Genomic DNA, 55,617 nt, shown 5'->3' on the forward strand with positions numbered 1-55,617 from the left:
CTTGGGCTTACTCCAACTACCTTGTAAACAGTAGGTCATCCGTTCGATTCGGATAAGCACCATCTCCCGACAATCTCCATTGCCCCTTTGTTGCATGGCGCCGGCTAGTGTCTGTGTGCCTACGCCGCATGCAGCTGCAGCTCCACATACTCCGCCAATCCCCGGCACGCCAGCAGCAGCCCTTCGCGCGTTCCGTCGCCGATCTGCTGCTCGTCGCCTCCATCGACCCGCACGCGCTCGGCGGCGTGGAATATTTCCAGCAAGGTGCTCAGCCCGGCAGCGGCGCGGACGGCGCGCGCCATGGCCATGCCCTGGCCGGGTGTCAGCGTTGGCCCGCGCCATGGCCATGCCCTGGCCGGGTGTCAGCGTTGGCCCGCGCCACGGCTGACCGTCGGCACCATCGCCGTTGCGGATGCGCTGCAGGCAGCCTTGCAACGTGATCGGGTCCGGGACATCGACGGCGGCGAACGCGGCTTCCAACGGCTGCGCAAGCTCGGGGGGGCAGGCGTTCGGCGGCCTCGCCCAGCGTGGCGGTCAGATAGGGATAGTCAGGAGCGGACATGTGGGCATCCTCGGGTGCGGCAGAGGCGCCACCGGCAGAGGGTGGCGGGCGATGCGTGGTTTCCAATACCGGAGTCGATGAACCGGCGGGCACAAGGCCCCCACGCACCGCCCGCCATAAGGCAGCAGACGGATTGCCAGCCGGCGCCACCTGCAAGAGGCGACGCCGGCTGACAAGCGTAAACATCATCGACTACTCGGGATTGGAAGCCCGGCCACCAGTTGTGGGTGGCAATTAATCATGCGCACGCAGAATCACGGGCTGCCAGTCGATTGTTCCGATGGCATCGCGCTGATTAAAAGGAAAAATGAATTATCGCAATTGGCTTGTTGCGGCCAATCCCGAGGCACAAACGACATTCTGCGCGGCGTACTATTGGAGCCTGAAACAGGCCGGAGCGCCGCGATCGTGCGGCGTAACGCCGCCGTGTCGTGTCAAGCCAACTTAACCGCGTCCCCAAGCGGCCCACTCAACCGTCATACGCACCCGCGCGGCGATCAACGCGTCCCCGGATCACCCGGCACAAGATGCCGCCACGGGAACACATCCTTGGCGAAATGGCTGACATAGCCTCCCGTCGCGGCCTGGATGACCATGAACGACAACCGTGGGCGCATGGCCTGCAGCGTCTGCAGCTGCGCCACATCCAACGCGCTGTTTCGCAACCGGAAGGTGTGTAGCGCATCGAAGGCTTGGCTGGCGAACAAGCGCTCATAAGCCGCGAAAGGCGTGACCGCATCGGTCTCACGGGCATCAGCCCAGACGAATTGCAGCTCCGTCGATTCGCAAAAATCCAGCAGGCCCAGGGCAGGCAGGTTGCGTGATCCGGCAAGGTTGTCGATGAAGCGCTGCGTGTCCGAGCCACCACCGATGCGCAGGCTGTGCAGGTGCGGCAGCGGCACCTCGAAGAACGCGGCATCCGGTGCATTCGGCACCACCAGTTCGCTGAGGTACGGCGCCCTGGAAACGAAGCGGGCGATCTCGCCGTCTTCTTCCATGATGGTGCCCGCGCGCTGCACCAGCGACATGTTGTGGTCGGCCGGTTCTGTGGGGGAGATCGACAGCGAGCGCAGGCGTGGGAAACGCACATCGCTGTCCAGCAGCGCGGTGAACTCCCATTCGCGCGTGCCATTGGCACCCTCGTCCGGGCCGGTGAACGACAGCGACATGATCGCATCGGCCACGCCCTGGTCGGACAGGCAGGCCAGCGTCCACGCGAATGGCTCTTCCCATGGGTTGCCGAAGAACTCCACGTGTAGGCCGCCGTACAACGGCGCCACGGTCACCCGCTCCTGCAGCGCTGCCCACAGCGGGCTGGCTGGGCCCTGGATGTCCAGTTCATGTTCGGCCGCGGCGTCCAGGGTGAAGGCATGGATGCGTTGCTGCAGCGCCAGCAGCTGCTGCTGTGCGTGGTCGAAGGGTGCAGCTGTCATGTGTGCATACCGGACGTCCGTGTGATCCGCCCGATGATAGCGCTGGCCCGATGGCGATGGCCTGCGGCACGTGATCGGTGGCTGGATGTTCCTCACGGTCGAGCAACTCCGGCAGCCCCCATACTGGTGCCCTCCGCTCAATTCTCACGAGGAAGCCGACCATGCGCCGCCACCGCCTGCCGTTGACCGTCGCGCTGCTCGCCAGCGCCTTCACAGCACCGGCGATGGCCGCCGTGCCGTTCTTCAATGCCAGCTGTCCCGGTGGGCTGGATGTCCATGCAGACGAGGGCGGGCCGGTCTACGTGCAGGGCCGCGAAACCACGCTCAAGCGCTTCAACGATCGCTATTTCGAAGCGCGCGATGCCAACAGCGGCACCACGCTTTCAATCAGCACCGGTGACGACGGTACGCCGCAGGTCAGCTACACCGGACGCGGCGGTGCCAACGGCATCTGCCAGGTCAGCAACAACGGCACGCCGGCGGCTGCCGTGGAAGGCGGCAGGCACCACCGTGATCAGGATCGCGATGACGATGCAGCACTGCCACGCGAGGTGACCTGCGAATCCACCGACCAGCGCCAAGTGTCCTGTGACATGGACACGCGCGGCAATGTGGAGATCGTGCGCCAGCTCAGCCGTACCCGTTGCGAGCAGGGAAGCAACTGGGGCCTGTCGCGGCATTCGGTCTGGGTCAATGGCGGCTGCCGCGCGACGTTCCGCAATACTTCGCGGGTGTCGTATACGGCTCCCAGCGGTGACGATGCGCTGGAGGCCTGCAACGTGCGCAAGGGTGCGCAGGGCAGGGTAGTGACCCAAGTGCCGGTGGGCAGCGATTACAAAGAACTCATCATCGACTACCCCGAGGGCCGCTTCCTGTGCATGATGCGCAACGACGGCCGGGTGCAGAGCGTGACGCCGATTCGCCGCCGCGGGGGTTGAGCTCATCGTGCCTGCAGCCCTAAGGTGACCACCCTTACACCCGTCTGGCGGCACCACCATGTCCCATCTTCTGGCCAAGGCAGCCGAGAAACAGGATCTTGACCGAATCGACGCATTGCTGGATGCGGGTGCCGATATCGAGTGGCAGCACAAGGGCACCGGACGTACTCCGCTGCTTTCGGCTGTGATCGCCGGAAAGGCTGACTCGGTGTCGCGGCTTTTGGACCGTGGCGCCAACATCCAGCACGCCTGCGCTGCACTGGGTTACACCGCGTTGGGTTGGGCTGCCGATGCGGGCGACACCAAAATCGGATGCATGCTGATTGCACGCGGCGCATTGCTGGATGTCGCTTCGCCGCAATCGAGGTACACGCCGCTTATGTTGGCGTCTTCGGGCGGGCATCTGGCGATGGTCGAGCTATTGCTGGACAGTGGAGCTGCCATCGCACCATTGAATTTCGAGGGGCGAAACGCACTCGCCATTGCCGATACCCGCAAGCACGAGGACGTGGTAGCGCGTTTGAAGGTGGCGGGGGCGCAGGTGCCGCCGGTGTTGGTAGAGGCGCCGGCGCTTGAGTGGCCCGAGCCAGATGCGGGAGGTGAACCCGCGTCAGTAGTGCGCGGCTACCTGTTGGCTTATCACGAGTGGGAAACGCGTGGCTACAAGGATTCCCGCTCCGGCGGCAACCTTCTGTGCAGCTCAGGCTTCCGACAGGAGAAAGCGGACATCCTGGCGGCGTGGTGTACCGACCGCAAACGGGTCTACTCAACTGGTGTTTCGGTCGGGAGCCCCCGACGGTACATGCCGGAGGACCTACTGGTAGCAATTGCGAAGCCCGGGGCCTCGAAGGCGGAAGTGCTGGTACGCGACAACCCTCAGAAGTCGCGTTCCCTGCGTTACGAGCACTTGTTCGTACTCAAGCGGGTGGGGGGAAAGTGGCGTATCGACGTGTTGAAGAAGCGCCCGTTCCGAATTGAAAAGTGGTCGTCGGCTATTCTTTGACGGTGACTTTCAATGTCAGCCGCCGATCTTCAGCAGCACTACCCACGCTAGCATCAGGGCGAACATGCCGGCGAACGTCAGGCCAAACCACAGCGCTGCCACCTTCACGTTGCCGATCAACGCTGCCAGCATCCGCTGCGGCTCGCTCTTCAGGATCGGATATTCGGCGTGTGCCTTGCGCAGACGCTGCCAACCCAACCCGAGGAATACCAGGGTCGAGAACGGCACCAGCAGGAGCGTCGCCTGCATCAGCCAGCCATTCGGCGACGCATCCATCGAGCTGCTCAGCAGAATCGCAAAAACGGCGATGGGCAGCGCCCCGATGAAAAAGCGCGGCCAAGCGGTGTTGATGAAGGGCGACATCGCAATCTTCCATGAGGGGCGGTCGGGTCCGCGTGGCATCATGCCATGCGATGGCCCTGCTGCACCGCCGCGAGTGGTGTCACATGCGTCTGGCTAGACTGTGCTTCTTTTTCGTTCGCAGGAGGCACCCATGGCCCATCATCCCGCCGTTACCCTGATCGGCGTCCCCACCGACATCGGGGCGGGTCATCGCGGCGCCCGGCTGGGGCCGGAAGCCCTGCGCGTGGCCGGCCTGCCCGAAGCACTGGAAGCGCGTGGCGTGGACGTGCGCGACCTCGGCAACCTGGACGGCCCGCGCAACCCGTGGACAGCGCCGGTGCAGGGCTACCGTCACCTGGACGAAGTAGTGGCGTGGAACCACGCGCTGATGGAAGCCAGCTACGCCGAACTGCAGGCCGGCCGCATGCCGATCATGCTCGGTGGTGACCACTGCCTGGGCATCGGTTCGATCACTGCCGTCGCGCGCTGGTGCCGCGAGCAGGGCAAGGACCTGCGCGTGCTGTGGCTGGATGCGCATTCGGATTTCAACACCAGTGAAGTGACCCCGTCTGGCAACATCCACGGCATGCCGGTGGCCTGCCTGTGCGGCCTCGGCCCGGATGCGCTGACCAGGCTGGGCGGCACCTCACCGGCGATCAAGCCTTCGCAGGTGCACCAGATCGGCATCCGTTCGGTGGACCCGGAAGAAAAGCGCCTGATCAAGACCCACAAAGTCGATGTCTACGACATGCGCTACATCGACGAGAACGGCATGAAGCGCACCGTGGAAGCGGCGCTGGCCGGCATCGACGAGAACACCCATCTGCACGTCAGCTTCGACGTCGATTTCCTCGACCCGAGCATCGCCCCGGGCGTGGGCACCACCGTGCCGGGCGGGGTGAACTACCGCGAAGCGCAGCTGGTGATGGAGATGATCGCCGACAGTGGCCGCATGGGCTCGCTGGATATCGTCGAACTCAATCCGCTGCTGGACAACCACAACAGCACCGCCGAACTGGCCGTGGACCTGGTCGAAAGCCTGTTCGGGAAATCGACCCTGATGCGCGACTGAGAGGTTCCAGCCTGAACGGTTGGACGAACCGTTCACACGCGCTCCACGCCCCTGCCGCCAGATTGCACCTCACGCGGCAGTGTTTGCTTCGAGCCAGCCTGCCGCCCCGATCAATACAACCGAACCCCGTGAATGAGCGGTGTAGCGGCAAACCCAAGGAGAAGCCCATGAAGCGCGTAGTTGCCCTGATGCTGTTGTCGATGTTCTCGGTGGCCCTGCTGGCCGGTTGCAACACCGTTGCCGGTGCCGGCAAGGACGTGCAGAAGGCTGGTGAGAAGGTTGAGGATGCCGCCAAGGGCAACTGAGCCTGAGGTGGTGCGCACTACGGAAAAGGCCGGGATCTTCCCGGCCTTTTTTCATGCGCGTCTGTCCGCGAGATTCCTTCGGAGCGGTGAACCATTCAAGCAGGTGAGCATGCATTTCATTACGGGTTGACCGCTCTTCAACAGCTGATGCGGCAGGCTGGATGCACGGTAAGAACGCCGTTGCAACCCAGGAGTTCCAGCAATGAACAAAGACATCATTTCCGGCAAGTGGTCGCAGCTGAAGGGCAAGGCTCAGGCCAAGTGGGGCGATCTGACCAACGACGACTTCGATGTGGCAGAGGGCAATGCCGAATATCTGGCGGGCCGCTTGCAGGAGCGCTATGGCTGGGCCAAGGACCGCGCCGAGAGCGAGGTCCGTGATTTCGAGGCCAGCGTGCGCAAGGATTATCCGGACTACAAGTAACACCCGGCTTCTTCTCCCACGTCCGACGCCCGCACCCTACCGGTGCGGGCGTCGTGCTGTGGGGAGATCAGCGTACCGGCGGGTCGGGCACGTAGCGGTTGGGGAAGGCCTGCGGCTGGCGGTCCAGGCGCGAGGGCGGATCGATCAGGATGCCGCGTGCACGCAGGTTGCGGGCGCTGTCGTAGCGCAGCTGCAGCACCTGTGCCGGGCTGCGGGTGGCGCGTTCGAAATCGGTATCGCGCACCGATGAACGCTCACGTGCACCGTGGCCGGTGCCAAGCGCCGGCGCGGGCGACTTCGTGGCGTAGCCTTCGATGCGGCTGGCACTCGCATCGGCTGCGGCCTCGGCGGCCGGCGCAGGTACCGGCAGGCCACGGCGCAGGATCGGTTCTGGACGCCAGCGACGTGCTTCCTCGAACACCGCCACGCCGACCACGCCGACGTTGTCCGGGCGGCCGGTGCGGCTGGCATAGCTGCCGCTGGGGCTGCTGAAGACGAACTGGGCCACTTCGTCCTGGGTCTTGCGCCAGCCGGTGATATCGGCGCGCTGGCCAGGGTTGAGCACGTAACCGGTCTGCGAGGGATCGGCGTCTTCGCCGGAGATGGCGTTGACCCCGTCCACCGACAGCACCACCAGCACCCGTCGCGGGCTGTCGTTGTACAGGCGCACGGCATAGCGGTGGCCGCGCTCACCGGCCACCCAGCGCTGGCCGTCGGCCGGGTAGCTGCGCAGCTCGGTACCGCGGTCGCGGTCGACCAAGGCCACGCGCACCGGGCCGTCCTGCGGCATCGGCGGGGGCAGCGGAGCCGGGCGGAAGCCGGCCAGGGGCAGGATCAGCAGCAGGGGCAGCAGGCGTTTCATCGGGCGTCTCCAGCGGGGTTGGGTGAATGAACGCGCCGGAGGCCCTGACGGGGTTGACCGTGTGCACGGTAAACTGGCCGCGTTCATAGAAGGTTTCCGCACGCAGTCATGACGACCCGAGTCCTTACCGGCATCACCCCCTCCGGCACGCCCCACCTGGGCAACTACGTTGGCGCCATCCGCCCGGCCATTGCGGCCAGCCGCGCGCCGGACATCGAGAGCTTCTTCTTCCTGGCCGATCTGCACAGCCTGATCAAGTCGCAGGACCCGCAGCGCACCCAGCGCGCGACCCTGGAGATCGCTGCCAGCTGGCTGGCCTGTGGCCTGGACCCGGAACACGTGTGGTTCTACCGCCAGAGTGACATCCGCGAGACCACCGAGCTGATGTGGTTCCTGACCGCCATCGCCAGCAAGGGCATCCTCAACCGCGCCCATGCCTACAAGGCGGCGGTGGACAAGAACCGGGAGGAAGGCCAGGACGAGGACGCAGGTGTCAGCGCCGGCCTGTTCATGTACCCGGTGCTGATGGCGGCCGACATCCTGATCTTCAAGGCCAACCAGGTACCGGTGGGCCGTGACCAGATCCAGCACATCGAGATGGCGCGCGACTTCGCCCAGCGCTTCAACCATGTGTACGGAAAGGAATATTTCCCGCTGCCGGACGTGGTGATCGACGAGCAGGTGGCAACCCTGGCGGGCCTGGATGGCCGCAAGATGAGCAAGAGCTACCACAACACCATTCCGCTGTTCGTGCCGCGCGAGGAGCTGAAGAAGCTGGTGTTCTCGATCCTGACCGACTCGCGTGCCCCGGGCGAGCCGAAGGACACCGAAGGTTCGGCGCTGTTCCAGATGTACCAGGCGTTCGCCACCCCGGAGCAGACCGCTGCCTTCGCCAAGGCCTTCGCCGATGGCATCAGCTGGGGCGATGCCAAGCAGCAGCTGTTCGAGCGCATCGACAGCGAACTGTCGCCACTGCGCGAGCGCTACAACGCGCTGATGGCCGAGCCGGAGAAGATCGAAGCACTGCTCAAGCGCCGTGGCCAGCAGTTGCGTGAGCAGTTGGCAGCACCGCTGCTGGAAGAACTGCGCCATGCGGTGGGCCTGCGTGATCTGTCCGATGCCGGCAACATCGCCAGCGAAGATGCCGGTGAAGCCCGCGCCGCTCCGCCGCTGTTCAAGCAGTACCGCGAGAAGGACGGCCGTTTCTACTTCAAGCTCACCGCCGGTGACGGCACGCTGCTGATCCAGAGCGAAGGCTTCGACTCGCCGCGCGATGCCGGCCAGCTGATCGCCGTGCTGAAGCAGGCCGAGCAGGGTGACCAGCTGCAGAGCGATCTGTTCAAGCTGGAAGCCGAGGTGGATGCGGTGCTGGCGGCGCTGGCTGTGCTGCGCGCCGACTGATCGGTAGATGCCGACCTTGGTCGGCGCGGTTGAGGGCGAAATGCCGGCCAGCGGCCGGCACTACCACGGCAGTGCACCCATGGCATGATGTGCGTGCGCCTTCGGCGCGATGACATGGAGTCTGCAATGGCCTGGTTGTCGCTGCTGCTGTTCCTGCCCTGGTTCATCCTGCTGGGCAGCCTGTACTGGCTGTTTCCGCGCCAGCCGCGTAGCGCGCGGCGACGCCTGTTCGATGGGGCTACGCTGGCACTGGCGCTGGCCCTGAGCATCGTGGCGATGCTGTGGGGCCACCACATCGGTCTGGTACAACCGGGCGCCGGGCCGATCTGGCCGCAGGTGCTGGCGGTGCTGTATGCCTATGGCGCGTTCCTGGCGGTGCTGGTACTGGCGCTGCTGCTGCGGCCGCGATTTGCATTGCGCCAGGCTGATCGGTAGTGCCGACCGCTGGCCGGCAACTGCATTCAACTGGCTAACCCGGGGTTGCCGGCCAGTGGCCGGCACCATCCGACCAAAGCCGCATCGATCACGCCATGCCGGCGCGCCTACCATGGGTGTCTGTTCCCGATCCTGCCAGGTGCGCGTCGATGACCGCAGATCCCAGCATCCACACCATCGATACCGGTTTCCAACGGCCTGATTTCGATGCCGCCTACCTGATCATCGAAAATGGTCGTGCTGCGTTCGTCGACTGCGGTACCGGCCTGTCGGTACCAGCGATGCTGCAGGCCCTGGCCGACAACGGGCTGGGCGTGGAGGCGGTGGACTGGCTTCTGCTGACCCACGTGCACCTGGATCATGCCGGTGGCGCTGGCCTGCTGATGCAGCAGTTGCCCAATGCGCGCGCGGTGCTGCATCCGCGCGGCGCGCCGCACATGATCGATCCGACCCGGTTGATCGCCGGTGCCACCGCCGTCTATGGCGCTGAGGAAATCGCCCGCAGCTATGGCCGGATCGAAGCGATTCCCGAGCAGCGCGTGGTGGTGGCTGACGACGGCCAGCGCATCGACCTCGCCGGCCGCGAGCTGGTGCTGCTGCATACCCCGGGCCACGCGCTGCACCACTACTGCGTGTGGGATGCGCGCAACCGCAGCTGGTTCACCGGCGATACCTTCGGTATCTCCTACCGCGAGCTGGACAGTGCGCAGGGCGCTTTCATCTTCCCCACCTCATCGCCGGTGCAGTTCGACCCGGACGCGATGAAGGCGTCGATCCAGCGCATGCTCGGTTACGCACCGCAGGCGATGTACCTGACCCATTACGGTCGCGTGGAACAGGTCGAAAAGCTGGCCGGGGATCTGTTCGAACAGATCGATGCGATGGCGGCAATCGGCCGCCAGTGCGACGGTCGCCCCGATCGCCATCGCTGCCTGCTGGCCGCGTTGCAGGCGCTGTACCTGGAGCGTGCACAGCAGCATGGCTGCGCGCTGGACCAGGCTGCAGTGAGCGAAGTACTGGCGATGGATATCGAACTCAACGCGCAGGGCCTGGCCTGCTGGCTGGACCGTGTATCGCGCTGACCTGCGCACGCCCTGGCGGCGGAGATCCGCTGCGCCCCTGGTAGATCCACGCCATGCGTGGATGGCACGGTCCCGGGCCGCGCCGCGATGTCACGACCACGTTACACTCTGGTGACTTTCAAGCTAGCCGTGGTGTTGCCGTGAACCCGATGCGCGTGTTGCTGCTGTCGTCCTGCCTGTTCGTCGGTGGCCTGGCCCATGCGGCCAATGACCTGCCCGGCGGCGGCATCGATCCGCAGGCGCTGTCGCGTCATGTGCGCGTGCTGGCATCGGACGAATTCGAAGGCCGTGCACCGGCCACCGAAGGCGAAGAACGCACCGTGCAGTACCTGATCGAGCAGTTCCGCAGCTATGGCCTGCAGCCGGGTGGCGTGGACGGCAGCTGGGTACAGCCGGTGCCGCTGGTGCGCGCGCAGCTGGACGGCCAGGCCAAGGCCAGTCTTGCCCTGAAGGGCGGCAAGCGCGCGCTGGCCAATGGCGTGGACGTGACCCTGCAGAGCCTGCAGCCGCGCAAGCGCGTGCAGATCAAGGAGGCGCCGTTGGTGTTCGTCGGCTACGGCATCGACGCGCCCGAGCGCCACTGGAATGACTACAAGGACGTGGACCTGCACGGCAAGATCGCCGTGGTATTGATCAACGATGCCGATTTTGAAGCCGACGCGCCAGGTGCGTTCGATGGCAAGGCGGTGACCTACTACGGCCGCTGGACCTACAAGTTCGAGGAAGCCGCGCGCCGGGGTGCCGAAGGCGTGCTGATCGTGCACGAGACCGCACCGGCCGCCTATGGCTGGGCCACGGTGAAGAGCTCGGGCACCTCGCCGCTGTTCGACATCGAGCGCGGCCAGGCCGAGGCGATGGCCCAGCACACGCCGCTGCGTGGCTGGATGCAGCGTGAGCTGGCCGAACAGATCTTTGCCGACGCCGGCCTGGATTTCGATGCCGAGAAGCGCAAGGCGATGAGTGCGGACTTCCGCCCGGTTGCGCTGGACAACGCGAAGCTGAGCGTCGATTTCGCGCTCAAGCGCGAGCAGGTGGTGACCCGCAACGTGGTGGCCAAGCTGCCCGGCGGCGAGCACGCCGATGAGGCGGTGATCTTCTCGGCGCACTGGGATGCCTTCGGCATCGGCCAGGCCGACGCCAAGGGCGACCGCATCCGCCGTGGTGCGATCGACAACGCCACCGGCGTGGCCACCGTGCTGGAACTGGGCAGGGTGTTCGCCGCCGGCCCGCAGCCGCAGCGCACCCTGTACTTCGTCGCCCTGACCGCCGAAGAGAAGGGCCTGCTGGGCGCCAGCTACTACGCCGCGCACCCGCTGGCGCCGCTGGACAAGACCGCTGCGGTGCTGAACATCGAAATGTTCAGCCCGGATGGTGCCACCCGTGACATCGCCTCGTGGGGCAAGGGGCGGGTGTCGCTGGAAGGCGACCTGGAACGCGTGGCCAAGGCCCGTGGCCGCAGCTACAGCCCGGATCCGAACCTGGAAGCCGGCTTCTTCTACCGTGCCGACCACTTCGCCTTCGCCCGCCTGGGCGTGCCGGCGATCACCATCGGCCCGGGCCTGGACAAGCTTGAGGGCGGCGTCGAGGCCGGTCGCGCGCTGCGCGAGAAGTACTTCGCCGACTGCTACCACCAGGCCTGCGATGCATGGACGCCGAGCTGGGATCCGGCGGGCCACGCGGCCGACACCCTGCTGGTCTACGACCTGGGCGCCGAACTGGCCAACAGCCGTCGCTGGCCGCAGTGGGAGAAGGAATCGGAATTCCACGGCGCCCGCGAGAAGAGCGAAGCCGCCCGCCGGTAAACGCACGGCAATGCCGGCCGCTGGCCGGTAACCTCCAAACGCACGGCAACGCCGGCCGCTGGCCGGCAACCCCCAAACGCATGGTAGTGCCGGCCGCTGGCCGGCAACCTCATGAACCTTCCGAAAGGATGTGCAGTTGCCGGCCAGCGGCCGGCACTACCGCATCTCCAGCCACGCGGCGGCCACCGGCATTGCACCGGTGGCCGCGATCACTACGGCGCGCTTACTTGCGCGTGCCGTCGAGCCAGTTGGGGCCCTTGTTGGTGAGGAAGAACACATAGACCACCAACGATACCGCGATCGTCGCGGTGACGTAGATGGCGAACCAGTCCACGTGGCCGGTCTTCAATGCGCCCTGGTACAGCAGCGGCGCGGTGCCGCCGAACAGCGAGTTGGCCAATGCATAGCCGAAGCCCACGCCCAGCGCACGAATGTGGGTGGGGAACAGCTCTGCCTTCACCACGGCGTTGATGGAGGTGTAGCCGGTGAGGATGACAAAGCCCAGTGCCAGGGTGAGGAAGGCGAGGGTGGCATCGTGCTGGTGCGGCAGCTGGGTGATCAGGTACCAGCTGTACAGCACGCCGCCCACACCGAAGAACACCAGCAGGCTCTTGCGGCCGATGATGTCCGACAGCCAGCCGCCCACCGGCTGCAGCACCATCAGGAAGGCCAGCACACCCAGGTTGATCAGGGTGCCGGTCATCGGGTCGTTGCCGGCGAAGGCGCTCTGGATCATCTTCGGGCCGTTCACCGAGTAGGTGTAGAAGGCGATGGTGCCACCGGCGGTGATCAGGAAGCACAGCAGCAGCGGACGCCACTGGTGCACGAACAGTTCGTACATCGAGCCGGACTTCTTGTCCTTGCCCTCGCGCGCGGCTTCGATGGAGGACTCCGACAGCGACTCGTCCATGCCACGGCGCAGCCAGAACACGACCACGGCGGCGATGCCACCGATGCCGAAGGCGATGCGCCAGCCCCATTCGGAGATTTCCGGCTTGGCCCAGAACGTCAGCATCACGAACAGGGTCAGCTGGGCCAGCACATGGCCGCCCACCAGGGTGACGTAGTGGAACGAGGACAGGAAGCCGCGGCGGCCCGGAATGGCGGCCTCGGACATGTAGGTGGCGCTGGCACCGTACTCGCCACCGGTGGCGAAGCCCTGCAGCAGGCGCGCGAACAGGAGGATGATCGCCGCCCAGATGCCGATGCTGGCAGCGGTGGGGGTGATGGCGATGATGAACGAGCAGAAGGCCATCAGCGTGACCGACACGGTCAATGCAAGGCGACGGCCATGACGGTCGGCGAAGCGACCGAAGAACCAGGCACCGATCGGGCGCATCAGGAAGGTCGCGGCGAAGATCGCCCACACGTACAGGGTGGAGTTCTTGTCTTCAGGCGAGAAGAACTGCGATTCGAAGTACACGGCGAACACCGAGTACACGTAGACGTCGTACCACTCCACCAGGTTGCCGGCGGAGCCTTTGAGGGTGTTGGAGATGGAACGCCGCAGGGCGGCGCCGTCGGTGCTGGGGACAGCGGATTGGGACGTAGTGCTCATCCGGGTGGGGATCCTCGATGCGGTGCGTCCATGCGGGAAATTGCGCTGCCAGGCGCGCGGTGCGCTGCCGGCCAGCCTCCTTGGTACTGCATCCCACGTCAACGCCGGGTGCCGGAAGGGGCGGGCGGGGCATGGGTGGATGACAGCGTGCCACTACCTGGACTGCCGGACCATAACCAAAACGTCCTAAAATCCGTCTTCCCCCGGCTCCTTGGTGTGTCATGTCGGCTCCCCCCGTTCCATCTGCGGCTGCCCCCCGGGGCGGCCTTGTCGTGCTGGCACTGCTGCTGGTCTATGTGGTCTGGGGTTCGACCTACCTGGGCATCGCCAAGGCCCTGCATGGCGGCGCGCTGCCACTGACGATGGTCTCCGGCAGCCGGTTCATCATTGCCGGCGGCCTGATGTACCTGGCGCTGCGCCTGTTCTGGAAGATGCCGCGGCCGAGCCTGCGGCAGTGGCGCAACCTCGCCATCATGGGCGTGACCATGCTGGTGCTGGGCAACGGCATGGTGGTGCTGGCCGAGCGCGAGGTGTCATCCGGCCTGGCCGCCACCGCGGTGGCCTCGGTGCCGCTGTGGATGGCGCTGTTCTCGGCCCTGCGCGGGCAGCATGCCAGCAAGGGCGAATGGCTGGGCATCGCCGTTGGCTTCGTCGGCGTGGTCTGGCTCAACGCCGGCAGCAGCCTGACCGCATCGCCCACTGGGCTGGTGCTGCTGCTGATCGCGCCGGTCGGCTGGGCGTTCGGCTCGGTGTGGGCACGCGGGCAGGACCTGCCGGGGCCGTTCATGACGGCGGCCGGGCAGATGATCTGCGGTGGCGTGCTGCTGGTGCTGATCGGCCTGGTCGTCGGCGAGCGCCCCACCACCCTGCCCGACAGCGGTGGCCTGCTGGCGATGGCCTACCTGTGCGTGTTCGGTTCGATCGTGGCGTTCACCGCTTACGTCTGGCTGCTGCAGAACGTGCGCCCGGCGCTGGCCGGCAGCTATGCCTACGTCAATCCGGTGATTGCTGTCCTGTTGGGGGCCGCATTGAATGGTGAACGCTTTGGTTGGCGCGACTTCCTGGCCATGGCGGTGATACTTCTGGGTGTGGTGGTACTGACGATGGCAAGGACACGCAAGCGATGAGCATGGACGAGAAAGAACAGCGACGGGGCCTGTTGATCACTGCCTCCACCTTCGTGCTGTGGGGGCTGGTGCCGGTGTACTGGCATCTGCTCAACGAAGTGCCCTCGTTCCAGATCATTGCCCATCGCATCATCTGGAGCGCTGTGCTGGTGGTGGCCTGGCTGCTGATCGCCTCGCGGCTGGGCTGGTGGAAGAAGATCGCCGCGCAACCGCGCGCGCTGCCGATCCTGGCGGTATCGAGCCTGACCATCGCCTTCAACTGGGGCCTGTACATCTGGGCGATCAACGCAGGGCATGTGATCGAAACCAGCCTGGGCTACTTCATCAACCCGCTGGTGAACGTTCTGCTGGGCGTGCTGGTGCTGAAGGAGCGCCTGCGCCGCGTGCAGTGGCTGGCGGTGGCCATCGCTGCGGTGGGCGTGGCCTGGCTGACCATCGATGCGGGCACGCCGCCGTGGATCGCGCTGGGCCTGGCGTGCTCGTTCGGCCTGTACGGCCTGCTGCGCAAGCTGGTGTCGGTCGATCCGGTGGCCGGCCTGGGCGTTGAAAGCCTGTACCTGTTCCTGCCCGCGCTGGGCTTCGCGCTGTGGTCGGAAAACGGCCATGGCGGTGGCTTCTTCGGTGGCTGGGGCTGGGCCAACGACCTGATGCTGATCTTCGGCGGGGTGATCACGGCGGTGCCGCTGATCGGCTTCGCCTACGGGGTCAAGCGCATCCCGCTGTCGCTGGTCGGCATCCTGCAGTACATCGCACCGAGCCTGCAGCTGCTGCTGGGCGTGTTCTTCTTCCACGAAGCGTTCGACACGGCCAAGGCGATCGGCTTTGCCGCGATCTGGGCCGGCCTGGTCCTGTACGTCGGTGACAACGTACGGGCGATGCGCGGCGCGAAACGGTAGCGCCTCCGGGGTCAGATCCCTTCGCGATGCAAAGGGATCCGACCCCGCAAAAAAGAACGGCGCCCCGAGGGGCGCCGTTCTGCTTCCATCCACGGCCAGGAGAGAGTTGGCCGGGGCGGGAACGCGGTTGCAGGCTTAGAAGCGCTGCTGGTACTTCATGTACATGAAACGACCGATGTCGAAGCCACCGTAGTAGGTGAAGCTGCTGTTGGGCTGGCTGTACATGATCGGACCCTGGTGGTCGAACACGTTGTTCAGGCCCAGCGACACGGTGCCATCCCACGGCAGGCTGTAACGCACCTGCAGGTCGTGGAAGGTGTTGGAACCCACCTTGCGGCTCGGCTGTGCATCGGTATACGGCGAAACAAAGTCGGCCATGTTGCAGTCCGGGCCGCCGTCCAGATCGTACGAGCAGGCTTCCTTCATGCCCGAGTAGTAGCGGGCGGTCCAGCCGATGCCCAGATTGCCGAACTGCCAGTCCAGGTTGACGGTCGAACGCACGCGGAAGTCACCGGCCCAGCCCACGCGCTGCTCCACCGGGGTGGTGGCGGCGCTGTCGTTGCGCTGCTCCAGGTAGTCGGTGTAGGTGGTGTTCCAGTTGATGGCGAACTTGCCGTATGCGGTCTCCGGCAGGCGGTAACGCACACCGATGTCATAGCCGGCGGTTTCGCGGTAGCCGGCGTTGACCAGCGAACGATCCAGCGCCGAAACCTGGCCGCGGGTGGCCGCAGCGGTGGAACGGGTGAAGCGACCGCATGCCGAATCCACGCCCTGCACGTAGCACTGGTTGAGGATGTCGGTAGCCGACTCGCCCACGATAGCGTTGTCGATGCGGATCTTCCACCAGTCCAGGCTGACGTCCAGGCCCTGCACGAATTCCGGGCTGTAGACCAGGCCGACGGTCCAGGTCTTGGCGGTTTCCGGCTTCAGTTCCGGGTTGGAACCCGAGTTGAAATCGGAGGTGGCCTGCTGGCCCGGGCGGTTGGCAAGGTTGCCGTCCGAACCGGTCTGCTGACGGAAGTTGGCAGGCACGTTCAGCGCCTGGCAGCGTGCTGCCACGGTCGGGCTGCTGGCGGCGATGCCGAACTTCGTATCGCACGGATCAGTGAACGAATCGCGGCTGGAAACCGCGCCGCCGTAGAGATCGTCCACGGTCGGTGCACGGAAGCCGGTGCCGTAGGTGGCGCGTACCAGCAGGCTGTCGATCGGCTTCCACTTCAGGCCGAACTTGCTGTTGGTGGTCGAGCCGAAGGTGTTGTAGTCGGTGTAGCGACCGGCCAGGTCCAGCGACAGCTCGCGGGCGAAGGCCATGTCGGCCAGCAGCGGCACCTGCATTTCCAGGTAGACCTCGTTGAGCGAGTAGTCGCCACGGGTCGGCTGGCCGGTGGTGCCGGCGATCTGGCCCTTCTGCACCATCAGGTCCGGGGTGTAGCTGGCTTCTTCGCTGCGGTGCTCAACGCCCATCGCGCCCATGATGTCGCCGGCCGGCAGGGTGAACAGCGAGCCGGAGATGTTGGCGCTGGCGACCTTGGTGGTGCTGCGCATCTTGTCGACGAAGCGGGTGAACAGGTAGTCCTGCACGTCCTGGTTGCCCAGCGAGCCCGGGCCGGTGTAGCCCATCGGCGCAGCCGGATTCCACGGCACGCAGCCGGCGATCACCGCACCCGGCGTACCGCAGCGGGCCACGTCGCCGTCCATGAAGGACGGGCCGACGGCCAGGTTGACGTTCGGCTGGTACATGCTGCCGGTGCCAACGCGCTCGCCTTCATTGCGGTTGTACATGTAGCTGACGTTCCAGTCCCAGTAGCGCGAACCGGTTTCGAAGCTGCCTTCCAGGCCGAGGCTGGCACGCTTGGTTTCCAGCGTGTTCTCGGTACCGCGCGGCAGCTCTTCGGTGCGGTGCGAGAACAGCACGTCCTGGCCCCATTTGTTGAAGGTGCTGTCCTTGGACAGCGCAGCGCGCGTGCCGTTGCGCGACTGCGCAGCCGAGACCGAGTACGGGTAGCCGGCCAGGTGCTTGGTCGACTCGCGCTTGCTGTACAGCGCATCGGCGACGATGCGCAGGTTGTCGGTGATCGAGAAGCCGCCGTTGGCGAACACCGAGGTGCGCTCCAGGCCGCTCAACAGGCTCATGTTGGTCTTGGCGTTGGCGCCGTCAGCCGGATCCGGCGTGTGGAAGTTGCCGGCGCTGCTCGGGTCGCCGCCCGGGCCCACGGTCAGCGGCTTGCCACCGACGGTGACCGTGCCCCACTGGGTGGTCGGGCTCAGCGCGTCGACGTCGTCGGCATGGCGCGGGCCACCCGGGTAGCGGCTGAACGCGCGCGCATCGCCGAGGATCTCGTCTTCCTTGGTGCGCTCGGCGCCGACGCTGAACCAGCCGCGGTCGAAGGTCTTGCCGAAGGTGGCGCTGTAGGAGCGCTTCTGGCCGTCGCCTTCACCGTACTGGCCGACATAGACGCTGGCTTCGCCACCGTCGAAGTTCTTGCGGGTGATGATGTTGACCACGCCGGCGATGGCGTCCGAGCCGTACAGCGCCGAGGCGCCATCGGTCAGCACTTCCACGCGTTCCACGATCGCCGACGGAATCGAGGCCAGGTCGGAGTAACCGCCGGCGCTGACGCCCATGCGGCGGCCGTCGATCAGCACCAGGCTGCGTTCCGGGCCGAGGTTGCGCAGGCTGACATACATGCCGCCGAAATCGCGCGAGGAGCTCAGCGAGGACGAACGGCTCAGGCTCGGTGCGCCGGCTGCCGTGACGTCCTGCAGGATGTCGGCAACGTTGACGTAGCCCTTCTTCTCGATGTCGGCGCGGTTGAGTGCCACCACCGGCTGCGCGGTCTCGACACTGGCCTGGCGGATGCGCGAGCCGGTGATCTCGATGCGGTCGAGGTTGGTGGGGGTATCGCCGGCTTCCTGTGCGAAAGCGGGCGTGGTGCAGCTGGCGGCCAGCGCGATGACGATCGCGTTGCGCAGCGGGGTGGTCTTCAGGGACATCCGTGAAATCTCGTGTTTCAGAAAAAACATGCGTCCGTTCTATGGACGCGTGGGGTGCTGCAAACCAACGTGGGGGCCGGATTCTAGAGTGTTTTCATCGGTAACTGTTTGTCCGCGCGCGCTGTAACGCTGCGAAAATGAATCGCAACCAACAATCCACAGGTGCACTGTGCGCAAGGTCACGCGCGCTGCGTCTGCGATGGGCAGAGGCACCGATAGCGGCGGTGTTTGCGCAATCTGTAATCGTTGTTGCGTGCGTACACGCATCCATCCACGCCATGCGTGGATGACGTGCAAAGAAAAAGGGACGGAGCCTTCGCCCCGTCCCCTGCGCAACGTTCATTCAATCAATGCGTGATGCTCAGGTCTCGCGCAGCGCCGTGGTGATCGGCAAGCGTGCCGCGCGCAGCGCCGGGAACAACCCGCCCACCAGGCCGATGCCCAGCGCCCATTTCAGCCCGCTCCACAGCAGTTCCGGCGATACATGGAACTTGAACACCACCGCGCTGAAGTTGCTGCCGATGGTGGACACGCTGTAGCCGTTGAACAGCAGCCATGCCACCGCGCAGCCAAGCAGTCCGCCGAGCAGGGCCAGCAGCATGGTTTCCAGCATCACCGCAGTCACAACCGGCAGGCCACGGAAGCCGATCGCACGCATGGTGGCGATCTCGCGTGCGCGCGTGGCCACGGCGGCATACATGGTGTTCAGCGCACCAAACACAGCGCCTACGGCCATGATGGTGCCGATCACCTTGCCGAGGATGTCGATCAGCTTGGTCAACCCACCACCCTGCTTGCTGTAGTAGACGCGGGTGGTCTCCACGTCCAGCTTCAGGCGCGGATCGGCGGCCACGGCGGCCTTGAACTGCTCGAAGCCGGCCTTGCCGTCGGTACGCACGCTGATCGACTGCCAGGCACTGCGCTGGTAGGTGGTGGCCAGCGTGTCGGCGTCGGTCCACAGTTCCGAGTCATGCGCATCGCCGGTAGCGAACACGCCCACGACCGTCCAGGTCTGGTTGCCCAGGGTGAGCGTCTTGCCAACATCCATGTCGCGGAACTGGCTCCTGGCGCCCTGGCCGACCACGATCTCGCGCAGGCCCGCGGCGAACCGGCGGCCTTCGACGATCCTGACCTTGTCATGCACGGCCCATGCCTGCGGGCCGACACCGCGGAACTGCGCATTGACGTCGGTGCCATCGGCCTTGGACACCAGGTTGACCACCTGCGAGAGTTCCGGCGACAGCAGTGGCCGCCCCTGCGCATCGCGGGTGATGCCGGGCAGGGTGGACAGCGTCGGGACCTGTTCGCGGGTGATGACCGAGTTGGTCTCGGCCTGCGAACCGCCGCGCAGCACGATCGCGGTGGTGTCATCGCCGGTGTTGTTGAGCGTGGCCTGGAAGCCTTCGCCCATCGCCAGCATCGCCACCAGCACGCCGACCACGCCGGCGATGCCGACCACGATCACCGAGGAGGCACCCCAGCGTTGCGGCAGGCTGGCGATGCCGATGCGGGTGGCGGCCAGGGCCAGCCGACCACTGCGGGTGAGCGCCAGCCACAGCCCCAGCAGCACCGCGATGGCAGCGACGCCGATCCACGGCAGGCTGATCCAAACCACCAGGCCAACGACCAGCAGCAGCACGGTCACCGCGTTCCCCAGCCACTTCTTGAGCTTGTTCATGTCGGTGTCCTCTTCAGCGGCCGGCGAGCGCGTCGACGATCTTCAGGCGCTTGGCGCGCAGTGCGGGCAGCAGCCCGACCACGATGCCGATCACCACGATCAGGACGATGCCCACCAGCCAGGTCGGCGTCGGTACGTGCGGCGGCAGCATGCCCATGCTCTTGGGGCTGATGGCCGGCAGGATCAGCGCCGCCAGGCCCATGCCGATCAGTCCACCGAGGCCGATCAGCAGCACCGATTCGACCATCACCAGGGTCAGCACCGTGCTGTCCTTGAAGCCCAGCGTCTTCAGCGTGGCCAGTTCCGGAACGCGCTCGCGCACCGCCTGGGCCATGGTGTTGCCGGTCAACAGCAGCAGGGTGAAGAACACCGCGCCCATGATCGAGGTGACGATCATGCCGATGTCGGCGAACTGTTTCACGAACGCCTGCTGGAACGCCGATTCGGTCTGCGTCTTGGTTTCGTGGTCGGAATTGGCCGAGATCGCATCGATGGCCTGCGCCACCCTCGACGACTGCTCCGGGTTGTCCAGCGTCACCGTGTACCAGCTCACCTGGTTCTTGATGTAGTCGTTGGACTCATCGAAGTACTTCCAGTTCATCATCAACTGGCGTTCTTCATTGGCCGCCAGTGCGCGATCCTTCGAGCGGTAGATGCCCTTCAGCTCCAGCGGCCAGTCGTTGCTGCCGCCACGCGGGAAGATGGTGGCCTGCAGCGGGATGGTGTCGCCGATCTTCCAGCCGAACTGCTTGGCCAGCGTCTCGCCGACGATGGCGCCGGTACGGGTCTGCTGCCAGTCCTGCAGCTGCGCCGGGTCGATCTGCAGCTCGCGGTAGACATCGAAGTAGTTGGGCGCCACCGAGAAGTTGGGGAAGAAGTTCTTCTGGTCCTGGTAGATGCCGCCGAACCACATGCCGTAGGTGACATCGCGCACGCCGCTGACCTGGCGGATCTGCGTTTCCAGGCGGATCGGCAGCGACTGGGTGATCGACAGGCGCGAAGCCACCACCAACCGGTTGGCACCTTCCACGCTGCCACCGGACGAGAACGCCACGCGCACCGAGTCGAGCATGCCGAACAGCAGGAACGCGGCCACCACCGACAGCAGGGTCAACAGGGTGCGGGTGCGGCTGCGGAACAGCTGCGCCCAGACCAACGAGAAGTATTTCATCGCTGTGGCCTCCGTCAGTGGGCCAGCGGCGCGTCGGCCAGCTCGCCCTTGTCCAGGTGCACCGTGTGGGTGGCGTACTCGGCAGCCTTCGGGTCATGGGTGACCATGATGATGGTTTTGCCGTGTTCGCGGTTGAGCTGCTGCAGCAGGCCCAGGATCTCTTCGGCGGACTGGCGGTCAAGATCGCCGGTGGGTTCGTCGCAGATCAGGAAGGTCGGGTCGGAGACGATCGCGCGGGCGATCGCCACGCGCTGCTGCTGGCCGCCGGACAGTTCGTTGGGGCGATGGCTGCGGCGGTCGGCCAGGCCGACCAGGGTCAGCGCGATCTCGGCATTGCGCTTGCGCTGCGCCGCGCTGAGGTGGGTCAGCAGCAACGGCAGTTCCACGTTCTTCTGCGCGGTCAGCATCGGCATCAGGTTGTAGAACTGGAACACGAAGCCGACATGGTGGCTGCGCCACGTCGACAGCTGGCCGCCGCTCATCTGGTCGATGCGCTCGCCTTCGATGCTGATCTCGCCGCCGGTGGGGTTGTCCAGGCCGCCGATCAGGTTGAGCAGGGTGGTCTTGCCGGAACCGGACGGGCCCATCAGCGCGACGAAATCGCCGCTGGCGATATCCAGGTCGATGCCGTGCAGCACCTGCACCTTTTCGGGGCCACGCTGGTAGGTCTTGGTGATGTTGCGCAGTGAAACCAGGGTCGACATGGGTGGTTCTCCACGAAAGGCGGGAAACGGGGATGCGTCCCGGCCAACGGCCGGCACGCGTCGAACAGTGGTGCTTTCCAGCGGTACTGCCGGTGGCGCCATGCGGGCGCCGGGCCGTTACTGCGCTTGCTTCTGCTTGACCCTGGTGCCGTCGCGCAGGGTGTCCGGCGGGTTGACCACCACCGACTCTCCTGCGCTCACGCCCTTGAGGATCTGGCGGTCCTTGCCCATCGTCTGGCCCGCCTCGACCGTGCGTTGCTGCACACGGTTGTCATCGCCCAGTGCGAAGGCCACCGACGCGCCCTCACGCTCGACCACCGCAGTGGCCGGAACGCGCACGCCCTGCGGCTTGGCTTCGGTCTGCGGCTTGGCCTGTTCCAGGAAGCTGACCCGCACGCCCATCTCCGGCACGATGCGCGGGTCTTTCACCTTCAGTGCCACCCGCACCTTCACCGTGGCCTTGCCGCGGTCAGCGGTGGGAACGATGGCGATCACCTCGGCCGGGATCTTCCAGTCGGGGTAGGCGTTGAGCGTGGCTTCCACCGGCATCTTCGGCTGCACGCGGCCGATGAAGGCTTCGCCGACCTCGACTTCGATCTCCAGCGATTCCATGTCGACGATGGTGCCGATGCCGGTACGGGTGAAGCCACCACCGGCCGACAGCGGCGAGACGATTTCGCCGGGCTGCGCGGCCTTGGCGGTGACCACGCCGGAGAACGGCGCGCGCACGATGTTGTTGTCCACGCCAAGGTCGGCGATGGACAGCTGATCGTTGGCAACCTTGACGTTGCGTCGTGCGGTTTCCAGCTGCGCACGCAGGCTGTCACGCTGGGCCACGGCCTGGTCGTACTGCGAACGCGAGACCAGCTGCTGGCCGACCAGCGCCTGCAGGCGGCTGGCTTCAGCGGCGGCCTGCTTCTGCTGGGCTTCCAGGCCGACCACCTGGCTGCGTGCGGCCTGCAGCTGCGAGGCGTACAGGTTGCGCTGCGCGTCGGCATCGATCGGGTCCAGGGTGGCCATGATCTGCCCCTGTTCCACCCGCATGCCTTCTTCGATCATCACCTCGCGCACCTTGCCGGTGATCTTGGCCGACACCGTGGCCATGCGCCGGGCGACCACGTAGCCGCTGGCGTCGAGCACCGAGCTGCTGGCGCTGCCCTGCTGGATGGCCACCGCCGGCGCGGTGTCCACTTCCACGGTGGGTGCGCGGCCGAACAGTGCGAATGCACCACCGGCCAGCAGCACGATGATCACGGCCACGGCGATCCACAGCCAGCGGCGGCCACCACTGCCGCCACTGGAGGCGGGCGGCGACTTGCGGTCGATACGGAGTTCCTTCAACAGCTCGGCAGAAGCGTTCATTCGTTCCATCACAGGCGTTTGGGCGGGTGTGACCGGAAGGGCAGGCAGCGGCGGTTCCGGCGGTGGAGCGTGCGGCACAGCATGAAGGCAGGTGCATCGGCGATGGCAGTGACAGCTGTCATCCGATGTCATTGACGGCGGCAACTGCGAAATGTGACCACGGCGGCACAGGATGGCAACGTCCCCGCTACCGGTACCGCCCATGGATACGATCGCTCCGTCGCTGGCCTGCCTGCAGCAGGTGCAGGTGCGTTACCGCGACCATACCGCCCTGCACGGCATCGACCTGCAGGTGCGCGCTGGCCAGGTACTGGCCCTGCTGGGCCGCAACGGTGCCGGCAAGAGTACCGCGATCAGCGTGCTGTTGGGCCTGCGCCGTGCCGACGCCGGCCAGGTCGAGCTGCTGGGCGGTGATCCGCAGCAGCGCGATCAGCGGCTCGGCCTCGGCGTGATGCTGCAGAGCACCAGCCTGTCGCCGCTGCTGCAGGTGGATGAACTGGTGGCGCAGGCGCGCCGCCGCCTGCGCCGGGTCGGCTGAACTGGCATGATCGGCAGCGATCGTCCCCGCCTGGAATCTTCCGTGCCACCGAGCTGGCTTGCGTCCCTGCTGCGCCCTGCCCCGGATTCGGCGGTGGCCGAACTGCTGCGGCGTGGCAAGTCGCCCTGGAGTGGTGCGATCCACTTGCTGTGGTCGGTCTGGATCTTCCTCACCCCGGTGCTCGGGAATGGCTTCACGCTGCGCTGGTTGTTGCTGACGCTGGCCAGCTATCCGTTGTTCCTGCTGTTCTATGCCAGGGTGATGCTGGCGCCACGGCACCACGCCTGGCGCTACGCGCTGGGCATGATTGCGATGGCCCTGGTGCTGCTGCCGTGGTATCCGTCGGGACTGAGCTACTTCGTGTTCGGCTGCGTGATGATCCGCATGAGCAGCCGCGGCGGCTGGTGGGTGTACCTGTTGCAGCTCACTGGCCTGAATCTCCTGTTCTGCAGCACCGCGCTCTACTTCGGTTATCCGTGGCAGGCCATGGTGTGGATGCCGGCGGTGTCGTTCATTGTCGGGCTGGTGGTGAACGTGGAGGCCTTGAGCCATCAGCGCGACGTTGCCCTGCAGCTGTCCCAGGACGAGGTGCGGCGCCTGGCGACCACCGCCGAGCGCGAGCGCATCGGCCGTGATCTGCATGACCTGCTGGGGCATACGCTGTCATTGATCACGCTGAAGCTGGAACTGGCGCGCAAGCTGTACGACCGCGACGACGCGCGTGCCCGGCAGGAAATCGGCGAGGCCGAGGACATTGCCCGCGAGGCGCTGGCGCAGGTACGCAGTGCGGTCACCGGCATCCGCGCCAGCGACCTGGCCGGCGAACTGGCCTCGGCACGCCTGCTGCTGGAATGCCAACAGGTACACCTGCAGTACATGCCGCCGCCACCGATGCCAGTGGAGGTAGAGCGTGGGCTGGCACTGGTGCTGCGCGAGGCGGCGACCAACATCGTGCGCCACGCGCAGGCGACCCGGGTGCAGGTGGATTTCATGCTTGAGGACCGACAGTTGGTGATGCAGATACGCGATGACGGCCGTGGTGGCGTGCAGGCCGAGGGCAACGGATTGTGTGGCATGCGTGAGCGCGCAGCGGCGCTGGGTGGCCAGTTGACGCTGCAGTCGCCGCGCGGGGAAGGCACGCTGCTGACCGTGCGCGTGCCCCTGGTGGCCGCGACTACGCCGCTGTCGCCGGCATCGCTGGCACAGGGAGGCGCGGCATGATCCGCATCTTGCTGGCCGAAGATCAGGCGATGGTGCGCGGCGCGCTCTCGGCGCTGCTGGGTCTGGAACCCGATATCGAAGTGCTTGGCAGTGCTGCCGACGGCGAAGCCGCCTGGCGCATGCTGCAGCAGCTGCAGCCGGACATCCTGGTCACCGACATTGAGATGCCGGGGCTGAGCGGGCTGGAACTGGCCCAGCGCATCGCCCGCCATGAACTGCCGATCAAGGTGGTGATCGTGACCACCTTCGCCCGTGCCGGTTTCCTGCGTCGCGCATTGGAAGCGGGCGTACTGGGCTATCTGCTGAAGGATGCACCGGCCGAGAACCTGGCCGAGGCACTGCGCAAGGTGAAGCAGGGCATCCGTGCGATCGATCCGCAGCTGGCGCTGGATGCGTGGTCGCAGGCCGACCCGCTGACCGACCGCGAGCGCCGCGTACTGCGCCTGGCAGGCGAGGGCCGCACCGCCAGCGAGATCGCCGAGCAGCTGGGGCTGTCGCACGGCACAGTGCGCAACTACCTGTCCGAATGCATTGGCAAGCTGGGTGTGGCCAACCGGATCGAGGCGTACCGGCTGGCGCGGCAGAAGGGGTGGTTGTAGGGGGGCGTCACTTTCTTTGCTCGTGCACCGCGCTGCAGGAGCAGCGCGGAACGGCGTAGCCGGCCCGTAGGGTGGCGCACATGGATGTGCGCCATCAAGAAAGTAACCAAAGAAACACGCCGCCGGCCGCGAGCCGGTGCTGCGCACCGGCACCCTGCGCTTCTCGGTGAATCAGGGGACGGCGCCGAACTCGCTTCGCTCAGACATCGGCGCCTCTTCGCCCCTGATTCCCCTGCGATGCTCGGCTCGCTATAAGGCGGACCCAACGTCAAAGGCCGCAGCTGCACCCAGTAGATCCACGCCATGCGTGGATGCTCTTCGCTTTGCTTTTCCAATCCGCCTTCAAGCGAGCCGAGCACCGCAGGTCCGGCGAGGGCGCAGAGGCGCGGGTGTCTGAGCGCAGCGAGTTCCCGCGCCGTCCCTCGACGGACCGAGGAGCGCAGGGTACCGGTGCGCAGCACCGGCTCGCGGCTGGCGGCGCGTTTCTTTTGGTTACTTTTCTTTTCGCGCGAAAAGAAAAGTGACACCCCTCCGCAGTCGCGAAAAAGGGCAGCCGGGAACCCCGGAAAACCCATTCAATCCTTCCCACGTGCCATCGCCTGGAACACGCCATCGCGGCGCACCCACAGGTGGAACAGCGCCGCACCCACGTGCATCAGCACCGTGGCGAACAACACGTAGGCCAGCAGGCTGTGCGCATTGCGCAGCGCGGCGTACAGCGCTGGCGTGTGCGGCACGATCGGCGGCAGGTGCAGGCCACCGCCCAGCACGATCGGGTAGCCGCCGGCCGACAGCATCGCCCAGCCGATCAGCGGCATCGCCAGCATCAACGCGTACAGCATCCAGTGCGAAGCCTTCGCCGCCAGCACCTGCCACGCGGGAAGATCCGCTGGCAGCGGCGGTGGGCGATGGCGCAGGCGGTTGTACAGGCGCAGCACCGCCAGCAGCAGGATGGCGATACCCAGCGGCCGGTGCAGGTCGATCAGCATGGGGCGCAGGTGCAGCGAGGCGACCATGGTCACGCCGATGAACAGCATGGCGATGATCATCAGCGCCATGGACCAGTGCAGCACCCGGGCGAGCAGGTTGAAGTGGCCGTTGCCAGTGCTCATCGTGCGTCCCCCTTCGTCTGTGCCGCCGCACCGCTGGCGCGCTCGCGCTCGCGGCGGTTGAACGACTGCGAATACACCGCCGAGCGCGCAGCCAGGATCGGGTCGTCGCTGCCGCGCACGCCGCTGGGCACGATCAGCGGATCGAAGTTGAGCTGGCCGCAGGCGCCTTCTTCCTGCGACTGCATGCGGTCGAGGCTGAGCACGCCGGCCACCACCTGTTCGCGCGATTCAGGCCACGGCACCGAGGGATCATCGATGGCATCGCCCGGCGCGGCCAGGCTGACCACCAGGTTCCAGCGCACCGGGCCGCTGGCCAGGCGCTGCTGCAGTTCCTGGCTGAGGAAATCGACGTTGGCCTGCTTGCGTGCCTCTGCATCCATCTCCACCAGCGGCGCCTGCGGCTGCCAGCGCCAGCGCACCGCGCGTTTCTGTCCCTGCGCGTTGGTGAACCAGAAACTGTTGACGCTGTTGAAGGTGGTGTTGGCCCAGCTGCTGGTCCACGGTGCGCTCTTGGCCCACTGCTGGAAGGCCTGTGCGCTGGGGTACCTGGCCAGCACGGCCGCCATTTTCTGCGGGTCGGGCTTGCCGGTGGCCGGATCCGGAATCTGCGCGCGGGTCTGCTCGTAGAACGCCTCGGCGGTGGGCACGGCGAAGAACGGGAAGCTGTTCATCGCCATCCGCCATTCCTGCCCGTCATCGCCCACCAGCTGTACGGCGATGCTGCGCACGCGCGCGCTGCCATCGGCGCCGTGCGGATCGCCGCCGCCGATCGACAGCCGGCCCAGCACCGGAACCTTCGCCTGCGAGAACACCCGTGCGCTGGACAGCGTGGGCGCCTGCGCGCTGGGTTCGAACCAGCCGCTCACGCACACCCCTTTGCTGTGCGCGCGGCGGAAGCCGGGATGCGCAGGGCCGGTGGCCTCGATGGTGTCGGTGAAGCGCTGTGCGGTCAGCCGGTCGCGGCCGATCCAGCCCGCCAGCCAGGCGAAGGCGAGCGCGACAATGCCCAGGATCAGTGCGATCAGCGCGATCCAGGGCAAGGGTGAATGCCGGCGCGGCGCGCCCGGCTCCCGGCCGGCGCGGGTATAGCGGAAGAGCGACATGGTCGGAGTCCTGCCTTCACGGATGTGTGGGTGGGCGACCACGACATCCTCGCAGAACCCGGCCGGTGCCGAAATTCAATTTTTCGTCAGATTTGCAGGGTGATGCAGTGCCGACCAAGGGCGGCACCCACCGCCATGGGTAGCGCCGGGCCATGCCCGGCGCCTCCATCAGCCGTAACGTGCCTTCAGCATCGTCCACGCCGAACGCAGGGCCAGCGCTTCGCCACCGGCCGGGCGGCCGGGGCGCTCGCCATCGTTCCAGGCATACACGTCCAGATGTGCCCAGCGCTGTCCGTCTTCCAGGAAGCGTTCCAGGTACAACGCGGCGGTGACCGAGCCGGCCATGCGCGAACCGGCGTTGGCCAGGTCGGCGATGCCGCTGCTCAGGTAACGCAGGTACGGACGCCACAACGGCATGCGCCACACCGGGTCACGGGTGGCGTCGCCCGCCTGCAGCCACTGCTGGGCGAGCGTGTCATCGTTGCTGAACAGCGCCGGCAGGTCCGGGCCCAGCGCGATGCGCGCCGCGCCGGTCAGCGTGGCGAAGTCCAGCACAAGATCCGGCTTCTGCTCACCGGCGAACGTCAGCGCGTCGCACAGGATCACCCGGCCTTCGGCATCGGTGTTGTCGATCTCCACGCTCAGGCCCTTGCGGGTGGCGATCACTTCGCCCGGGCGGAAGGCATCCGGGCCGATCGCATTCTCCACCGCCGGAACCAGCAGGGTCAGGCGCACCGGCAGCTGCTGGGCCATCACCAGCCCGGCCAGGGCCAACGCGTGGGCGGCACCGCCCATGTCCTTCTTCATGTTGCGCATGCCGTCGGCCGGCTTGATGTCCAGGCCACCGGTATCGAAGCACACGCCCTTGCCGACCAGCGCCAATGCCGGGTCGGTCTCCTTGCCCCAGCGCAGCACGATCAACCGCGGCGCACGGTGCGAGGCACGGCCCACCGCATGGATGGCCGGGAAGTTCTGCGCCAGCAGTTCGTCGCCGGTGATGGCTTCCACCTGCGCGCCATGCGCTTCAGCCAGGGCACGCGCGGCGTCTTCCAGCTGCTGCGGGCCCATGTCTTCGGTCGGCGTGTTGACCCAGTCACGCACGCGCAGGCTGGCGGCGATCAGGTCGGCCACTTCGCCGGTCGGTGCAGCCACCAGCTGGGCCGGCGCGCGGTTGCGCTTGCGGTAGCGGTCGAAGCGGTAGCTGCCCAGGCCCCAGCCCAGCTGCAGCAGCGCCTGCTCGGCGGCCGGCAGTTCGCTGGCCAGCTGCCACACGCTGCCTTCCGGCAGGGCATGCGGTGCATGGGCGTAGCTGTAGGCATCGGCACGATCGCCGACGCCGATCACCGCGCCAGCCAGGCCATCGGCGCCGGGCAGCAGCGCAACCGAATGCGCGCCCGCAGTGAAGCCCTGCGACTTCAACCACGCCTGGGTGGCAGCAGATTGGCTGTTCTTCCACGCCTCGAACTGGCTGCGGTCCAGCACGTGCAGCGGCAGTGCGGCGGTGGTGTCGGCGGTGAAGCCAGTGATCTCGCTCATGCGTCAGGTACTCCGGGATGCGTCAGCGTCGGCGGCGTCGAGGTTGGCATCGAGCCAATCGGCCAGGCCGGTGAGGGTGTCGAACTGCAGGTCAGGCTGCAGCTGCGGATGGTTCCAGGTGGCCGCTTCGCGGTTGATCCAGCAGCCGCGCAGGCCGGCAGCCATCGCGCCGGCCACGTCCATCTCGACGTGGTCGCCCACGTGCAGCACCTGCGCCGGGGCGACGCCCAGGCGGTCGCAGGCAGCGTGGAAAATGCTCGCTTCGGGCTTGGCCGCGCCATGCTCGCGCGCGCCCAGCTGGAAGCTGAAGTGATGGGCCAGGCCGATCCGTTCCAGATCGGCGTTGCCGTTGCTCAACGCGGCCACCGGCACCCGCGCGGCGATACGCGCCAGTGCGTCGAGCGCATCGGGGTAGCACTCCACCTGGTTGCGCGCGGCGTAGAACACTTCATACGCCGGCTCCAGAAGATCCAGGCTGGCGCCACTGTTTTCCAGCGCCTCCTGGATCGTCAGCCGGCGCAGCGCGCTCAGGTCGAAATGCAGGTGGGGGTTGTCGCGGAACGAGCGCTCGCGCAGTTCGCGCATGGCCGCCACCGGATACATCGCGGCGGTGGCGGGGCTGTGTTCGCGCATCCAGTCGAACAGGACCTGGTCGATGCGGGCGCCGATCGGAGCGAACGGCCACAGCGTATCGTCGAGGTCGAGGGTGATGGCAAGGACAGGGAATTTCACCCCGCCATTCTACGCCTGCCCGCGCGGGCTTTCATGCGCGCGGCGGGCAGGCGCTGCCGCCCGTCGATGGAGCGCGCCTCACTCCAGCAGCCGCGCCCAGCCGTGCATGCCGTCCAGCCGCGCCAGCACCAGCTTGATGCAGACCAGCAGCGGCACCGCCAGCAGCAGGCCGATCATGCCCCAGGCCCAGCCGAACACCATCAGCGCCAGGATCAGCACCAGCGGTGACAGTTTCATCTGCCGGCCAAGCACGATCGGCGTCACCAGCTGCCCTTCCAGGGTATGCAGGGCCAGGTAGGCAGCCGCAGGCAGCAGTGCCTGCAGCGGGTCGCGGAACTCGACAAAGCCCATCAGCAGCATCAACGCGACGCCGAGCAGCGGGCCGACATAGGGCGCGAAATTCAGCAGCGCCGCCACGGTTCCCCACAGCAGCGCCTCCTGCAGGCCGATGCCCAGCAGCATCAGCACCCCGGCCAACAGCAGGCCGACCACCGTGTTGATTACGCTGATGGTCAATACGTAGCGCGACACCTCATGCTCGATCGAGCGCAGGATGTCACTGGTGAAACGCTGCTGCTGCCGGTTCGGGAACAGGGCGATCGCTGCACGCTGCAGGCTCTGGCCGTAGATCATGAAGAACAGCGTCAGCAGCACGACGGCCAGCACCGAGGCGGCCAGCCGCGGCGCACGGGTGAGCATTCGGTAGGGGTCGTCCAGCTGGGTGCGGATCACCTGCACCTTGCGGTTGCCGTCGCCGCCGGCCACGCGCGCGAAATTCTCTGCGGCTTGGTTGGCCTGCTGCACCGGCTTGGTCAGGTCCTGCACCTGGCGCGCAACCTTGCGCAGCTGCTGCGGTGCTTCCTGTGCCCAGTCCATCGCCGGGCCGATCAGCTGCACAGCCAACGCACCGGTCACGCCCAGGCCGGCGCCCAGCACCAGCAGGGCGCCGAGCGCGCGCGGAATCCACAGCTTCTGCAGCAGGCGCAGGATGGGGTTGCCGACCAGGGCGAAGAACATCGCCAGCAGGACCGGCAGGATGATGTCCTGCGCCGCCCACAGGGTGAACGCCACGGCCAGGGTCGCCAGGATCACCAGCGACATCGGGCCACGGGGGCGCGAGGGGGCGGCAGGGGGCGGACTCGTCCGGCGCAGGCGACGACGGGGACAACAGGGGCTCGCTCATCGACGCACCGACCAGAAAGAGATGCCATTATCGGCCCGCCGCGATCAACGCGGCGGGTAAAGTTCGTCAACGTTCGGACAACTCGGTCGCCGCTTCGGCCGGACGGGGCTCATGCGGCTCCGGCTCGGCCACCGGGCGTGCTGCCGGTCGTGCCGCAGCGGCGGGTGGCGGCGCGGCCGCTTCATCCACCTGGCCGGCGGCATCGTCTGCGGTTTCCGCCGCCTGCGCCGCCACCACCGAAGCAAACGCGGCCTGGGCGCTGGCGAACAGGCTGGATACCGAACCGACCATCTGCAGCCAACGCGCTCCGTTGACCTTGCCCGGAACCTCCAGCTTGCCGGCGATGAACCCGCCGGCCAGACCCACCACCACGATGCGCAATGGCGACCAGCCCTGTCGCCAGACCTGGCTGAGCACGTTCCAGTGGTCCTGGGTCTCGCCGAGGCGCACGGCCATCACCTGTTCGCAACGTTTCACACGCCGCTGCAGTGCACCGAACTTCATGGCTTGCCCTCCGGAATCTGCACGCCGGCATCGGGATCATCATCGGTGGGCTCGTCGAACAGGCCCAACCGGGACAACTGACGCCGGGTGGCGTGCATGCCGGTGTGGTGGAAGAAGTAGGAAACGCGCCAGATCGCATAGCCGGTGACGACCAGGCTCAGCAGCGAGGTGATCAGCAGGGCCTGCAGCCAGCTCAGGCCGAAGCTCTGCAGCAGGGCGATGAGGGTGGCGGCCAGCAACAGCCAGGCCGACGCACCGAACACGATCGCCACGCCGGCCCAGGCCAGTGCGCGGCCGAACGCGCTGCGCGCCAGCGCGAAGTCCGCCGACGCCAGCCGGCGCAGGGAACGCAGCGAGTGCTTGGCCGAATCGGCAGTCGCCCGGCCGGCTGCGCCGACCTGGCGGATGCTTTCGTCCAACGGCGGCGTGGCCGCCGGATCAGGACGTTGCGTGGTGTCTTCGCTCACGCCGCAGCTTACTTGTCGCTGCCGCGGGCCAGCTTGGCGATGATCCAGCCGGTAGCGAAGGCCACGCCGAACGAGGCCAGCGGACGTTCGCGGATCAGTTCAGCAGCGCTGTCGATCAGGTCCTTGCCCTTGTCCATCAGCGCATCGACCTGTTCCTTGGCGGCGGCACCACCGAACTCGGCAGCAGCCAAGCCCGACAGCGCGCTGTCGGAAAGTTCAGCCTTGACGTTGGCCTTGCCGATGCGCAGTTCGTCGGTCGCGGCGCCGGTAGCGCCCTTGATCGCACCGCCGGCAGCGCTGGCGGCCTGCTTCAGGTGGGAACCGGCTTCACCCAGGTGGTCCTTCAGGTTCTCGGTATTGGTGGGGCTCATCGAATCACTCCTGTTGCGATGGGGGAACGGGCGATCGGCGCCTGGCCGACCTGGACGTACAGCAATAGCATCACGTGGGTATAGGGGGCGTTACGGCCAGGCGATCAGCGCATCACCAACTGGCCCTGCTGCTGGCCATTGTTGCGCAGCACGCGCAGCACCAGGGTGGGCGGGCGCTGCTGGAAATTGGCGCGCCAGCTGGCCAGGTCGGCGAACTCGCCCACCGTGGCGTCGGTGATGATGTCGCCCTGCTGCAGGCCATTGGTCGCGGCGCGGCTGCCGCGCTTGACCTCGCTGACCAGCACGCCGCCCACGCCAGACTGACGCAGCGATTCGGGCAGGTCGACGAAGCTGGCACCGGTCAGGCGCGGGTCCAGGCTCTCGCCGCTGACCACGCGCGCCTGTTCTTTCAATGTTGCCTTGATCTGCAGCGGCTTGCCTTCGCGGCGAACGTCCAGGGTCAGCACGCTGCCCACCGCCGCCAGGCCTTCCACGTTGTGCAGTGCTTCGGCACTGTCCACACGCTGGCCGTTGGCCGATACCACCACGTCGCCCGGCTTCAGCCCTGCGGCGGCACCGGCCGAACCGGCCAGCACGCGGGTTACCAGGGCGCCACGGGTTTCGCCCAGGCCCAGGCCCTGCGCGATCTGCGCGCTCAGGTTCTGGCTTTCGATGCCCAGTGTGCCGCGCACCACCACACCATGCTTGACCAGCTGGTCGACCACACTGCGGGCCAGGTTCGATGGAATCGCCAGGCCCAGGCCGATGTTGCCGGCCATGCTGCCCTGCGGGTTGAAGCTGGCGGTGTTGATGCCCACCAGCTGGCCCTGCAGGTTGACCAGCGCGCCTCCGGAATTACCCGGGTTGATCGATGCATCGGTCTGGATGAAGTTCTGGTAGCCCAGCCCGCGGATGCCACTGCGGCCCACCGCCGAGACGATGCCCGAGGTGACCGTCTGGCTGAAACCGAACGGATTGCCGATCGCGACCACGAAGTCGCCCACCCGCAGCTGGTCGCTGTTGCCCAGCTTGATGTCGGTCAGGTTCTGCGCCGGAATGCGGATCAGCGCGATGTCGGTGTCGCGGTCCGAGCCGAGGAACTCGGCCTTCACCGTGCGCCCATCGGCCAGTGTCACCTGCACGTCATCAGCGTTGTCGATGACGTGGTGGTTGGTCAGCACCAGGCCTTCGGTGGCATCGATGATGACGCCCGAACCGAGTGACTCGTTGATCCGCTCCTGCGGGATGTCCGGGAACAGGCGGCGGAAGAACGGGTCGTTGAAGAACGGGTTGCGTACCCGCACCACCTGCTTGGTGTTGACGCTGACCACCGCCGGCATCGCTTTTTCCAGCATCGGTGCAAGCGAAGGCACCGCCTGCCCGGCAACCGCGGCCGGCAGCGCCGCGGAGGTGGGCAGTACCGCCGGCAGCGGAGCGGCATCGGCACGGTTGTCCAGGTGCGCATTGAGGCCGGTGGCAACGAAGCCGCCGAAGGCAGCGGCGATTGCGAGCGTAAGCAGGGTGGGAAGCGGTCGCATGGGAGTCGGTTCGCAGGCTGGGGTGTGTGGGCCGTTGACGCATACGGTAGAACAAGCTGAATGAGTGTGTCGCGATCTGGATAAATGCCCCATGAAAATCCGACCCTCGCCGCAGGCGCCGGAAAGCTGACGCGCGCACCACAACGCTGTTCGCGACAGCCGCGAGCGAGCGCCGCAAGGCACGCCGGCAGCGCCCTGATACACCGCGACACTTGCGCAGTTCCGCGCATCCCGACCTTGCGATGACGCTCAGTGCTGCGCGGATGTGTGGCTGCTGCTCGTGCCTGCATCGGCACGCCAGCAGCAGGCAGGCTGCGCAGCGCACTGCTTAAAAAAAGGGGTTTCCTGACTGCGGGGCGCGTCAGCTGCCACCATCGCCTACATCAGCTGCGTCGCACCGGATGCGATTGACCGGGCGTGCCCGTTCCACGATCGCCATTGTCGGTATAGCATCGCCCCGTTTTGACAATCCAGGCCCCCAGGAGGGCAACATGAGCAACGGTAATGGTGTGTCGGTCGTGACCGACGCCGTCGAGAACGTGAAAGAAACCGCCACCAACGTCGGCGAGACCATCGCCCACGCCGCCGAAGACGCAGTGAAGTCGGTCAAGAAGACCGTCAAGCGCGCCAGCAAGGCTGCCACCACCCGCGTCGCCAAGGCCAAGAAGGTCGTGGCCAAGGTCGAGAAGACCGTTGCCAAGAAGGCCGAGAAGGCCGCCAAGTCGGTCGGCAAGACCGTTGCCAACGCCAAGAAGAAGCTGGAAGCGGCCAAGAAGAACGCCAAGGCCGAAGCGGCTGCCCTGAAGAAGGAAGTGGCCAAGAAGAAGGCGGCTGCCGGCAAGACCGTGACCAAGAAGGCTGCTGCTGCCAAGAAGACCGCCAAGGCTGCCGGCAAGAAGGTCGCTACCGTGAAGAAGGCCGCCACCAAGAAGGTTGCGACCGCCAAGAAGGCTGTGGCCAAGAAGACCGCTGCTGCCAAGAAGGTTGTCGGCAAGAAGGTCGCTACCGCCAAGAAGGCTGTGGCCAAGAAGACCGTGGCCGCCAAGAAGGTCGTCGGCAAGAAGGTCGCTACCGCCAAGAAGGCTGCGGCCAAGAAGACCGTCGCTGCCAAGAAGGTCGTCGGCAAGAAGACTGTCGCTGCCAAGAAGGTCGTCGGCAAGAAGACCGTCGCTGCCAAGAAGGTCGTCGGCAAGAAGACCGCCACTGCCAAGAAGGTCGTCGGCAAGAAGACCGTCGCTGCCAAGAAGGTTGTCGGCAAGAAGACCGCTGCTGCCAAGAAGGTTGCCGGCAAGAAGGTCGCCGCTACCCGCAAGACGGTCGCCAAGAAGGCTGCACCGATGAAGAAGGCCGTGGCCAAGAAGGCTCCGGTCAAGAAGGCCGTGCGCAAGGCTGCCAAGCGCAAGTAATCGCGCGTGGTTCGAAGGCCCTTCCGCTCATCGGGCGGGAGGGCCTTCTGCGTTTTCGGGGGGGCGGATCATTGCCTGGCGTGGATCTGCGGCAGCAGCCTGGGGCAAGATGAAGGTCTTCCGCAGGAGCCCTGACCATGCGCGGCATCGATTTCAGTTCCTGGCAGGGCGTGCTGTCCACTCTGGCCGGGTTGGTCCTGATCACCCTGCTCGGCGTGGGCATCCGCCTGCTGGTGATGCAGACCCTGCAGCAGCGCCGCGAACGAGAGAACCGGCAGATCAATGAGCGGCTGCGTACCTTGATGGCGGCCTACAAGACGCTGGGCGGCTCCTTCACCGGTGAGCTGGGGGTCGATCCAACCCACCTGCGCGACCTGCGCCAGCGGGCCCACGAAGAAGGCATCGCCGAGCCGGGCTCGGATCGGGCCCGGCGCATCCGCGATGCGGTCGAAGCGGCCTTGTCGGACATCCTGCTGCTGGGCACCGACGAGCAGGTACGGCTGGCCGCGCGCGCTGCCAGTGAACTGGCACAGGGGCGTGCGGTGCACACACACGAACTGGTGATCTCGCTGCGCGACTTCGTCCGCGAGGCGCTGGACCTTGCGCCGGTACCGGCCGACCTGGAGATCCCGCGCCAGGGGCCTACCCGCCCTGCGGGCAGCGGCGGCGGAAGTGGCAAGGGCCGCAACGAGGGCGAAGCCAAGGGCGGTCGCACCGGTGGAAGTGGGGGCGGTGGCGGCGGCATGGGTGCCGGAATGGGCGGACTGGGTGTTGGTGCCGGTGCTGCGCTGGGTGCCGGCCACGCCGCCGGTGAGGATGAAGCGGGCGCCCGCTGAGGACGCCCGCCCGGGTCAGCGCTTGAGTTCGAAGATCGGCTCGAATCCGCCGTAGATCATCCGTGCACCGTCGAACGGCATGGGATTCTTCGACGGGTCCAACCGCGGGTCTTCCATCATTTTCTGCATGCCTGCATCGCGGGTGGCCTTGTCCGGCCACTCGATCCAGGAAAACACCACGGTCTCCTCCGCCGTGGCTTTCACCGCGCCGAAGAAATCGGTTGTCTTGCCGTGCGGCACGTCATCGCCCCAGCACTCGACCACGCGCAGCGCGCCGTGTTCGAGGAACACCACGTCGCCGCTGCGCGCGTGGGCGAGGAATTTCTCCTTGTTGGCGGTCGGCACCGCCAGGACGAAACCATCGATGTAGCTCATCGCTTGCCTCCGGAATGGACCGTACCAGGTGCACGGCCTTCATTGAGTCGACGCTTCAGGGCGCGGCAAATCGACATCGATTGCCGCGCCATTGACCATTGAATCGAAGCGCGTGCGCGTACCGCGCGCGTATGCCTGAGCCTTGCTGAATCAATGCAGAAAATTCAGCAATGCGAAGACCGCTGTTTTCAGGGAGCGTTGTGGCGAATAACGGAGAATTTACATTCCCGATGCGATGGCGCCCTGGCGCTGCTGCACACCATAAGAAAGTAAAGGTGTACCCCCATGAAGAATTCGCTGATTGCTCTGGCTCTGGCTCTGGCCGCTGCCCTGCCCTTCACCGCTTCGGCCGCCGAGAACCTGTCCTACAACTACGCCGAGGCTGATTACGCCAAGACCGACGTTGACGGCATCAAGGCTGATGGCTGGGGCGTGAAGGGTTCCTACGGCTTCCTGCCGAACTTCCACGCTTTCGGCGAGTACAGCCGCCAGGAAGTCGACCACACCAACATCAAGGTTGACCAGTGGAAGGTCGGTGCCGGCTACAACGTCGAAATCGCTCCGTCGACCGACTTCGTTGCCCGCGTCGCCTACCAGAAGTTCGACCAGAAGCACGGCCTGGATTTCAACGGCTACAGCGCTGAAGCCGGTATCCGTACCGCGTTCGGTGCCCACGCTGAGGTCTACGGCCTGGTCGGTTACGAAGACTATTCGAAGAAGCACGGCGTGGACATCGACAGCCAGTGGTACGGCCGCCTGGGTGGTCAGGTCAAGCTGAACCAGAACTGGGGCCTGAACGGCGAGCTGAAGATGAACCGCCACGGCGACAAGGAATACACCGTCGGCCCGCGCTTCAGCTGGTAATTGCATCTACGGCGCCCGCGCGCTGTTCGTGCTGAAACAGGCCCGGCATTGCCGGGCCTGTTGCGTTGTGGGGAATCAGAACGGAGTCTGACTGCGATGCGCGGCGTCATGTTGCATTGCAATGAATTGGATTCCGCCACCGCCAGTGGCGGCCTACGGTGGATATCCCGTGCTGCCGGATACACCGCGATGCCGCCCGTACTCCCACCGCTGCTCCCCGACCGGCCGCGCCGTCTGGCGCTGCTGGATCCGCATCCGGTGCTGCGGCTGGGGGTGGAAGTGCTGCTGCACCAGCACAGCGGCGTGCACGTGCGCGGCAGCTACGCCAACGAAGATGACCTGGTGGAACTGCTGCAACGCGAACCCGGCTGCGTTGACCTGCTGGTGATCGATGCGCTGCCGCTGGGGGATCTTGGCGACGGGTTGCAGCTGCTGCGCGGATTGTCCCGGCGCTGGCCCAGCCTGCCGATACTGGTGCTGTCGGCGCACTGCAATGCCAGCACCGTGGCCACGACGATGCAGGCCGGCGCACGCGGCTACCTGTCCAAGGCGACCACGCCGGAAATGCTGCTGCGCGCGGTGGACGTGGTGGCCCGCGGTGGGCGGTTCGTGCCCCCGGAGCTGCGCACGCAGCTGAATCGATCACGTGCGCGGCGCATGTCGGCGCCCAGCCTGACGCCACTGAGCCGGCGTGAACGCGAAGTGCTGCGGCTGGTGCTGCAGGGGTGCAGCACCGGCGAAGTAGCCCGGCGCTTCCAGCGCTCGGCCAGCACCATCAGCACGCAGAAGAAAGCGGCCTACCAGAAGCTCGGCATCCGCAGCGATCTCGAACTGTTCCGCATCCGCCACCTGCTGGAGTGTGGCTGACGGGCGCGCTTACTCGCCCTGGTACTGCTTTTCCTCGACCAGCGCCGAACCGGCAACCTGGTTGATCTCGTTCTTCACCTGTACGCGTTCGCCGTTGGTGCCGTACACGCCGCGCGCCAGCTGGATGAACGCCTCATCGAACACCTGCGCCGCTTCCTTGTCGCGCAGCTGGTCCTGGATCTCCCACATGCGCTCGTTGATGGCCTTCAACTGCGTCTTCAGCGCGGCCAGTGCCGGCTGCGCGTCAAGCTGCTGCTGCAGCAGCGGCAGCAGGCCGTCAAGCTCGGTGCGCACGTTGGCCAGCTTGGTCGCATCGTCGATGCGCTCGGCCTTGATCTCGAGAATGGTGATCTTGTCGATCAGCTCGCCGATCGATACCGGGGTCAGGATGGCGTCCACGTGGTTGGTTCCTGGAAACAGGCCCGCATGATACCGCGCCCACCGCAGCGCGGATTTACGCTGAATTTGCGCTGGCGCGGCAGCATCGCCATCGAACCGTTACGGCCCTGCCATCGACACTGCCGTCCCGGCGGACAGACCGCCTTCGACGAGGAAGTGAGTGCAGTGAAGAGCAAGGGGATGATCGTGGCCAGCGCGGCCGCACTGGCGGGGCTGCTGTGCGCCGGCAGCGTGCAGGCGCAGGTGCAGGTGAGTGGCACGGCGGCATTGACCAGCGACTATGTCTGGCGCGGCAGTTCGCAGAGCGAGGGCGATCCGGCCGCGCAGGTGGGGGCAAAGGTCACGGTGGGTTCGGGCTGGTATGCCAGCGCATGGGGTTCGAATGTCTCGTTCACGCCGGACAGCGGGGCACGCAGCGAGTTCGATCTCGTCGCCGGCTGGTCCGGCGCGCTGTCGCCGGACTGGAGCCTGGATGCGAACCTCACCCGGTATGTCTATCCGGGCACTGGCCGCGCACTGGACTGGACCGAACTCAATGTCACCACCACCTGGAAGCAACGCGCCTGGCTGCAGGTTGCCCACTCCAACGATGCCCTGGCCGGCGGCCGTCGCGGCACCTACGCACAGCTGGGCGTGCGGGTGCCGTTGAACGAGCGCGTGCGGTTGGAAGCGGCGGTGGGGCAGTACTGGCTGGCCACCGCGCAGGGGCCGGACTACCTGCATGGCCAGCTCAGTGCCATTGCCATGTTGACGCCGGCCTGGGAACTGCGCGCCACCTTGCATGACACCGACAGCGCCGCCAAGCGTCTGTTCCCGGGCAATGCCGGTGGACGCTGGGAACTGGCGCTGCAGGCCAGCTTCTAGTCGGCCGACGCGGCCTGGCGGGCGCGCCAGGCACTGGGCAGCCACACCAGCAGGGCCAGTACCGCCACCGCGGTACCGGCCACGCACACGCCGGTCCAGCCGAAACGCGGGTAGACCTGCGCCGACAGCAGCGAGCCCAGCGAACCCCCGATGAAATAGCCGGTCATGTAACCGGCATTGAGGCGGTTGCGTGCCTCCGGCTGCAGTGCATAGATCAGGTTCTGGTTGCTGACATGCAGCAGCTGCGCGGCCAGGTCCAGCACCACTACGCCGACCAGCAGCGCCAGCAGCGAATGCGCCGAGAACCCCAGAGGCAGCCAGGACAGCAGCAACAGCACCAGCGCAATGGCCGTGGCCCGGCCGGTCTGGCCACGATCGGACATGCGCCCGGCAAGGCCGGCAGCCAGCGTACCGGCGGCACCGACCAGCCCGAACAGGCCGATGGTGGCGTCGCTGTAGGCATACGGCGGCTGCGCCAGCAGGAAGGCCAGTGGCGTCCAGAAGATCGCGAACATCGCAAAGCTGCACGCGCCGAGCAGGGTGCGCTGGCGCAGCACCGGTTCCTGCACGAACAGCGTGCCGATCGAGCGCAGCAGCGCGAAGTAGCTCAGCCCGGCGCTGTGGTGGAAACGCGGCAGGCCGCGCTGCAGGGCCAGCGCGGTCAGCACCAGCGTACCTGCAGCGATCGCATAGACCAGGCGCCAGTCGCCCAGGCTCGACAGCAGCCCGGCCACGGTGCGTGCCAGCAGGATGCCCAGCAGCAGCCCGCTCATCAGCGTGCCGACCACGCGGCCGCGATGCTCCGGTGCGGCCAGGGTGGCGGCGAACGGCACCAGCACCTGCGCCACCACCGAGAACAACCCGGTGATCGCGGTACCGGCCAGCAGCCATGGCAACGACGGCGCGCACGCGCTGATCACCAGCCCGCTGGCCGACAACAACGTCATCACCACGATCAGCCGGCGGCGCTCGAACAGGTCACCCAACGGCACCAGCAGGATCAGGCCAGCGGCGTAGCTCAACTGCGCAGCGGTCACCACCATGCCGACCTGGCCGAAAGGCACGCCGAAGGCATCGGCGATGGTATGCAGCAACGGCTGCGCGTAGTAATTGCTGGCCACCGCGATACCGGTGGCGACCGACATCAACAGGATCTGCCAGCGCCGGAGGGGAGGAAGGGAAGGGGACACGCGATGTTCCGTGAAGCAGGGCAGCACAGTGTCCGCCTGCTGCTCTCATGATGGAAATGAATCATCATCATCGCTGTCATCTGGAATTGAGATACGGGTGTGAACCTCAAGCAGCTCGAGTTCGCCGTGGCCCTGGCCGAAGAGGGCAACTTCACCCGAGCGGCCGCGCGCTGCCACGTCGTGCAGTCCGCCCTGAGCCATCAGATTGCCCATCTGGAGCAGGAGCTGGGCACGATGTTGTTCGAGCGGCTGCCGCGCCAGGTGCGCGCCACCGCGGCGGGAGAGGCGTTGCTGGTGCACGCCCGGCAGGTGCTGGCCAGCCTGCGCCACCTGCGTGCCGATGTCGCTGCCGTCAGTGGTGAGGTGCGCGGGCTGCTGGCGATCGGGCAGATCTCGTCGCTGACCGGCGTCGACGTGGTGGCCATGCTGGCTGCCTTCCAGCAGCAGCACCCGCAGGTGGAGTTCCAGTTGCGGGTGGACAAGAGCGAGACCCTGCTGCAGCAGGTGCAGTCGCGCGCACTGGACGTGGCGCTGGTGGGGCTGGCGCCGTCGGCCCATCTGGAGGGCGTCTGCCACCAGATGCTGCAGGAAGAGGATCTGGTGGCCGTGCTGGCGCCGCAGCATCGGCTGGCCACGCGCCAGCGGTTGCCGTTGGCGGCGCTGCAGGATGAGGCACTGGTCGATTTCCCGCGGGGGACCGGCGCGCGCCGGCAGACCGATGATGCGTTCGCCGCAGCGGGCCTGCCGCATCAGGTGCGTTTCGAGGTCAACCTGATGGAACTGGTCGAGCGTTTCGTCCGCCACGGCCTGGCGGTGGGCATCGTGCCGGTGCGGATCGCCGACGGTTTCGAAGGGGTGGTGCAGGTGCCGCTGCAACCGACCCCGACCCGGCGCGTACATCTGGTCTGGCAGCGCCTGCCGACGCCGGCCGCACGCGCCTTCGTCGACGCCGTGCTCAGCCGCGCAGGCGCAGGCTCAGGCCCTTGAGGAAGTTGCGCAGCATCTGGTCCAGGCAGCGCCGGTAGTTCTTGTGGCCGGGCTGGCGGAACAGCGCGCCGAGTTCGGATTTGGAGACGTTGAAGCCGATGCTGGTGAAGATCTCCATCATGTCGACATCGCGCAGCTGGAAGGCCACGCGCAGCTTCTTCAACACTAGGTTGTTGTCGATGCGTGTTTCCACCGCGCGCGGCGCCTGGCCCTCATCGTGACCGCGCAGGTGCAGGATCAGGCCATCGAGGAAGTGCGCCAGCGCACTGTCGCTCATCGGCTGGAAACCCGGTTCGTCTTCACGCAGCAGCCAGGCCTTGGCCTGGTCGACATCCACTTCGAACGCCGGATCGGCCATCTGGCACAGGGTCACCACGTGGTGGTCGCCGAGGTCCAGGGAGTAGCGCACGCTGCGCAGTACATCGTTATTGATCATGGCCCATTGTACCGGCCCTGCGGCTGTAACCGGACTGTCACCGGATTGCAGCATCGTGAGCGCTGTTCTGCAGAGACCCTCTCCGATGCGCCGGTACCTCCTTTCCGTTCTGCTGGCCGCCAGCAGCTTCGCCGCCACCGCCCAGGACCGTTTCGTGCCCGTGGAGCAGCGTCTCAGCGCGGCCCAGCTGGCCGAAGTGGGCCTGGACGCGACCCAGCTGCAGACCCTGAACCGCGTGCTGCGCGAGGCCGAGGCATCTACGCCCGTACCCACGCGGGCGGCGGTTGCGGCCAACACCGGCGCGCCGGTGCCGGCCAACGTTCCCGCCCCGGCGGCGATGCACTTGGGCCTGGAAGAGGGGCCGGTCAGCGCCCGCGTGGTCGGCGACGTTGCGGGTTGGCAGCCGGGCACAGTGTTCACCCTCGACAACGGTCAGCAGTGGCAGGTGATGAAGGGCCAGATGAAGCTGCGCAAGACCCTGCAGGCACCGCAGATCGAGGTGATTCCGGGTATCGCCGGGCGCTGGTTCCTGCAGGTCGACGAAGATCTGCCGAAGGCACGCGTGTTCCGCCTGCGCTGACCGCGCGCACCGCAGCGGGCCGATCAGGCAACGCAGCCGTGGGCCGACGGTGCCAGAATGGCGGTCTGGTTTCCCACGGAGTTGTCTGATGACCCGAACCGTCCTGATTACCGGCGCCACGTCCGGCTTCGGCGCCGCTGCCGTACACCGCTTCGCCCAGGCGGGCTGGAAAGTGATCGCCACCGGCCGTCGCAGCGAACGCCTGCAGCCGCTGGTCGAGCGCTACGGCAAGGAGGTGGTGCACGCGGCCGTGTTCGACGTGCGTGATCCGGTCGCGATGGAAGCGGCACTGCTGGCGCTGCCGCCGGCCTTCGCTGACATCGATCTGCTGGTCAACAATGCCGGTCTCGCCCAGGGCACCGCGCCGGCGCAGAGCGCCAGCCTGAAGGACTGGACGACGATGATCGACACCAACATCACCGCGCTGGTCACCCTGACCCATCGCCTGTTGCCGCAGCTGGTGGAGCGCAAGGGCGCCATCATCAACATTTCGTCGGTGGCCGGTGTCTATCCGTATCCGGGCGGCAACGCCTATGGCGGCACCAAGGCGTTCGTCAGCCAGTTCTCGCTGGGCCTGCGTTCGGACCTGCACGGCACCGGTGTACGCGTGACCACCATCGAGCCGGGCATGGCCGAAACCGAGTTCACCGTGGTCCGCACCCACGGCGACCAGGTTGCGTCGGACAAGCTGTACACCGGCGCCAACCCGATGACCGCCGAAGACATCGCCGAGCAGATCTTCTGGGTGGCGAGCCTGCCCCCGCACCTGAACATCAATCGCCTGGAACTGATGCCGGTCAGCCAGTCGTTCGCCGGTTTCCAGGTTGCCCGCGAGAGCTGATCCGCTGTCTGCAGCGTCGAACCCGGCGCTGCACGGGCAAAAAAAAAGCCGGGCAATGCCCGGCTTTTTTCATTATGCCCGCACGCTTACTGTGCCTTGATCGCCATCGCCTGCAGGCCGGTGCCATCCAGCTTCTGCTTGGCTTCGGAAAGCTCACCGGCGGTGCCATAGGGCCCCATGCGTACGCGGTACACGGTCTTGCCGTTGATCTGCGCCGACTCCACGCGTGCGGCCAGGCCCATCATCGCCAGCTTGGCCTTGGTCGCTTCGGCATCGCCGGACGCGCCGAACGCACCGGCCTGCAGGATGTAGCGGGCGTTGTCGGCCGGTGCCGGGGCTGCTGCGGTGCTGGCGGCGGCCGGCGCGGTTTCGCTGCGTGCCGCAGGAGCGGCGGCAACGGTGCTGGTCGGCGCGGTGGTGGCCGCTGGCGCGGCGGTCGTCGGGCGTTCACTCACCGGCGTCGGCAGCGGACGGCTGGTGGCGGTCACCGGCGCGGTGCTGGCAACGCTCGCCGTCGCCGCAGGGGCTGCGGCCGCAACCGCCGCCGGCACGGGCCTGCCTTCCAGTGCGGCCTGCGCGCGCTGCGCTTCGGCCTTGCTCCGGCGCTGTTCCTCGGCGCGCGCGCTGGCGGCCAGTTCGGCGTCGGACATCTCCACTTCCTTGCCAGGCAGCAGGGTGTAGAAGTCGTACTGGGTGGCCGCCGGCTTTTCCGGCTCAGCCGGCTTCGGCGTGGCCGGCTGTGCGGCCGGCTGGGTGCCGACATCGCTTTCGCCATCGGCCACCGGCGCCGGCTGCGCGTTCGGGTTCGGCTGCGGACCGGCGCGCAGGAAGCCATCGCCCTCGCCCTTGAACAGGTTCGGCGCCGCCAGGAACACCACGGCGGCGATCGCCACGCCGGCAACCAGCCACACCCATCCGGGCGTGCCTTGGCTGCTGTTGCGCCGAGCCTGTGTCTTGCCGCGTCGTGCTGCCATGTCTACTGCGTCTCCTGAGGCTTACATTTTTTCCGGGGCGGAAACGCCCAGGAGGTCGAGGCCGTTGGCCAGTACCTGGCGCGCCGCGCAGGCCAGGGTCAACTTGGCATTGCGATCGGTCGCGTCGTCCACCAGCACCGGCGTCCCGTGATACCACGTGTGGAAGGCGTGCGCCAATTCGCGCAGGTACTGCGCGATCAAGTGCGGTTCCAGCGCCACGCCGGCCGTCTCCACCACTTCCGGATAACGCGAGATCTCGTTCATCAGGGCCAGCGATGCGTCATCGGCCAGGCGGCCCAGATTGGACAGGCCGGTCACCTGTTCGTAGACCAGACCCTTCTCCTGCGCCTGGCGCAGCAGGCTGCAGACGCGGGCATGCGCGTACTGCACGTAGAACACCGGGTTGTCGTTGCTCTGCTGACGGGCCAGATCGATGTCGAAGGTCAGCTGCGAATCGGGCTTGCGCGCGATCAGGAACCAGCGGGTGGCGTCGCGGCCGGCTTCTTCGATGAGGTCGCGCAGGGTGAAGTAGCTGCCGGCACGCTTGGACAGTTTCACTTCCTCGCCGCCGCGCATGACGGTGACCATCTGGTGCAGCACGTATTCCGGCCAGCCCTGCGGGATGCCCACTTCCATGGCCTGCAGGCCGGCACGCACGCGCGCCAGCGAACCGTGGTGGTCCGCGCCCAGCTCGGTGATCGCACGCTCGTAGCCGCGCTGCCACTTGGACAGGTGGTAGGCCACGTCAGGCACGAAGTAGGTGAAGGTGCCGTCGGACTTGCGCATCACGCGGTCCTTGTCGTCACCGAAGTCGGTGCTGCGCAGCCACAGCGCGCCGCCTTCCTCATAGGTATGACCCGACGCCTGCAGCTTGGCCACCGCCTCGGCGACCTTGCCATCGGCGTACAGCGAACTTTCCAGGAAGTAGATGTCGAAATCAACGCCGAACGCGGCCAGGTCCAGGTTCTGCTCGTTGCGCAGGTAGGCCACGGCGAAGCGGCGGATCGCCTGCAGGTCGTCCGGGTCCTTGGCGCCGACCACCAGGGTGCCTTCCAGGTCGACGCTGGCGCCGGACATGTAGGCACGGGCCACGTCGGCGATGTAGTCGCCACGGTAGCCGCCTTCCGGCCAGCCTTCCTGGTCCGGGGCAATGCCCTTCACCCGGGCCTGGGTCGACAGCGCCAGGTTCTCGATCTGCACGCCGGCATCGTTGTAGTAGAACTCGCGCTTGGCATTCCAGCCGTTGGCATCGAGCACGCGTGCCACGCAGTCGCCGATGGCCGCGGCGCGGCCGTGGCCGACATGCAGCGGACCGGTCGGGTTGGCCGACACATACTCCACGCCTACCGTTCGGCCATTGCCGGACAGGTTGCGGCCGTAATCGGCGCCTTCCTTGATGACAGTGACGGCTTCGCGCTGGTACGCGGCCGGCGCCAGGTGGAAATTGATGAAGCCGGGACCGGCGATCTCGATCTTGCTGACGTCTTCGCTGCGCGGCAGTGCATCGACCAGCGCCTGTGCCAGTGCGCGCGGATTGCTGCGCGCGGCCTTGGCCAGCAGCATCGCGGCGTTGGTGGCGAAGTCGCCATGGTCGCGGGTCTTCGGGCGCTCGACCACGAAGTCCGGCGGCAGGGAGTCGACGGGCAGGGTGCCATTGGCGCGCAAGGCTTCGATGCCTTGGCTGATCAGGGCGCGGAGGAGATTTTTCACGAGGCCTGCTGTGAGAATGAGCGGCGGAATCGCCCATTTTAGCGCAGATGCCGGCCTCAACGCTGACCGGGGCCTGCCTGCCAGGGCACGTGTCGCGGCCTGCTGCTGGGGGCTCATCCGACCAGGCGCGTCTGAAGCGGCGGCAGAAGGCCCCGTTCAGCAAACGAAACCGGACGCCCCTCGCCGACCACGAAGTGGTCCAGCAGGCGGATGTCGACCAGTGCCAGCGCCCGTTGCAGCTCCTCGGTGATCTGCGCGTCGGCGGCCGAGGGTTCCGGGTCGCCGGAGGGATGGTTATGGCTGAGGATGACTGCGGCGGCGTTGTGCAGCAAGGCTCTGCGCACTACTTCGCGGGGATAGACCGGGGCCGCGTTGATGGTGCCGGCGAACAGTTCCTCGCAGGCGATCAGACGGTGGCGGTTGTCCAGGAACAGGACCACGAACAGTTCCCGGGCCTGCCCGCGCAGGCGGTGCTGCAGGTAGCGGCCTACGGCGGCAGGGTTGTTGCCTACCGCTTCGCCCTGCTGCAGTTCAGCGGCCAGGTAGCGGTGGGCCAGTTCCAGCCCTGCGGCCAGCGTGCAGCTGCGTGCGGGACCCAACCCGGGGAGCTTCGACAGTTCGCGCGCAGGACGGTCCAGCAGCACCCGCAGTGGACCGTGGGCGAGCAGCAGGTCGCGCGCGGTCTGTACTGCATCCCGGCCGCCAATGCCGGAACCCAGGAACAGGGCCAGCAGTTCGGCGTCGGACAGTGAGGTGGGACCCCGGGCCAGCAGCTTCTCGCGGGGGCGCTCTTCTTCGGGCCATTCATGGATGGGCATGGCGCCCATCATGGCGCTCATCGTTGATCGGGCCCATAAGCCCTTGCCGCACCTGCGGGTCGGTCAAGCCCTCAGCCGCGCCGGGTCTGCAGGTAGTCGTAGAGTTCCTGGTTGGTCCGCAGGCCCAGCTTGCGCATGGCTTCGGCCTTCTGCCGGCTGATCGTCTTCGGACTGCGTCCACTGCGGTCGGCGATGGCATTGATGTTCAGGCCGTCGGTCAACAGCTGCAGCACTTCAAGTTCGCGCGCCGACAATGCGGCCGGTGGGTGGGGAAACAGCAGGTCGCGGGCCTGCAGGTGGCGCCGCAGCTGGTCGGAAACGAATACCTGCCCGGCCATGGCGGCATGCAGGGCCTGGGGTAGTTCGGCGAAGTCGGCGCCCTTGTCGACCAGGCCGTGTACGCCATCGCGCAGCAGGCCATCGAGCAACCCCGGGTGCCTGGCCCCGGTCAGCACGACCACGGGCAGGTCGGGATGGTGTTGGCGCAGCTCGGCCAGCAGTTCGGGCCCATCCGGGCCGGGGCCGGGCATGGACAGGTCGGTGAGTACGGCATGGCAGGGCTGCCGCACCAGCAGCTGCAGCAGTCCGGCACCGTCTGCTGCGGTACCGGCCACGTCCATCTGGTGACGCTCAAGCACGATTCGGATGCCGTGCAGGACGACCGGATGGTCGTCGGCAATGATGATGCGCGGTTGCACGGGGAACTCCTCGAAAATCGAACGGCACACCTGGGTGGCCAGCGACGATTCTGCAAAGCGGGGACGCGCAGAGGTATAGGAAAGTTCCGAATCGGCGCGCAGCAAATCCGGAAAACGCCCTGGGCCCTTGCCCATGTGCTGATAGCCGCCGGCTATGTGCTGCGTGCACCGGGAGGTTGCTGGCCTTCGGGTAAGCTAACGCCCTCGTTTGCACAGGAATTCCAGGTGGCTGATTCTCCCAACGCTTCCCCGACGCGGATCCGCGCGCTGGAAGGCCAGAAACTGCTCTTGTGTGTCGGTGGCGGGATCGCGGCCTACAAGGCCCTGGAGCTGGTTCGACGCCTGCGTGATGCCGGTGCGCTGGTGCAGGTGGCGATGACGGCCGGCGCCCAGCAGTTCGTCACCCCACTCAGCTTCCAGGCCCTTTCCGGACAGCCGACCCGCACCACGTTGTGGGACAGCGCCGCCGAACAGGCCATGGGCCACATTGAACTGGCGCGCTGGGCCGATCGCATCGTGATCGCGCCGGGTACCGCCGACCTGCTGGCCCGCCTGGCCCAGGGCCACGCCGACGATCTGGTCAGCACCTTGTGCCTGGCCAGCACCGCACCGCTGACTGTGTGCCCGGCGATGAACCATCGGATGTGGCTGCATCCGGCCACCCAGGCCAATATCGCCCTGCTGCGCCAGCGTGGCGCACAGGTGATCGGTCCGGTCGATGGGCCGCTGGCCGAAGGCGAGTCCGGCCCCGGTCGTCTGGCCGAGCCGGCCGACATCGTCGCCGCCCTGGCCGCCAACGGCACTGCTGCTGCCGCTGCTGCGGCGCCGGAGACGCGCGCCCTGCAGGGCCTGCGGCTGTTGATCAGCGCCGGCCCGACCTATGAGGACATCGACCCGGTGCGTTACGTGGGCAACCGCAGCAGCGGCAAGATGGGATACGCCCTGGCCGCCGCTGCCGCCGGGCTGGGTGCCCAGGTGGTACTGGTCAGCGGCCCGGTGCAGCTGCCGACGCCGCCCGGCGTGCAGCGCATCGATGTGCGCTCTGCCGCGCAGATGCGTGACGCGGTACTGGCTGCGTTGCCGGCCGACATCTACATCGGTGCTGCCGCCGTTTCCGATTACACCCCGCGCCAGGTTGCCCCGCAGAAGCTGAAGAAGACCGCCGACAGCCAGTCCCTGGTGATCGAGCTGGTGCGCACCCCGGACATCCTGGCCGAGGTTGCCGCGCAGACGCAGTCGTTGAAGCTGGTGGTCGGCTTTGCCGCCGAGACCCACGACGTGGAGAAATATGCGCGCGGCAAGCTGGTCGACAAGCGCCTGGACCTGGTGATCGCCAACCAGGTGGGCATCAGCGGCGGTGGTTTCGAAAGCGACAACAATGCCGCCACGGCCTTCTGGCAGGATGGCGAACAGGTATTCCCGGCTACTTCCAAGCGTGAGCTGGCCGAACAACTGCTGGCGCTGATCGCGCGGAGGCTTCAGGCATGACCCAGGCAAGCACCCCCCAGGGGTTCTCCCCGCAACCGTTGCAGGTCAAGCTGCTCGACCCGCGCTTCGGCGACAGCTGGCCGCTGCCGGCCTATGCCACCGAAGCCAGCGCCGGCATGGACCTGCGCGCGGCGCTGGAAACCGCGCTGACCCTGCAGCCGGGCGATACCGCACTGGTCCCCAGCGGGCTTGCCATCCATATCGCCGATCCGCACCTGTGTGCGGTGATCCTGCCGCGTTCGGGCCTGGGCCACCGCCATGGCATCGTGCTCGGCAACGGCACCGGCCTGATCGACGCCGATTACCAGGGGCCGCTGCTGATCAGCGTCTGGAACCGTGGCCGCGAGGCCTTCACCATCGAACCGGGTGATCGCATCGCCCAGCTGGTGGTCGTGCCGATTGCCCGCGTCAGCCTGCAGGTGGTGGATACTTTCACCGACAGCGTGCGGGGAACGGGTGGATTCGGCCATACCGGGGTGCGTTGACAGGGGACATCGATGAGCGGCATCGGGGAAGCACAGCGGGGCAAGACGTTGGGGCGCAGCGCGCCATTGCTGGGCGTGCTGCTGGTACTGCTGGCCGCCTGGTTCGGCTGGAGCGCGGTACAGCAGTGGCGGCAGGCCGCCAGCGGGGACGCGCTGGAACAGGCCCGCGACCAGGCCGTGCAAGGGCTGCAGCAGGCGGCCTCCGGCCAGTTGCAGCAGCTGCAGCAGCACTTGAAGGGCGACCGCGTGCAGCAGGCGCTGCAGGCCGGTGATGCCGCCGGCGCCGCGCTGGCGCTGCGGGAAAGCTGGACCGGCGTCGAGCAGGTGGAGGTGCTGGGCGCTGACCTGGCCGCAGGCTATGCCGACGCGGCCACCTTTGGATTCGCCCGCCTGGCCCTGCTGGAATCGGCGCTGGCCGAAGGCAAGGCAACCCTGCGGGTGGTCCGCGATGGCGGCGGCAACCGCCTGGGTCTGGCCGCGCCGGTACAACTGGCCGGTGTCGGGCCGGCGGTGGTGTATATCCGCCAGCCGCTGCTGCGGTTGACCGCGCCGCTGGATCAGGTGAGCGCCCCCGGCAATGGCTTCCTGGCGCTGCGCCAGGGAGCACACAACATCGTGGTGCAGGGCGATACCGGCCTGTCCGAGAGCGCCGAAGCAATGGCGCGCCCGGTGGCGGGAACGCCGTTGCGGCTGGCCGCCGGGGTGCCCAATGTGGAACCCGGCCCGCTGGGGCTGGGAGCCCTGGCCAGCGCGATTGTCGCCCTGCTGCTGGGCTTCATCGCGGTACTGCTGGTGGTAGGTCGTGGCCGGCTGCCGAAATCACTGCCGCTGCCCAGCCGGCGCAGCGCGGTGGCCGACGCCGATCACGGCCCGACCCTGCGCGAAAGCCTGCAGATGGTCCCGCCAACTGTGCCCGGCGAGACGGTGGCCGAGGCTGCGCCACCTCCGCCGCCACCGGTTCCGGCCGACGAGCTGGCTGCAGGCATCTTCCGCGCCTACGACATCCGCGGCGTCGTGGGCAGCGAGCTGACCGCGCGCACCGCCGCGCTGATCGGCCAGGCCATCGGCACGGTCGCCCTTGAGCAGGGCCTCCGCGAGGTGGTGATCGGTCGCGATGGGCGCTTGTCCGGCCCCGAACTGTCGGCCGGTCTTGCCGAAGGCCTGCGGCGTGCCGGCTGTGCGGTCATCGATATCGGCCTGGCGCCGACCCCGGTGGTGTATTTCGCCGCCTTCCACCTGCGCACCGGTACCTGTGTAGCGGTCACCGGCAGCCACAATCCGCCGGACTACAACGGTTTCAAGATCGTCATCGGCGGTGAGACCCTGTCCGGCGACGCGATCACCGACCTCTACCAGCGCATTGTTGAAGGTCGTCTGGTGCAGGCTGTGGAACCGGGGGATTACCAGCAGCGCGAGGTCGCCGCCGATTACATCCAGCGTATTGCCGATGACGTGCAGCTGGACCGCCCACTGAAAGTGGTGGCCGACGCGGGCAACGGCGTGGCCGGTGCCTTCGCCCCGCAGCTGCTGGAAGCGATCGGCGCAGAAGTCATCCCGTTGTACTGCGATGTCGACGGCACCTTCCCCAACCATCACCCCGATCCCAGCGAGCCGGGCAACCTGGAAGACCTGGTGCAGACGGTCAAGCGCTTTGGCGCCGATCTCGGCGTGGCGTTCGATGGTGATGGCGATCGCCTTGGCGTGGTCACCAGTGAAGGCAAGGTCATCTACGCCGACCGTCTGCTGATGCTGTTCGCCGCCGACGTGCTGATGCGCAACCCGGGCGCGATGGTGATCTACGACGTGAAGTGCACCGGCAGGTTGTCCGATCACGTGCTGCGCAACGGCGGCAGCCCGTTGATGTGGAAGACCGGGCACTCGCTGATGAAGGCGAAGATGCGCGAGACCGACGCCGAACTGGCGGGCGAGATGAGCGGCCACTTCTTCTTCAAGGAACGCTGGTTCGGCTTTGACGATGGCCTGTACGCCGCTGCACGCCTGCTGGAGATCCTCGCCCAGCGCGAGGAAACGCCGGACGAAGTGCTGTCCGAACTGCCGGAAATGGTGGCGACGCCGGAGCTGAAGGTGCCGGTGGCCGAGGGCACCCCGCATGCGTTGGTGGCGATGCTGGTGGCCGCTGCGCAGTCGCCGGACAACCCGTATGTCGGCGGCCGCCTGTCGACCATCGACGGCCTGCGGGTGGACTTCGCCGACGGCTGGGGCCTGGTTCGCGCCTCCAACACCACGCCGGTGCTGGTGCTGCGTTTCGAAGGCAACGACGAAGCGGCACTGGAGCGCATCCAGGCGCTGTTCCGCAGCCAGCTGCAGCCGGTGCTGGGCGACACCCCGCTGGGATTCTGAGGTGAGGCTGGGCTGCGCCCGGCACCCGCGGTAGTGCCGGCCGCTGGCCGGCAACCTCAACAGCAACAGCGGGCACTCCGTGGGTTGGTGGAGCGGTGTCGGACTGCGGGGACGCCGCAAGTACGTCCTTGTAGGCTCGGGCGCGCCATCCATGCGGCTGACACCCCGCACTCCGACACCGCCCCACCTCTGACAATTTTCCGGTGCTGTTGGTGGGTGCCGACCTTGGTCGACACAGTAGATCCACGCCATGCGTGGAGGCTCTTCCGAATTCGCTTTGGTGGGTGCCGACCGTGGGTCGGCACGCCTCACCCCTTGAACCGCAGCCCCACACCCGGTTCGGTGAACAGGTAGCGTGAATCCAGCGCCGAGTCGCCCAGCTTGTGCCGCAGCTTGCCGACCAGGATGCGCAGGTAGTGGGTGTCGTGCTGGTGGGTGGGCCCCCAGATTTCCTGCAGGATCTGTGGCTGGGTGACCACCCGCCCGGCATTGCGCAGCAGCAGCGACAGCAATGCGTACTCCTTGCGGGTCAATGCCACCAGCTCGCCATCGATCGCCACTTCACGGCGCACCAGGTCCACGTGCAGGTGGCCATCGTCGAACACCGGCGGCGTGCCATCGGTCGGCACGCTGCGTGTGCGCAGCAGCGCCCGCACCCGCGCCATCAGTTCCTGGGTGCCGAAGGGCTTGGTCACATAGTCGTTGGCGCCGTTGTCCAGTGCACGCACTTTCTCGGTTTCGCCGGCACGCACGGTCAGCATGATCACCGGCACCTGGCTCCATTGCCGCAGCTGCTCCAGTACCTCGTGGCCTTCCATGTCCGGCAGGCCGATGTCCAGGATCACCAGGTCCATGTCCTCGCTGGCGGCCATCTGCAGGCCTTCCTGGCCGGTCGCGGCCTGGCGCACCTGGTAGCCCTGCGCGCGCAGGCTGATGTCCAGGAACCGGCGGATCTGGGTTTCATCGTCGATCACCAGCACGCGCGGGGCCGGCGCGCTGGCATCAGTCGGGGTCGGACTCATCGTGGGAGGCTGGCTTGAGCAGGGGCAGGGTAATGCGGATCAGGGTACCGCGACCGTCGCGCCCGGGCAGCGCCTGCACGCTGCCGCCGTGTGCGCCGATCATCCCCTGGCAGATGGTCAGGCCCAGGCCGGTGCCGTGGCGGCCGCGGTCGCCGCGTTCGACGCTGTAGAACATGTCGAAGATGCGCGCGCGCTCTTCGTCGGGAATGCCGGGGCCGGCATCGATCACGTCGATGCGCAGCTGACCGTCCAGTTCGCGCGCCAGCACCTGCACGGCGGCATCGGCTGGCGAGAACTTGGCAGCGTTCTCCATCACGTTGAACACCGCCTGTTCCACCAGTGCCGGATGCACCCAGATCGGTGCCAGCGTTGACGGAATGTCCAGCTCCAGCCGTACCTTCGGCTGGTAGCGCTGCAGGCGACGGGCCGCCGAACCGATCAGCTCGTCCACGCCTATCCAGTCGCGATTGATCTTCAGGCCCTCGTGGCCCAGCCGGGTCATGTCCAACAGGTTCTGGATGTAGCGGTCCAAGCGCTCGCCTTCGATCAGGATGGTGTCCAGCAGGGCGCGGCGGTCGGCCAGATCCATCGCCGCACCGTAGCTGGCCAGGCTGTCGGCCGAGCCGATCATCGCTGCCAGCGGCGAACGCAGGTCGTGCGACACCGAGGAAAGCAGGGCAGAGCGCAGCCGCTCGGTCTCGTTGCTCACATGCGCCTGTTCCAGCTCGGCCACCAGGCGCGTGCGCAACGCGGCCTGGGCGATGTCGTCGACCATTGCTTCGGCCAGCTGGCGTTGTTCGGGCAGCAGCCGCGCCTGCGCACCCGGCAGGTACAGGCCGGCCACGCCGATCGCGCGGTCTTCGCCGTCCAGCAGCGGCAGGAACCACCATTGCGCGCCGGCCAGGGTATCGGTGAAGCGGCCACTGGGCTGGCCATGGCGCAGGGCCCAGTCGGCTGCCGCCAGATCGGTATCACCGGGCAGGCTGCGGCCACCGGTCGCGGTATCGGCGCCGATCCGCAGCCAGGCCGGTACGTCCATGGCCTGTTCCAGCGCATGCCGGCCTGCCTGCGCCACTTCACCGTTGCCGGCCGCACTGGCCAGCTGACGGCCCAGCTGCTGGCGTGCGCGCGCATGGCGGTTGGCCGCGCGCAGGGCGATCACCTGCATGCGCAGGCGCGACGCCAGGCGTCCGGCCACCAGCGCCGCCGCCAGGAACAGGAACACGGTGATCACGCCCTGCCGCGCGCCGATGGCGAAGGTGAAGCGCGGCGCGATGAACAGGAAGTTGTAAGCGAGAAAACACAGGATCGCCGCCATCACCGCGACACTGGCGCGGGTTCGTGCGGCCACCAGCACCACCGCCACGATGAATACCATCGACAGGTCCGCCATGCCCACCCAGCGTTCGACCAGCCACGCCACCGCGCAGGCAAGGGCGGTGGCGATCAGGGCCTGCAACGGCTCGTGGCTGACCCCGCGCATCGGTGGCAGCAGCCCCTCTCGACGGGAACGCGCACGCGCCTGCGGCGTGCTGATGATGGTGATCTCGTAGTGCGCGCCGCGCTGGATCAGCTGCTGGGTCAGGGTGCGGTTGAACATCCGCGCCAGCGGCCGTTCGCGGGTACGCCCCAGCACCAGTGTCGATACGCCGTTGTGCGCGGCGTGGTCGAGCAACGCATCGGCAATGCTTGAGCCGTGCAGCAGCTCGGCTTCGCCGCCCAGGCGGCGGGCCAGCGCGAACGCAGCATCGATCTCGCGCCGGGTCGCTTCGTCCTGGCGGCGCCCCTGCACCGTCACCACCGTCCACGGTGCATCGCGGCGTTCGGCGATGCGCCGTGCCACCCGCACCAGGTATTCGCTCTGGCCACCGCCATCGATGGCCACCAGCACGCCACGCCGCAACGGCAGATTGCTCTCGCCGCGCGCGGCGCGGGCTTCGCGCAGGCTGCTGTCGACACGGTCGGCGGCCTCCTGCATCGCCAGCTCGCGCAATGCAGTCAGGTTGGCCGGCGAGAAGAACGCCTGCAGGGCCTGCGCGGCCTGCTCGGGCACGTACACCTTGCCCTGCTGCAGGCGCGCGATCAGTTCGCGCGGCGGCAGGTCGACCAGCACGATGTCATGCAGGCGGTCGAGCACGCCATCGGGCACGGTCTCGCTGACACGCACGCCGGTGATGCGCATCACCACATCGTTGAGGCTTTCCAGATGCTGGATGTTGACCGTGGTCCAGACGTCGATGCCGGCGTCCAGCAGTTCCATCACGTCCTGCCAGCGCCGTTCGTGGCGGCTGCCCGGTGCATTGCGATGGGCCAGCTCGTCCACCAGCACCAGCGCGGGGTTCCTCGCCAGCACGGCGTCCA

At 66.9% G+C, this 55,617-nt stretch carries 52 protein-coding genes and 2 pseudogenes (1 of these 54 running past the window's edge); 25 read left to right on the forward strand and 29 right to left on the reverse strand.

Annotation, left to right across the window (positions count from 1 at the left end; translation table 11 throughout):
* Positions 1–119: 119 nt before the first annotated feature.
* Positions 120–562, reverse strand: a pseudogene (locus tag D0Y85_RS01505) (hypothetical protein).
* A 497-nt stretch (positions 563–1,059) separates the two neighbouring features.
* Positions 1,060–1,995 (reverse strand): hypothetical protein, encoded by a 936-nt coding sequence (locus tag D0Y85_RS01510; protein ID WP_117309298.1) that lies wholly within the window; start codon positions 1,993–1,995, stop codon positions 1,060–1,062.
* A 161-nt stretch (positions 1,996–2,156) separates the two neighbouring features.
* Between D0Y85_RS01510 and D0Y85_RS01515 the strand changes: the two genes are divergently transcribed.
* Together D0Y85_RS01515 and D0Y85_RS01520 are read left to right on the forward strand one after the other, a co-directional pair.
* Entirely contained in the window at positions 2,157–2,933 is a 777-nt protein-coding gene (locus D0Y85_RS01515; protein WP_117309299.1) for a DUF3011 domain-containing protein, read from the forward strand.
* 58 nt (positions 2,934–2,991) lie between these two features.
* Entirely contained in the window at positions 2,992–3,936 is a 945-nt protein-coding gene (locus D0Y85_RS01520) for an ankyrin repeat domain-containing protein (protein ID WP_117309300.1), read from the forward strand.
* A gap of 15 nt (positions 3,937–3,951) precedes the next feature.
* Here the strand turns inward: D0Y85_RS01520 and D0Y85_RS01525 are convergent, their stop codons facing one another.
* Positions 3,952–4,299, reverse strand: coding sequence for a hypothetical protein (locus tag D0Y85_RS01525; protein ID WP_117309301.1), 348 nt, complete (start codon positions 4,297–4,299; stop codon positions 3,952–3,954).
* A gap of 130 nt (positions 4,300–4,429) precedes the next feature.
* On the opposite strand from D0Y85_RS01525, the gene rocF reads away from it, so the two are divergent.
* The 3 genes from rocF to D0Y85_RS01540 all read left to right on the forward strand — a co-directional run bounded on the left by rocF (position 4,430) and on the right by D0Y85_RS01540 (position 6,079).
* Positions 4,430–5,350, forward strand: a complete 921-nt coding sequence (rocF, locus tag D0Y85_RS01530) for an arginase (RefSeq protein WP_080150399.1) — start codon at positions 4,430–4,432, stop codon at positions 5,348–5,350.
* Positions 5,351–5,517: 167 nt separating this feature from the next.
* On the forward strand, positions 5,518–5,655 hold the full coding sequence (locus tag D0Y85_RS01535) for an entericidin A/B family lipoprotein (RefSeq protein WP_019661832.1): 138 nt from the start codon (positions 5,518–5,520) through the stop codon (positions 5,653–5,655).
* A 202-nt stretch (positions 5,656–5,857) separates the two neighbouring features.
* Positions 5,858–6,079: a CsbD family protein gene (locus D0Y85_RS01540; RefSeq protein ID WP_117309302.1), complete on the forward strand. Its 222-nt coding sequence runs from the start codon at positions 5,858–5,860 to the stop codon at positions 6,077–6,079.
* A gap of 67 nt (positions 6,080–6,146) precedes the next feature.
* Here the strand turns inward: D0Y85_RS01540 and D0Y85_RS01545 are convergent, their stop codons facing one another.
* Positions 6,147–6,941, reverse strand: coding sequence for a hypothetical protein (locus D0Y85_RS01545; RefSeq protein ID WP_117309303.1), 795 nt, complete (start codon positions 6,939–6,941; stop codon positions 6,147–6,149).
* Between the two features lie 108 nt (positions 6,942–7,049).
* On the opposite strand from D0Y85_RS01545, the gene D0Y85_RS01550 reads away from it, so the two are divergent.
* The 4 genes from D0Y85_RS01550 (at position 7,050) to D0Y85_RS01565 (ending at position 11,661) form a co-directional block, all read left to right on the forward strand.
* Positions 7,050–8,342, forward strand: a complete 1,293-nt coding sequence (locus D0Y85_RS01550) for a tryptophan--tRNA ligase (protein ID WP_117309304.1) — start codon at positions 7,050–7,052, stop codon at positions 8,340–8,342.
* A gap of 126 nt (positions 8,343–8,468) precedes the next feature.
* Complete coding sequence (locus D0Y85_RS01555; protein ID WP_117309305.1) at positions 8,469–8,777, forward strand: hypothetical protein; 309 nt, start codon at positions 8,469–8,471, stop codon at positions 8,775–8,777.
* 149 nt (positions 8,778–8,926) lie between these two features.
* Positions 8,927–9,859 carry an MBL fold metallo-hydrolase gene (locus D0Y85_RS01560; RefSeq protein ID WP_117309306.1) on the forward strand — a complete coding sequence of 311 codons (933 nt, stop codon included), beginning with the start codon at positions 8,927–8,929 and terminating at the stop codon, positions 9,857–9,859.
* A 149-nt stretch (positions 9,860–10,008) separates the two neighbouring features.
* Complete coding sequence (locus D0Y85_RS01565) at positions 10,009–11,661, forward strand: M28 family metallopeptidase (RefSeq protein WP_025878338.1); 1,653 nt, start codon at positions 10,009–10,011, stop codon at positions 11,659–11,661.
* A 223-nt stretch (positions 11,662–11,884) separates the two neighbouring features.
* Here D0Y85_RS01565 and D0Y85_RS01570 read toward each other — a convergent pair whose 3' ends face one another.
* Positions 11,885–13,219 carry an MFS transporter gene (locus tag D0Y85_RS01570; protein WP_032978271.1) on the reverse strand — a complete coding sequence of 445 codons (1,335 nt, stop codon included), beginning with the start codon at positions 13,217–13,219 and terminating at the stop codon, positions 11,885–11,887.
* A gap of 221 nt (positions 13,220–13,440) precedes the next feature.
* Here D0Y85_RS01570 and yedA point away from each other — a divergent pair, with 221 nt between their 5' ends.
* Both yedA and rarD read left to right on the forward strand, forming a co-directional pair.
* Entirely contained in the window at positions 13,441–14,346 is a 906-nt protein-coding gene (yedA, locus tag D0Y85_RS01575; RefSeq protein ID WP_117309307.1) for a drug/metabolite exporter YedA, read from the forward strand.
* On the forward strand, positions 14,343–15,242 hold the full coding sequence (gene rarD, locus D0Y85_RS01580; protein ID WP_117309308.1) for an EamA family transporter RarD: 900 nt from the start codon (positions 14,343–14,345) through the stop codon (positions 15,240–15,242). The genes yedA and rarD overlap by 4 nt, the downstream gene beginning before the upstream one ends.
* 135 nt (positions 15,243–15,377) lie before the next feature.
* Here the strand turns inward: rarD and D0Y85_RS01585 are convergent, their stop codons facing one another.
* The 5 genes from D0Y85_RS01585 to D0Y85_RS01605 form a co-directional block, all read right to left on the reverse strand.
* A complete protein-coding gene (locus D0Y85_RS01585) occupies positions 15,378–18,236 on the reverse strand; it encodes a TonB-dependent receptor (RefSeq protein WP_117309309.1) in 2,859 nt (952 codons plus the stop codon).
* A gap of 361 nt (positions 18,237–18,597) precedes the next feature.
* Positions 18,598–19,914, reverse strand: coding sequence for an ABC transporter permease (locus D0Y85_RS01590; protein ID WP_093821259.1), 1,317 nt, complete (start codon positions 19,912–19,914; stop codon positions 18,598–18,600).
* Positions 19,915–19,927: 13 nt separating this feature from the next.
* Positions 19,928–21,085 (reverse strand): FtsX-like permease family protein, encoded by a 1,158-nt coding sequence (locus D0Y85_RS01595; RefSeq protein ID WP_117309310.1) that lies wholly within the window; start codon positions 21,083–21,085, stop codon positions 19,928–19,930.
* Between the two features lie 14 nt (positions 21,086–21,099).
* Complete coding sequence (locus D0Y85_RS01600) at positions 21,100–21,789, reverse strand: ABC transporter ATP-binding protein (protein WP_025878346.1); 690 nt, start codon at positions 21,787–21,789, stop codon at positions 21,100–21,102.
* 117 nt (positions 21,790–21,906) lie between these two features.
* Positions 21,907–23,151, reverse strand: coding sequence for an efflux RND transporter periplasmic adaptor subunit (locus D0Y85_RS01605; protein ID WP_117309311.1), 1,245 nt, complete (start codon positions 23,149–23,151; stop codon positions 21,907–21,909).
* Between the two features lie 202 nt (positions 23,152–23,353).
* On the opposite strand from D0Y85_RS01605, the pseudogene D0Y85_RS01610 reads away from it, so the two are divergent.
* The 3 genes and pseudogenes from D0Y85_RS01610 to D0Y85_RS01620 form a co-directional block, all read left to right on the forward strand.
* A pseudogene (locus tag D0Y85_RS01610) lies at positions 23,354–23,662 on the forward strand (ATP-binding cassette domain-containing protein); the annotation flags it as partial.
* Positions 23,663–23,695: 33 nt separating this feature from the next.
* Positions 23,696–24,910 (forward strand): sensor histidine kinase, encoded by a 1,215-nt coding sequence (locus tag D0Y85_RS01615; protein WP_025878349.1) that lies wholly within the window; start codon positions 23,696–23,698, stop codon positions 24,908–24,910.
* On the forward strand, positions 24,907–25,509 hold the full coding sequence (locus tag D0Y85_RS01620; RefSeq protein ID WP_025878350.1) for a response regulator transcription factor: 603 nt from the start codon (positions 24,907–24,909) through the stop codon (positions 25,507–25,509). The genes D0Y85_RS01615 and D0Y85_RS01620 overlap by 4 nt, the downstream gene beginning before the upstream one ends.
* Positions 25,510–26,084: 575 nt before the next feature.
* Here D0Y85_RS01620 and D0Y85_RS01630 read toward each other — a convergent pair.
* The 9 genes from D0Y85_RS01630 to D0Y85_RS01670 form a co-directional block, all read right to left on the reverse strand.
* Positions 26,085–26,621 (reverse strand): cytochrome b, encoded by a 537-nt coding sequence (locus D0Y85_RS01630; RefSeq protein ID WP_025878352.1) that lies wholly within the window; start codon positions 26,619–26,621, stop codon positions 26,085–26,087.
* Positions 26,618–27,724, reverse strand: a complete 1,107-nt coding sequence (locus D0Y85_RS01635; RefSeq protein WP_117309313.1) for a catalase family peroxidase — start codon at positions 27,722–27,724, stop codon at positions 26,618–26,620. Before D0Y85_RS01635 ends, D0Y85_RS01630 begins: the two co-directional genes overlap by 4 nt.
* A gap of 168 nt (positions 27,725–27,892) precedes the next feature.
* Positions 27,893–29,260, reverse strand: a complete 1,368-nt coding sequence (locus D0Y85_RS01640) for a M17 family metallopeptidase (RefSeq protein WP_032978292.1) — start codon at positions 29,258–29,260, stop codon at positions 27,893–27,895.
* 3 nt (positions 29,261–29,263) lie between these two features.
* Positions 29,264–29,992, reverse strand: coding sequence for an HAD-IA family hydrolase (locus D0Y85_RS01645; protein WP_025878355.1), 729 nt, complete (start codon positions 29,990–29,992; stop codon positions 29,264–29,266).
* A gap of 78 nt (positions 29,993–30,070) precedes the next feature.
* Positions 30,071–31,093, reverse strand: a complete 1,023-nt coding sequence (locus D0Y85_RS01650; RefSeq protein WP_205420719.1) for an AI-2E family transporter — start codon at positions 31,091–31,093, stop codon at positions 30,071–30,073.
* Positions 31,094–31,241: 148 nt separating this feature from the next.
* On the reverse strand, positions 31,242–31,679 hold the full coding sequence (locus D0Y85_RS01655; RefSeq protein WP_117309315.1) for a protein sip-5: 438 nt from the start codon (positions 31,677–31,679) through the stop codon (positions 31,242–31,244).
* A complete protein-coding gene (locus D0Y85_RS01660) occupies positions 31,676–32,146 on the reverse strand; it encodes a phage holin family protein (RefSeq protein WP_117309316.1) in 471 nt (156 codons plus the stop codon). The genes D0Y85_RS01655 and D0Y85_RS01660 overlap by 4 nt, the downstream gene beginning before the upstream one ends.
* 8 nt (positions 32,147–32,154) lie before the next feature.
* Positions 32,155–32,517, reverse strand: a complete 363-nt coding sequence (locus D0Y85_RS01665) for a hypothetical protein (protein ID WP_025878359.1) — start codon at positions 32,515–32,517, stop codon at positions 32,155–32,157.
* Between the two features lie 104 nt (positions 32,518–32,621).
* Positions 32,622–34,055: a Do family serine endopeptidase gene (locus D0Y85_RS01670; protein WP_025878360.1), complete on the reverse strand. Its 1,434-nt coding sequence runs from the start codon at positions 34,053–34,055 to the stop codon at positions 32,622–32,624.
* A gap of 491 nt (positions 34,056–34,546) precedes the next feature.
* Here D0Y85_RS01670 and D0Y85_RS01675 point away from each other — a divergent pair, with 491 nt between their 5' ends.
* On the forward strand, positions 34,547–35,461 hold the full coding sequence (locus D0Y85_RS01675; RefSeq protein ID WP_117309317.1) for a histone: 915 nt from the start codon (positions 34,547–34,549) through the stop codon (positions 35,459–35,461).
* A gap of 137 nt (positions 35,462–35,598) precedes the next feature.
* Positions 35,599–36,297, forward strand: a complete 699-nt coding sequence (locus tag D0Y85_RS01680; RefSeq protein WP_117309318.1) for a hypothetical protein — start codon at positions 35,599–35,601, stop codon at positions 36,295–36,297.
* A gap of 15 nt (positions 36,298–36,312) precedes the next feature.
* On the opposite strand, the gene D0Y85_RS01685 is transcribed toward D0Y85_RS01680, so the two are convergent.
* Positions 36,313–36,672 (reverse strand): DUF1428 domain-containing protein, encoded by a 360-nt coding sequence (locus tag D0Y85_RS01685; protein WP_025878363.1) that lies wholly within the window; start codon positions 36,670–36,672, stop codon positions 36,313–36,315.
* Between the two features lie 285 nt (positions 36,673–36,957).
* Between D0Y85_RS01685 and D0Y85_RS01690 the strand changes: the two genes are divergently transcribed.
* Positions 36,958–37,536 carry an Ax21 family protein gene (locus D0Y85_RS01690; protein ID WP_117309319.1) on the forward strand — a complete coding sequence of 193 codons (579 nt, stop codon included), beginning with the start codon at positions 36,958–36,960 and terminating at the stop codon, positions 37,534–37,536.
* Positions 37,537–37,725: 189 nt separating this feature from the next.
* The gene (locus tag D0Y85_RS01695; RefSeq protein ID WP_117309320.1) at positions 37,726–38,403 is read left to right on the forward strand and encodes a response regulator transcription factor; all 678 of its coding nucleotides are present in this window, start codon (positions 37,726–37,728) and stop codon (positions 38,401–38,403) included.
* 9 nt (positions 38,404–38,412) lie between these two features.
* On the opposite strand, the gene D0Y85_RS01700 is transcribed toward D0Y85_RS01695, so the two are convergent.
* Positions 38,413–38,802, reverse strand: a complete 390-nt coding sequence (locus D0Y85_RS01700; protein WP_117309321.1) for a DUF6165 family protein — start codon at positions 38,800–38,802, stop codon at positions 38,413–38,415.
* Positions 38,803–38,967: 165 nt separating this feature from the next.
* Between D0Y85_RS01700 and D0Y85_RS01705 the strand changes: the two genes are divergently transcribed.
* Entirely contained in the window at positions 38,968–39,666 is a 699-nt protein-coding gene (locus D0Y85_RS01705) for a TorF family putative porin (protein WP_117311825.1), read from the forward strand.
* Here the strand turns inward: D0Y85_RS01705 and D0Y85_RS01710 are convergent.
* A complete protein-coding gene (locus tag D0Y85_RS01710; protein WP_117311826.1) occupies positions 39,663–40,856 on the reverse strand; it encodes an MFS transporter in 1,194 nt (397 codons plus the stop codon). The genes D0Y85_RS01705 and D0Y85_RS01710 overlap by 4 nt on opposite strands.
* A gap of 99 nt (positions 40,857–40,955) precedes the next feature.
* Here D0Y85_RS01710 and D0Y85_RS01715 point away from each other — a divergent pair, with 99 nt between their 5' ends.
* Positions 40,956–41,843, forward strand: a complete 888-nt coding sequence (locus D0Y85_RS01715; protein ID WP_117309322.1) for a LysR family transcriptional regulator — start codon at positions 40,956–40,958, stop codon at positions 41,841–41,843.
* On the opposite strand, the gene D0Y85_RS01720 is transcribed toward D0Y85_RS01715, so the two are convergent.
* Entirely contained in the window at positions 41,812–42,279 is a 468-nt protein-coding gene (locus D0Y85_RS01720) for a DUF1456 family protein (protein WP_033832824.1), read from the reverse strand. The genes D0Y85_RS01715 and D0Y85_RS01720 overlap by 32 nt on opposite strands.
* 85 nt (positions 42,280–42,364) lie before the next feature.
* On the opposite strand from D0Y85_RS01720, the gene D0Y85_RS01725 reads away from it, so the two are divergent.
* Together D0Y85_RS01725 and D0Y85_RS01730 are read left to right on the forward strand one after the other, a co-directional pair.
* The gene (locus D0Y85_RS01725; protein ID WP_100437101.1) at positions 42,365–42,859 is read left to right on the forward strand and encodes a hypothetical protein; all 495 of its coding nucleotides are present in this window, start codon (positions 42,365–42,367) and stop codon (positions 42,857–42,859) included.
* A gap of 88 nt (positions 42,860–42,947) precedes the next feature.
* Positions 42,948–43,700, forward strand: a complete 753-nt coding sequence (locus D0Y85_RS01730; RefSeq protein ID WP_117309323.1) for an SDR family NAD(P)-dependent oxidoreductase — start codon at positions 42,948–42,950, stop codon at positions 43,698–43,700.
* A gap of 86 nt (positions 43,701–43,786) precedes the next feature.
* On the opposite strand, the gene D0Y85_RS01735 is transcribed toward D0Y85_RS01730, so the two are convergent.
* The 4 genes from D0Y85_RS01735 to D0Y85_RS01750 form a co-directional block, all read right to left on the reverse strand.
* Positions 43,787–44,674, reverse strand: coding sequence for an SPOR domain-containing protein (locus D0Y85_RS01735; protein ID WP_117309324.1), 888 nt, complete (start codon positions 44,672–44,674; stop codon positions 43,787–43,789).
* Between the two features lie 21 nt (positions 44,675–44,695).
* Complete coding sequence (argS, locus tag D0Y85_RS01740; protein WP_117309325.1) at positions 44,696–46,384, reverse strand: arginine--tRNA ligase; 1,689 nt, start codon at positions 46,382–46,384, stop codon at positions 44,696–44,698.
* Between the two features lie 113 nt (positions 46,385–46,497).
* Entirely contained in the window at positions 46,498–47,202 is a 705-nt protein-coding gene (gene radC, locus D0Y85_RS01745) for a DNA repair protein RadC (RefSeq protein WP_117311827.1), read from the reverse strand.
* A gap of 71 nt (positions 47,203–47,273) precedes the next feature.
* Positions 47,274–47,900: a response regulator transcription factor gene (locus tag D0Y85_RS01750; protein ID WP_117311828.1), complete on the reverse strand. Its 627-nt coding sequence runs from the start codon at positions 47,898–47,900 to the stop codon at positions 47,274–47,276.
* Positions 47,901–48,125: 225 nt separating this feature from the next.
* Here D0Y85_RS01750 and coaBC point away from each other — a divergent pair, with 225 nt between their 5' ends.
* From coaBC to D0Y85_RS01765, 3 genes are read left to right on the forward strand one after another with little or no spacing between them, the layout of a single operon-like run.
* Entirely contained in the window at positions 48,126–49,388 is a 1,263-nt protein-coding gene (gene coaBC, locus D0Y85_RS01755; RefSeq protein WP_117309326.1) for a bifunctional phosphopantothenoylcysteine decarboxylase/phosphopantothenate--cysteine ligase CoaBC, read from the forward strand.
* A complete protein-coding gene (dut, locus tag D0Y85_RS01760; RefSeq protein WP_117309327.1) occupies positions 49,385–49,873 on the forward strand; it encodes a dUTP diphosphatase in 489 nt (162 codons plus the stop codon). Before coaBC ends, dut begins: the two co-directional genes overlap by 4 nt.
* A gap of 12 nt (positions 49,874–49,885) precedes the next feature.
* Positions 49,886–52,234: a phosphomannomutase/phosphoglucomutase gene (locus tag D0Y85_RS01765; protein WP_117309328.1), complete on the forward strand. Its 2,349-nt coding sequence runs from the start codon at positions 49,886–49,888 to the stop codon at positions 52,232–52,234.
* 308 nt (positions 52,235–52,542) lie between these two features.
* Here the strand turns inward: D0Y85_RS01765 and D0Y85_RS01770 are convergent, their stop codons facing one another.
* Together D0Y85_RS01770 and D0Y85_RS01775 are read right to left on the reverse strand one after the other, a co-directional pair.
* Positions 52,543–53,256 carry a response regulator transcription factor gene (locus D0Y85_RS01770; RefSeq protein WP_025879418.1) on the reverse strand — a complete coding sequence of 238 codons (714 nt, stop codon included), beginning with the start codon at positions 53,254–53,256 and terminating at the stop codon, positions 52,543–52,545.
* Positions 53,237–55,617, reverse strand: the 3' portion of a protein-coding gene (locus D0Y85_RS01775) for a sensor histidine kinase KdpD (RefSeq protein WP_117309329.1). It continues 280 nt past the right edge of the window; the window shows 2,381 of its 2,661 coding nt (coding positions 281–2,661); its start codon lies beyond the right edge, outside the window — the gene reads right to left on this strand; it ends in the stop codon at positions 53,237–53,239. Before D0Y85_RS01775 ends, D0Y85_RS01770 begins: the two co-directional genes overlap by 20 nt.

The organism is Stenotrophomonas sp. G4 (genome assembly GCF_003428825.1).
Taxonomy (GTDB): domain Bacteria; phylum Pseudomonadota; class Gammaproteobacteria; order Xanthomonadales; family Xanthomonadaceae; genus Stenotrophomonas; species Stenotrophomonas indicatrix.

What these genes read in the sequence shown, in the direction of transcription:
- D0Y85_RS01615 (WP_025878349.1), top strand. Translation starts at nt 23,696, where the DNA reads ATGATCGGCAGCGATCGTCCCCGCCTGGAATCTTCCGTGCCACCGAGC.
- D0Y85_RS01670 (WP_025878360.1), bottom strand. Translation starts at nt 34,055, where the DNA reads ATGCGACCGCTTCCCACCCTGCTTACGCTCGCAATCGCCGCTGCCTTC.
- D0Y85_RS01520 (WP_117309300.1), top strand. Translation starts at nt 2,992, where the DNA reads ATGTCCCATCTTCTGGCCAAGGCAGCCGAGAAACAGGATCTTGACCGA.
- D0Y85_RS01735 (WP_117309324.1), bottom strand. Translation starts at nt 44,674, where the DNA reads ATGGCAGCACGACGCGGCAAGACACAGGCTCGGCGCAACAGCAGCCAA.
- yedA (WP_117309307.1), top strand. Translation starts at nt 13,441, where the DNA reads ATGTCGGCTCCCCCCGTTCCATCTGCGGCTGCCCCCCGGGGCGGCCTT.
- D0Y85_RS01690 (WP_117309319.1), top strand. Translation starts at nt 36,958, where the DNA reads ATGAAGAATTCGCTGATTGCTCTGGCTCTGGCTCTGGCCGCTGCCCTG.
- D0Y85_RS01550 (WP_117309304.1), top strand. Translation starts at nt 7,050, where the DNA reads ATGACGACCCGAGTCCTTACCGGCATCACCCCCTCCGGCACGCCCCAC.
- D0Y85_RS01640 (WP_032978292.1), bottom strand. Translation starts at nt 29,260, where the DNA reads ATGAGCGAGATCACTGGCTTCACCGCCGACACCACCGCCGCACTGCCG.
- D0Y85_RS01620 (WP_025878350.1), top strand. Translation starts at nt 24,907, where the DNA reads ATGATCCGCATCTTGCTGGCCGAAGATCAGGCGATGGTGCGCGGCGCG.
- D0Y85_RS01585 (WP_117309309.1), bottom strand. Translation starts at nt 18,236, where the DNA reads ATGTCCCTGAAGACCACCCCGCTGCGCAACGCGATCGTCATCGCGCTG.
- D0Y85_RS01605 (WP_117309311.1), bottom strand. Translation starts at nt 23,151, where the DNA reads ATGAACGCTTCTGCCGAGCTGTTGAAGGAACTCCGTATCGACCGCAAG.
- D0Y85_RS01695 (WP_117309320.1), top strand. Translation starts at nt 37,726, where the DNA reads ATGCCGCCCGTACTCCCACCGCTGCTCCCCGACCGGCCGCGCCGTCTG.
- D0Y85_RS01725 (WP_100437101.1), top strand. Translation starts at nt 42,365, where the DNA reads ATGCGCCGGTACCTCCTTTCCGTTCTGCTGGCCGCCAGCAGCTTCGCC.
- rarD (WP_117309308.1), top strand. Translation starts at nt 14,343, where the DNA reads ATGAGCATGGACGAGAAAGAACAGCGACGGGGCCTGTTGATCACTGCC.
- rocF (WP_080150399.1), top strand. Translation starts at nt 4,430, where the DNA reads ATGGCCCATCATCCCGCCGTTACCCTGATCGGCGTCCCCACCGACATC.
- D0Y85_RS01730 (WP_117309323.1), top strand. Translation starts at nt 42,948, where the DNA reads ATGACCCGAACCGTCCTGATTACCGGCGCCACGTCCGGCTTCGGCGCC.
- D0Y85_RS01655 (WP_117309315.1), bottom strand. Translation starts at nt 31,679, where the DNA reads ATGAAGTTCGGTGCACTGCAGCGGCGTGTGAAACGTTGCGAACAGGTG.
- D0Y85_RS01545 (WP_117309303.1), bottom strand. Translation starts at nt 6,941, where the DNA reads ATGAAACGCCTGCTGCCCCTGCTGCTGATCCTGCCCCTGGCCGGCTTC.
- radC (WP_117311827.1), bottom strand. Translation starts at nt 47,202, where the DNA reads ATGCCCATCCATGAATGGCCCGAAGAAGAGCGCCCCCGCGAGAAGCTG.
- D0Y85_RS01650 (WP_205420719.1), bottom strand. Translation starts at nt 31,093, where the DNA reads ATGTCGCTGGTGATCCTGGCGACCCTGGCCGTGGCGTTCACCCTGTGG.
- D0Y85_RS01570 (WP_032978271.1), bottom strand. Translation starts at nt 13,219, where the DNA reads ATGAGCACTACGTCCCAATCCGCTGTCCCCAGCACCGACGGCGCCGCC.
- D0Y85_RS01685 (WP_025878363.1), bottom strand. Translation starts at nt 36,672, where the DNA reads ATGAGCTACATCGATGGTTTCGTCCTGGCGGTGCCGACCGCCAACAAG.
- D0Y85_RS01555 (WP_117309305.1), top strand. Translation starts at nt 8,469, where the DNA reads ATGGCCTGGTTGTCGCTGCTGCTGTTCCTGCCCTGGTTCATCCTGCTG.
- D0Y85_RS01595 (WP_117309310.1), bottom strand. Translation starts at nt 21,085, where the DNA reads ATGAAATACTTCTCGTTGGTCTGGGCGCAGCTGTTCCGCAGCCGCACC.
- D0Y85_RS01510 (WP_117309298.1), bottom strand. Translation starts at nt 1,995, where the DNA reads ATGACAGCTGCACCCTTCGACCACGCACAGCAGCAGCTGCTGGCGCTG.
- dut (WP_117309327.1), top strand. Translation starts at nt 49,385, where the DNA reads ATGACCCAGGCAAGCACCCCCCAGGGGTTCTCCCCGCAACCGTTGCAG.
- D0Y85_RS01680 (WP_117309318.1), top strand. Translation starts at nt 35,599, where the DNA reads ATGCGCGGCATCGATTTCAGTTCCTGGCAGGGCGTGCTGTCCACTCTG.
- D0Y85_RS01765 (WP_117309328.1), top strand. Translation starts at nt 49,886, where the DNA reads ATGAGCGGCATCGGGGAAGCACAGCGGGGCAAGACGTTGGGGCGCAGC.
- D0Y85_RS01535 (WP_019661832.1), top strand. Translation starts at nt 5,518, where the DNA reads ATGAAGCGCGTAGTTGCCCTGATGCTGTTGTCGATGTTCTCGGTGGCC.
- D0Y85_RS01635 (WP_117309313.1), bottom strand. Translation starts at nt 27,724, where the DNA reads ATGTCGCTCTTCCGCTATACCCGCGCCGGCCGGGAGCCGGGCGCGCCG.
- D0Y85_RS01600 (WP_025878346.1), bottom strand. Translation starts at nt 21,789, where the DNA reads ATGTCGACCCTGGTTTCACTGCGCAACATCACCAAGACCTACCAGCGT.
- D0Y85_RS01770 (WP_025879418.1), bottom strand. Translation starts at nt 53,256, where the DNA reads ATGAGTCCGACCCCGACTGATGCCAGCGCGCCGGCCCCGCGCGTGCTG.
- D0Y85_RS01665 (WP_025878359.1), bottom strand. Translation starts at nt 32,517, where the DNA reads ATGAGCCCCACCAATACCGAGAACCTGAAGGACCACCTGGGTGAAGCC.
- D0Y85_RS01560 (WP_117309306.1), top strand. Translation starts at nt 8,927, where the DNA reads ATGACCGCAGATCCCAGCATCCACACCATCGATACCGGTTTCCAACGG.
- D0Y85_RS01565 (WP_025878338.1), top strand. Translation starts at nt 10,009, where the DNA reads ATGCGCGTGTTGCTGCTGTCGTCCTGCCTGTTCGTCGGTGGCCTGGCC.
- D0Y85_RS01515 (WP_117309299.1), top strand. Translation starts at nt 2,157, where the DNA reads ATGCGCCGCCACCGCCTGCCGTTGACCGTCGCGCTGCTCGCCAGCGCC.
- D0Y85_RS01590 (WP_093821259.1), bottom strand. Translation starts at nt 19,914, where the DNA reads ATGAACAAGCTCAAGAAGTGGCTGGGGAACGCGGTGACCGTGCTGCTG.
- D0Y85_RS01525 (WP_117309301.1), bottom strand. Translation starts at nt 4,299, where the DNA reads ATGTCGCCCTTCATCAACACCGCTTGGCCGCGCTTTTTCATCGGGGCG.
- D0Y85_RS01630 (WP_025878352.1), bottom strand. Translation starts at nt 26,621, where the DNA reads ATGAGCACTGGCAACGGCCACTTCAACCTGCTCGCCCGGGTGCTGCAC.
- D0Y85_RS01675 (WP_117309317.1), top strand. Translation starts at nt 34,547, where the DNA reads ATGAGCAACGGTAATGGTGTGTCGGTCGTGACCGACGCCGTCGAGAAC.
- D0Y85_RS01540 (WP_117309302.1), top strand. Translation starts at nt 5,858, where the DNA reads ATGAACAAAGACATCATTTCCGGCAAGTGGTCGCAGCTGAAGGGCAAG.
- D0Y85_RS01720 (WP_033832824.1), bottom strand. Translation starts at nt 42,279, where the DNA reads ATGATCAATAACGATGTACTGCGCAGCGTGCGCTACTCCCTGGACCTC.